The organism is Devosia sp., from assembly GCF_048261455.1.
Classification (GTDB): domain Bacteria; phylum Pseudomonadota; class Alphaproteobacteria; order Rhizobiales; family Devosiaceae; genus Devosia_A.
This window is the reverse complement of sequence record NZ_JBLXGA010000019.1, coordinates 1-54593: the sequence shown is the minus strand read 5'-3', so window position 1 is coordinate 54593 and position 54593 is coordinate 1. Positions and strand designations below refer to the sequence as shown.

The following is a 54593-nucleotide window of genomic DNA, read 5'->3' as shown; positions in this document are numbered from 1 at the left end:
CAAGCGAGTCCTCGTGGTGCGACAAACGCACCATGAGGGCGAGGCTTCGCGCCTGCCTGGCGACAACTAGATCAGCGTGCGGGCCTTGAGGGCCTGGCTGAGGGTGCCTTCGTCGAGATAGTCGAGCTCCCCGCCGACCGGCACACCGTGGGCGAGGCGGGTGACGCGAATGCCGGAGGGCTGCAGGCGGTCGGTGATGTAGTGCGCCGTGGTCTGGCCCTCGACCGTCGCGTTGACCGCCAAGACGACTTCGGTGAACTCCGGGGCGCGGTGGATGAGGCTGTCGATGCTCAGATCATCGGGGCCGACGCCATCGAGCGGCGAGAGCACGCCGCCGAGCACGTGGTAGCGGACGGAACCGACGCCGGCCCGCTCCAGCGCCCACAGGTCGGAGACATCCTCGACGACGATCAGCAGACCGGACTCGGCGCGGCGCGGATCGGCGCAGATATGGCAGGGCGAGACGGTATCGACATTGCCGCACACGGAACACTCGGTGACGGCGGCCACGGCGCGATCGAGGGCGGCGGACAGCGGGATCATCAGGCTGTCCTTTTTCTTGATCAGATGCAGCACGGCGCGGCGCGCCGAACGCGGGCCGAGCCCCGGCATACGGGCCAGAAGCTGGATCAGCTGTTCGATCTCGGGTCCGGTGGTGGCCATTGCTACGCCGTGATGTTGAGGCTGACGAAGAGCTGGGCCATGGCGAACTGCTGGGCCCCAAAGATGATGATGTAGACCAGAACGCGCAGCGGCCAGAGGCGGATGTAGCGACCGGCCAGCACCACGAGGCCGACGGTCAGCACCGTCAGCAGCACGAACAGGCCCATGGAGATGTCGCGCGTCACCAGGGCGCCGAGCATCAGCCCCCAGATGAGCCCCAGCGGCACGACGCCGATGAGGTAAAATGCCCATTCGCCCGTGGTGAGACCACTCCAGGCGACGGTGATGAGGCCAACGATCACGGCGGCGAGGACAACCTCGCCGAACCGCAGCGCGATGTGGCGCATCTAGAAGGGCAGTTTCATGCCCGGCGGGATCGGCAGCCCGGCGGTGACTTCCTGCATGCGGGCATTGGTCTCGGTCTCGACCTTGGAGCGGGCATCATTGTGCGCAGCGAGGATCAGATCCTCGAGAATCTCGATGCTGTCTTCCTTGAACAGCGACGGATCGATCTTGAGACCGCGCATGTCGCCCTTGCCGCTGAGCGTGACGGTGACGAGACCGCCGCCGGAGCGGCCTTCGATCGCCATTTCGGCAATCTCGGCCTGCATGGTTTCCATTTTGCCCTTCATTTCCTGGGCAGCTTTCATCATTCCCATGATGTCTTTCATAAGTCGTCGTCCTCGTCGTCGGGATCGCGCTCGGCGTCCGCATAGGCTTCGATGGGGATTTGTTCGGCTTTCACCGTGACACGCACGGTGGCACCGGGAAATGTCTCCATGATGGCCTGCACCAGCGGATCCTGATGCGCCTGATCATGGGCGGCCTTTTCGCGTTCGAGCCGCTGTTCCTTGATGGTGGGTACATTGGGTGCGTCGCGGGCCAGCGACAGCATCCAGCGCTTGCCGGTCCAGGTTTCGAGGCGCGCCGAGAGCATCTGGATGATGCCGGGGTCAGCGCCCTCGACCAGCGCCACCTCGAGACGGCCATCGGAGACGGAAACCGGGCGCAGCGAAGATTCGAGCGCGTGCTTGACCAGAATATCGCGCTTTTCACCCGCTAGGGCGATGAGTTCTGGATAGGTCTGGGGGCTGGGAAAGGCGACAGCCTGTGGAGCGTTCTGCGGCGCGCTGTGGGGCGCCGGCGCAGCATCGAAGCGAGGGGCTTCGGCGCGCATGGCGGAGGTGCTACCACCGCCGCCACCGTTGCCACCGCCACCACCACTATTGCCGCGCGGCATGGCGGCGGGCGCCGAGGGGGTGGAGGCAGGCGCGGGCTGGCTGGAGAGCTTTGCGATCAGTTCGTCGGGCGTCGGCAGGTCGGCGGCATAGGCGAGACGGACCAGCACCATTTCGGCGGCCTGCAGGCCATTGCCGGCGCGGGCCACTTCCTCATGCCCCTTGAACAGCACCTGCCAGGTGCGGCTGAGCACCCGCATGCCGAGTTTTTGCGCCAGCGCGGCGCCGCGGATCCGTTCATCGGGGGTCAGCGACACATCCTCGGCGGCAGCCGGGACGACCTTGATGCGGGTCACCAGATGGGTGAAATCGCACAGGTCCGACAGGACGGTCTGCGGATCGGCACCGGCATCGTAGAGGGCGCGGAGCGTGTCGAGCGCGGTGGCGATATCCCCATGCATCAGCTGCTCGAACAGATCGATGGTGCGGGCGCGATCGCCCAGGCCGAGCATGGCCTTGACGGTGGCCGCGGTGACCTGACCGTCACCATGCGAGATGGCCTGATCGAGCAGAGACTGGTTGTCGCGCACCGAGCCTTCACCGGCGCGGACGATCATCGCCAGTGCCTCGGGCTCAAAGCTGATGTTCTCGCGGCTGAGCAGATCCTCGAGATGCGCCGTCATGGTCTCGGGCGGCACGCGGCGCAGATCGAAGCGCATGCAGCGCGACAGGATGGTCACCGGGACCTTGCGGATCTCGGTGGTGGCGAAGATGAACTTGACGTAGGGCGGCGGCCCTTCGAGCGTTTTCAGCAGCCGTTGAAGGCCGCTGTCGAGCATGTGCACCTCGTCGATGATGTAGACCTTGCAGGGCGCCGAGACGGACCGTATCACCAATCGATGATCTCGCGGATATCGCCGATGCCGGTGTTGGAGGCAGCGTCCATTTCGACGACGTCGACGGCGGCCCTCGATGATGGCCTTGTCGTGAATGCCCTCTTTCGAAATCGAGCGTCGGGCGCCTGCCTCCTCGTCCTCATAGTTGAAGGCGCGGGCCAGAATGCGGGCCGTGGTGGTTTTTCCCACGCCGCGGACGCCGGTGAGGATGAAGGCATGATGGATGCGATTGGCGCGAAAGCGTTACGCAGGGTCTGCACCATCGCATCCTGGCCGATCAGCGTCTCGAAGCTCAGCGGCCGGTATTTGCAGGCGAGCACCAGATAGGCGACGCTGCCGCGGAGGCGGCGATCGGGGTGCGTCGTCGGGGAACATTCCATCATCCATACGACAGGCTATAGCGACCGGGCGTGGCGCCGCTGTCGCGAAATCTTTTTCGGAAATTCTGGAAGTAGGGCTGGCAACGACCCGTGAAGGTCTCGTTGGGGCTGCTTCCTTCCGGACCTGACCCGGTTGGCGAGGAACACGTCCGCACCAACCTCCCGGCGCCTATATGCGAAAGGATGACGCCGGATGCAAGGGGGGGACGGACGAACGGCTGCGGATGTGGTTGCCGCAGACAATACGACCCCAGCGCTTTCGGGCGGCCGACGGCGGTGCAAGCGTGATGGAACCGCGGGGCAGAGGGCACGTTGGTCTGACAAGTTGACGACCCGGAGCACATCATGACCCCCACCCACGCCACTTCTTCCGAGAATTCATCAGAAGCGCTGCGCCATATCGCTATCTGGCAGGGCATGGTGGCCCGGTGGAATGACGAGGCCGACGGCTTCCGTCAGGTGGCGCGCGGCGAGAAGCCGGTGAGCCCGTTCATCATGGAAGAAGCGGATCGGACACTCGAGTCGGTGCGCCGGACGCTCCACCTGTGCGACATGGTGATGGACAAGATTGCCCCCGGCCATCGCCTGATGGGCGAACTTTTCCGCATTTCGGGTGCGCTCGATGCGTTGAGTGAAAGCCTTGGCCGCTCGATCGATCAGCTGGGCCCGCGGGTCCAGGCCGACCATGACGTGGCGGGGCTGAAGTATCTGGTCTCGGCGCTCAGGGAAGACGCGAGCCGCGCCCGGGTCTCCTGAGTCGGTGCGGGGAAAGCCTCGGCGGATCGCTAACACCTCGTTAACACACGCGGCGCATTGTTAACTCATGCCAGCCCCAAAGGAGGCCTGTCATGACGCGACTGCACAGAACCCCGGCGTGGTTCCACGTCCCTCCCACAATGCACCACGTGACGATGCAGGACAGCGGCATGCCGCTGTATCTGCCGGCGCACGCGCCCGACGTGGCGGCGGCCGAAAGCCCGCAACAGTCGCTGTTCGCTGAAGCGGACTTCGGCGTCGGTGCGGATGATCTCGCGTTCGACACCGACCCGGACGACGACTTCTACTGAGCCGGTGGCTGTGACCGCCACGCCTTGCGATCAGACCGCGGTGCCGGCCGGATAGACGCCGAGGATGCGGAAGTAATCGGTGAAGAAGCCGAGCTCCTCGAAGGCGAGGATGACGTTCTTGTCGTCGGGGTGGCCCTCGATATCGGCGTAGAACTGGGTGGCCGTGAACGAGCCATCGAGCATGTAGCTTTCCAGCTTGGTCATGTTGACGCCATTGGTGGCGAAGCCGCCCATTGCCTTGTAGAGCGCGGCCGGCACGTTGCGCACGCGGAAGACGAAGGTGGTCTTGACCTTGCCGCTGTCGGCTTCGGGCTGCTGCGGCTCGCGGGCGACGACGAGGAAACGCGTGGTGTTATGCGCGGCATCCTCGATGTTCTGGGCAAGAATCGACAGGCCATAGACCTCGGCGGCGAAGCGCGAGGCGATGGCCGCGATGGATTTATCGCCGCGTTCGGCAACTTCGCGGGCCGAGCCGGCGGTGTCGCCGCCGTTGATGGTGCGAAACCCGTGCTTGGTGATGAACTTGCGGCACTGCCCGAGCGCTACCGAGAGCGACTGCACGTGCTGGATATCGGCAAGGCTGGCGCCGGGCACGGCGAGCAGGTTCATCTCGACGCGCAGGAAATGCTCGGCGGTGATGTAGAGCCCACTGTCCGGCAACAGGTGATAGATGTCGGTGATGCGGCCATAGAGCGAGTTTTCCACCGGAACGACGCCGAAATCGGCCTCGCTTTTCTGCACCGCAGCGATGGTATCCTCGAAAGTAACGCAGGGCAGCGCGATGTCGGCAGGAAAGAGCGCATGGGCCGCCGCGTGGCTGAAGGCCCCGGGTTCGCCCTGAAATGCGATCTTTCTCGACATGATACGTACTCCCTGCAGTCGGCGCGGGACTAATGGCCCCCGCTCCGGCGCAAGTCAATCGGCGCGGGCGCACCGAAACCTCTACGGTTTTCTTCATTGTCGCAGGTAGGGGATATGCCGTTGCGCCCAAACCTATGACAGACTATCTTCCGCGCGCGTTTGGAGCAGGGCTGGCGCAGCACATCTGTGCGCAGGCATGCTCATTGTTCCGCGCCTCTAATCCCGGCGGAGAAGGCTAAGAGACCCTCGATGGATTCGTTTGAACTGAACAAGATCATGGGCGCCATTCTGGGCACCCTGCTTTTCGTAATGGGCGTGGGGTTTCTTGCTGAAGCCATTTACCACCCGATCGAGGACCGCGGCCCGGGCTATTACCTGCCCGAACCCGAAGCCGGCGCTGTCGCCGAAGTGGAAGCCGCACCGGTGGTGCCGCTGCCGGTACTGCTGGCCAGTGCGAATGCCGAACAGGGCGCATCCGCCGCGCGCAAGTGCACCTCGTGCCACAATTTCGAACAGGGTGCCGGCAACAAGCAGGGCCCCGAGCTTTGGGGCGTCGTGGGCCGCGTGATCGGCAGCCACGAAGGCTTTGCCTATTCCGACGTGCTGTTGGAGCATCAGGCTGCGGGCGATGTGTGGAGCTACGAAAACCTCGACCATTTCCTGCTCGCGCCGAAGGATTTCGCCCCGGGCACGAAGATGAACTTTGCTGGCGTGAAGAACGACGAAGAGCGCGCCAATATCCTCGCCTATCTGCAGACGCTGTCGGATAATCCGGTGCCCTTCCCCGAGCCGGCCCCGGCTGCGGAAGAGCCTGCCGCCGATGATGCGGTCGTGACCGACGAGATCCCGGCTGCCGATGTCGAGACCACCGACACGCCGGCGGGCACGGAAGCACTGCAGCTCGACGATATCGCGATCGATACACCGACCGTGGCGAACGAAGACTCGCCGGTCGTCGGCACGCCCGTGGTCTCGACCGAGACGTCGGATGACAGCGCGACGCCGGCGACGACCGAGACTGACGCGGCACCGGCGGAGACCGATGCGGCACCCGCCGGGTCGGATGCGGCACCTGCTGCCGACGCGCCGGCGAGCTCGGATGCTGATACGACAAGCGCGGAAGAGCCGGCGCCCACCTCGCCGTAAGGCGGCGAGACAAAACATGTTTCGGGCCGCACCCCACAAGGTGCGGCCTTTTTTATTCGAGGGGGATGAGCATGACCCAGTTGCTGCTGCACCTGGCAGATTTCAACGAGCGCCGCTGGGCCGAGGGCTTTGCCGCGGCGCTGCCCGATCTGCGGGTTGTGACCCGGGAGGATGCATATGATCCGGCGGCGATCGACTACATCTTCATCTGGAAGCCCGCGCCGGACGCTTTCGACGGGCTTAGCAATCTCAAGGCGGTGCTGTCGCTGGGGGCCGGGGCCGACGCCCTGCTGCGCCATCCGCACCTGCCCGAAGGCGTGCCGATCGTGCGGTTCATGGATGAGCACCTGGCGCAGTGCATGAGCGACTATGTCGTCTCGCAAGTGACCATGCACCAGCGGCTGGAGCTGCGTTTCAGACGCCAGCAGAAGGCGCGCGAATGGAAGCAGCTCTATCCGGCTCCCGCTTGGGAGGCGAATGTCGGCGTGATGGGCCTTGGATCGCTGGGCCAGGAGGTGATCGGCAATCTCAAGGCGCTGGGCTTCGCGCTGCGCGGCTGGAGCCGTACGGCCAAGCAGATCGACGGCGTCGAGACCTTCGCGGGTGCCGACGGCTTCGCGCCGTTTCTCGCCGGCACGGACATTCTGGTGAACCTGTTGCCGTTGACCGAGGAGACGCAGGGCATTCTGAACTACGAGACCTTTTCCAAGCTCAAGCAGGGCGGGCTGGACGGCTGGGGTCCGGTGATCGTCAATGCCGGGCGCGGCGGGCACCAGCGCGAAGCCGATATCGTCAGGGCGCTCGACGATGGCATTTTGAAAGCCGCGAGCCTAGATGTCTTCGAGGTCGAGCCCCTGCCCTCCGACAGCCCGCTTTGGGACCGCGACGACGTGTTCATCACGCCCCATATCGCGGCGGCCTCGAACGAACAGACGGGCGTTGCCTATTTCTCGAAGGTGATCCGCGATCACCTCGCCGGCAAGGCGCTGCCCAATGTGATCGACGTGACGCGCGGCTACTGAGGCCGCGCGCTCACACGGTGGTGGTGAGGCTGGTGAGCCAGGCCGGCGAGATTTCGACGAGTGAGGCTTCGAGCTGCTTGTCGAGGCCGGTGACGATCAACAGGCCGAAGACGACAAAGAGCGCACCCAAGACGAGCTTGCCCTGCCCGGCAAAGCGCCGGCCCCAGGCGGTGAGCCCGGCGGCCTGACGCGACAGCATGGCGATGACGAGGATCGGCACGGCGGCGCCGAGGCCGAAAGCCAGCATCACCAGCGCGACGATGGCCAGATCGTCACCCTGGGCGGCGAGCAGCGAGGCGGCGCCCAGCGTCGGCCCGACGCAGGGCGCCCAGACGGCACCGAGCAGCAGACCGAGCCCGAACTGGCCCTTGATGCCGGAGGTCGAGATGCGCCCGAAGCGCTGTTCGGTGAAGGTCTGCACCGGTGCGGCGAGCGCCGCGACGCGCAGTTGCGCAGCCGGTAGCACCAGCACGAGACCGAGCCCGATCATCACCGCCCCGCCGATGGTGCGAATGAGGTCGGCCGTCAGCCCGAGGGCGAAGCCGATGGTGGCGACGAAGAGGCCGAGCACCGTAAAGGACAGGGCCAGCCCGCCGGCCAGCGCCAGCGGGCCATAACGATGCTCGGTGCGGGCGCCGATCAGGATGGCCGGCAGCAGGGGCAGCACGCAGGGCGAGAGCGTCGACAGGACACCCGCGACCAGTGCGAGCCCGATGGAGACCGGCTCCATGGCTCAGAGCGTTCCGGTAAACAGCGCGGCGATGCCGTCGGGCCGCGTGTCGCCGACGGTGCGGCCTGTTTCGGTGGTGCCGCGCCAGGCGACAAGGGTCGACTGGCTGCGGATGTTGAAGCGGCGCAGTACGTCCTTCTGGCTGTCGAAATCGACCTCGAAGACGATCAGGTCGTCGGTTGCCGGGTCACTCAGCAATTGCTCGACCACGGGCTTCTGGGCCCGGCAGGTGGGGCACCAGGGGGCCGTGACATGGACGACGACCGGGCGGCCTTCGGCCTGGGCGGCCGCGAAGCCATCGGCGTCCCAGGGGCGCAGTTCACCGGCGAGGGCGGGAATGGCGAGGGCCAGTGTGGCGACGACGCCGATAGCGAAGGTGCGGATGGCGTGGGCGAGAGGGGTCATGCGAGCCTCGAGGTTGGAGTTGCGGCAGAATGGGGTGCGCGGCCGAGCAGCGGCGCGAGCAGGCGATCCGCCGAGAACAGGCCGCCACCGTAAGCGAACAGGGCCAGCGCCATGGCGAACCAGGGCAGATGGAAGTTGATCAGGCCGTCGGGAATGGTGAGCTGGATGATGACGGTCATCGCGAGAATGCCGAGCGCGGCGGGCCGCGTGGCGAGACCGAGGATCAACAGGATCGGCAGGACGATTTCGCCGATGGCGGCGAGATGGGCCATGAGGATGGGGGCCGGATAGGCCATGCTGCCCCAGAAGAAATGCAGCTTGAATTCCTCGGTGAACAGATAGCGCGCGCCCGTCGACAGATTGAGGCCATCCCATTTGGTGAGGCCGGAGCGGAAGAAGGGAATGGCGAGCGCGATGCGCAGCGCCAGCAGCGCGAACGGTGCGGTGAGACTTGCGGCACGCGCCTGCAGATCGCCGGCGCGGCCGAGCAGCGAATTGGCCGAACTCATGATGGACTCCCCCTGGTGACGGGAGCGGCAAAGGCCCCCAGATTGACGAGGCCGACGAGGGCCTGACCGAAATCGAAGCCTTCGGCGGTTTCGGTGACAGCTTCCGCAATGCTGGCACCCTTGAGCAGCGCAGCGACAAAGGGCGCATCGGCGGCGGGCAGCACGGAGACGCGCACCTCGAGCTCCGGGCGCGTCACGATGATGGTTTCAGGCCCCGTGGCAGTGAGCTTTGGCGGGGTGTCGCCCAGATTCGCGGACCAGATCGAGCCGGCCGGATATTGCGAGCGGATCAGCGCCGCAGCCGGATGCCTTTTGAGACAGAGCAGCGGCAGTTCCTGCGGCGGTATGGTGGCAAGCGCTTCGACGGCGAGCGGCTCAGCATCGGCCGCGTTATAGGCGTCGGACCAGCGCGCTTCGATATAGGCGACATCGGCGAGATAATGCACCGAGGCGGCCGGGGCGAAGCCGGCGATGAAGGCGGGAAAGCTGTCGCCGTAGTGCATCATCACCGGCGAGGCCGGCCGATTGTCGGCGGCATAGACCCGGGCCATGCCACGAAAGAAGTCATCACCCACGAGACGGCGGGTGACCGGGAAACGCGATTCGAGCGCGCCGACGAGGCTGACAAAGACATTGTTGCGATAAACCGCGAAGCGCTTCGCATCGGGCTGGCCGGTCGGTGCGGCCAGTGAAGACGGCACCGGGGCGTCAGGATCGAGAACGGCCGCGGCGAAACCGGTTTGCGGGGCGCTCACGAGGCCCTCCGCAGGTCGGGCCGTGCGGCGCGGGCGATGGCGGCATCGACGCGGGTGGCTTCATCGACGAGTGTCGCGAAATCGGGGACGTTGTTGTCCCACTCGACCAGTACCGGCTGGGGACCCGTGCGCGCCAAAGTGTGTTCGAACAGCGCGAAGACATCGGGATGCACCCGGCTGCCGTGGGCATCGATCAGCAGGCGGTCGCCGGCGGCGTCCTCGGTTTCGTCATAGCCCGCGAGGTGGATTTCGCCGACGCGTTCGACCGGGAAGCGATCGATGTAGGCCGTGGCATCGAGGCGATGATTGACGGCGGAGACCATGACATTGTTGACGTCGAGCAGCAGGCCGCAGCCGGTGCGCTCGGCAATGGTGTCGAGAAAGTCGATCTCGTCGATGGTCGACTCCTCGAACAGCACATAGGTCGAGGGGTTTTCGAGCAGCATGCGGCGGCCGAGGGTCTGCTGGACCTGATCAACATGTTCGATCACCGTCTGCTGCGTCGCCGGCGTATAGGGCAACGGTAGCAGATCATTGAGATATTCGCTGTCGTGGGTTGACCAGGCGAGATGCTCGGAAAAGCTCTGGGGGTTGTAGCGCTCGATCAGCGTGCGCAGGCGCGCCAGATGGTCCTTGTCCAGCGGGCCGTTGCCGCCGATCGACAGGCCGACGCCATGCAGCGACAGCGGATAGTGCTGGTGGATGGTTTCGAGATAGCGGTGCGGCGGGCCGCCGGCGCCCATATAGTTTTCGGCATGGACTTCGAAGAAGCCGATGTCGGGCTTGCCGTTCAGAATGTCGGCATAGTGCTGGGCCTTGAGGCCGAGACCGGCGCGGGCCGGCAGCACAGTGGTTTCGCGCGCGAGCGTCATGAGACTTTCCCCTCCGTCATCAGGACCCGGCGGGGGACGTGCCCCCGCCGTGGCGTGGCGTCGTTACGCCATGGGGACGTCGCGCTCGAGCTCTTCGAGCGAACCCATGCGGTCGCCGGGCAGCTCCATGGTGGTGCAGGTGCCAGCCGGCACGGCTTTCCAGGCATTGCCCTGATAGTCGACGGTGGAGGTGCCGGCGCAGGTGGTGCCGGGGCCGGCGGCGCAGTCATTCTGGCCGGCGAGAGCGACGCCGTAGCACTTTTCGGTGTCCTGAGCGGCAGCCGGGGTGGTGGCGGCGACACCGCCGATGGCGGCGGACAGCGAGGCGGCGATTGCGACAGTAGCGATGCGGTTCATGGTGTGGTTCCTCTCCAAGGGCAGGCCGATCGGCGCTGCTTACAGGGAGGAATTCGGCGGGAGGTGCGGATGCGTTACCGCCGCCGTGAACACAGGTTCGTGAACGGGCCTAAAGCGGCATTTCCCAGTACTCGCCTTCGAGATCCTGGCCGAAGCTGTGATGCGGGGCGCTTTCCACCGGCACAAAGCCGGCGGCGGTGTAGATGCGGCGGGCCGAGACCAGCACCGACTGGGTCCACAGCCGGATGCCGGTGTAACCGGAGCGGCGGGCGAAATCGACGGCCTGGGCGACGAGCTGCGTGCCGAGCCCGAGTCCCCGCGCCTCGGGCTCGACATAGAGCATGCGCAGTTGCGCTGTTTCGGCATCGCGCGTCGAGGGCGTGACGAAGACCGAACCGGCGACCACGCCACCGCGATCGGCGATCCACAGCGCCTTGGGCGGGCTCTCGGGCGCTTCTTCATAGTCATGATAGATGCGCGAGATCAGGGTTTCGAAATCGCCGTTCCAGCCGAACTGGCGGTTGTAGAGCACAGCCTGGCGATGAATGATCCAGCCGATTTCGCCGATGCGGTGCGGGCGGAGAACCACCGGGGGCGCCGGCAGGTCGTCGCCGAGCAGGCGGCGAATGGTCAGCATGGCCTCGGTGAGGCGGCGGCGCTCCTCATCCGAAAGCGGCTGGAGCAGCGCGGTCACCGCCTCGTCGGAATCGGCGTTGAGCGCGTCGACGGCGGCATCGCCATCTGCAGTGAGCGCCAGCTGGTTCTGCCGGCGGTCGGAGGGGATGGGGGAAATTGCGATCAGTCCGTCGCCGGAAAAGCTCTTGAGGATGCGGCTGAGATAGGCGCGATCGAGACCCAGGGCCGAGGCCAGCACGGAGGCGGTGGTGTGGCCGCGCAGAGCGATCTCGTAGAGCACCCGGGCTTCGGCGAGACTGTAGGGCGAGTGCGCGACGTGTTCTTCGAGCAGCCCGATCTGGCGGGTGTAGAAGCGGTTGAAGGCGCGGACCGCGGCGGCGCTGATGTCATCACTCATGGATGACATCAGCGCTCATTTTGTTGCCGTTGTCAACTATAGTGCTGCTTGAGATAGGCATAGACGGCGCGGATGCCCTGATCCGTGCCGCCGGCGGAACGGCCAGCACGGGCCTCGGGCGCCCAGGCATAGATGTCGAGATGGGCCCAGGCCCTGGCCTGCTTGACGAAGCGCTTGAGGAAGAGTGCGGCGGTGATGGAGCCGGCACCGACACCGGAACCGGCATTGTTGATGTCGGCAATACGCGACTTGAGCATCGAGATGTAGGGCGCGTGCAGCGGCATGCGCCACAGCGGATCCTCGAGCCGCAGGCCGGCGGCGAGCAGCCCATCGGCGACAGCTTCATCGGCGGTATAAAGCGGCGGCAGCTCGGGGCCGAGCGCGGCGCGGGCAGCGCCGGTGAGTGTCGCCATGTCGACGATCAGCTCGGGCGACTCCTCGTCGGCGAGGCAGAGCGCATCGGCCAGGATGAGGCGTCCTTCGGCATCGGTATTGCCGATTTCCACCGTGGTGCCATCGCGGGCGCGCAGAACATCGCCGGGCCGGAAGGACGGGGCCGAGATGGCGTTTTCGACGACCGGCAGGAGGACGCGCAGATTGACCTTGAGGCCAGCCGAGACGATGGCCTGGGCGAGGCCGAGCGTATTGGCGGCGCCGCCCATGTCCTTTTTCATCAGCAGCATGCCGGCGGCGGTCTTGATGTCGAGGCCGCCGGTATCGAAGGTGACGCCCTTGCCGACGAGGGTGATCTTGGGCGCAGACGGGTCGCCCCAGCGCAGATCGAGCAGGCGCGGCGCTTCGGCGGCGGCGCGGCCGACCGCGTGGATCATCGGGAAACCATCGCGCAGATCATCGCCGACTGTCGCGGTGAGCTGCATGCCGTTTTCAGCGGCGAACTGGGTGACGCGGGCGTGCAGCGCCTCGGGGCCCAGATCATTGGCCGGGGTGTTGACCAGATCGCGCGCCAGCACGGCGGCAGAGGTCAGCCGGTCGAGTTCGGCAAGATCGATATCGTCCGCCGGGACGAGTTCGACCGGATCGCGCGGCGTGAGATAGCGATCGAAGCGATAGGCGCCGAGGCGGAAGCCGAGGGCGGCGAGCAGCGGGTCGCCCAGTTCGCCTTCCAGCCGATAGCGGCCCGGCTGCAGCGCGGCGGCGGCCAGCCCGGTGACGAAGCCGGGGCGACCCTCGGTAGCGCCGACGCCGAAGAGGAATGCGCCCAGATCCCCCTGCTCTGCGGGCAGCGGCAGGAGGCGCCCGCGCTGGCCATCGAAACCGTTCGCCTTCGCCCAGGCGCGCTGGCCGTCGCTGAGCGAATCCGGCAGCGCGCCGGGGGCAACGCAGATAATGGGGCAGATTTCGGGTGCAGACTCGGGTGCAGGCATGGCGGGGTTCCTTACGGCAGACGGGGGAGATTTACGCCCGGGGGCACGGGCTGGCAACGGCGTCGCCGCAGGTCGCCGGCTGGCGATTTAACGCGCTGTTAGGGTTAATCAATTATTGCTCGGGGGGTGAGGCAAGTTGAAAACCGCCGAGTGAGAGTATGATGTTGCCGCGTTGCCTGAACCGCACCAGCCGAACCCTGCGCACTGCCGTGATGGCAGGCGTGGCGGCCGTGGCGCTCAGCGCCTGCGCCACCAGCCCGACGACGACAGGCAGCATCACGACGCCGGACTTTTCGGCAGGCTCGGCGACGCAATTGCGCGGCGCCATCGCGCAGCTGGGCGACCAGTACAAGCGCAACCCGGGCGACCGCACGACGATCCTTTATTACTCGGCAGCGCTGAGGGCCAATGGCCAATCTGAGCAGGCAATTGCCGTGCTCGAAGACGGCATGACGCGCTATAAATCCGACCCGGCGATGAAGATTGCCTATGCCAAGGCACTGGTGACCGGCGGGCGGCTGGACCAGGCTTTGAACGTGCTCGACGCGGCAATCGACCCGCGCGCGCCGGACTGGAACGCGCTGAGCGTCAAGGGCGCCATCCTCGACCAGCAGGGGCGGCATGCCGAGGCGCGAACGATCTATCTGCAGGCGCTGAAGATCGCCCCGGAGCAGGCCTCGCTGCACGCCAATCTGGGCCTGAGCTATTCGATGACCAATGAGCTGGATGCTGCAGAAAAAGAGCTGCGGATCGCCGTCAGCCTGCGCGGCGCCAACTCCAAGGTTCGGCAGAACCTGGCGCTGGTCGTCGGGCTGCAGGGCCGGTTCGACGAGGCCCGCACGCTGTTCGCCGCCGAACTGCCCCCCGAAGGCGTCGAGGCCAACATGAGCTACATCCGCACGCTGCTGACCCAGAAGAACCGCTGGGCGCTGATCAAGGCCGATGGGTAGGCGCCGCATCAGTCGCGCGACACTGATGCAGTTGTGCTGATAAAGCCGCAGAGCGGCGCTCACGTTCCGCCGATCTGCAGCCGCTGTAAGGGACAGCCCAGTGGGCTGCCCCCTTTTTCTACAGCACCAGGGGTGGCGCCTTTCGGCCAGTCAGTCGCTCGAAGTCGTCTGACGCCGGCGCCATCGCGCCTTCGGCCAATCCCCGGTCGATCCACGCAAGGAGCGCAGCATGCTCCTTGGGGACGGATGCGGAAACGAGCCGGTCGGACAATGCTTCGGGCGTCAGCGGCACCGCCGTGTAGGAGCGGCCGCGCTGCGCACTGGCGAGGGCCGCCAGTTCCGGCATGGTGATCGCCCTCGACCCGGTGATATCCAGGGTGCGGCGCCCCTCGAAGCCGTCGGTGAGCGCATACGCTGCCGCATCTGCGCATTGCGTGCGCGTTGCATAGGCGACCCCTGCTGCTCCAGCCGCATGAACAAAGCGGCCCTGCGCGTCGGCGCGCGCCAATAGCTGATGGGCCAGATCGTCATAAAAGGCGTTGCGCAGGATCGTATAGCCGATGCCTGTCGCCCGCAGGAACGCTTCGGTCGCGGCATGATCCGCCACCATCCCGGTGAGCGGACTGGAGTCGGCCTTGAACATCGAGGTGTAAACGATGTGGCGGACGCCTGCGGCAATAGCCGCATCAATGGCAGCTTTGTGTTGCCGGACGCGCCTGTCATCGGCGCCGGTGTAACCGGTGCTGATAATGAGCAGACGGTCGATGCCCGACATGGCGTCGACGAGACCTGCCGGCTGGTCGAAATCGGCGTGCCGCGCACTCAAGCCCGGCAGTTTTGCCGAATAGGATTCGGGTGTTCGGGTGAGCGCAACCAGGGGTTGCCCGGTGATCCTGCGGATGGATTGGACGACGTTTTGGCCCAGCTTACCGCTGGCGCCAGAAACTGCGATTGATGTCATGTTGGAATACTCTGATGATGAGACACGACAGCTCGCGCCGCGAAAGGCGGGCGCAACTGTCAGCGATCAATCAGAGAATTAGCTGTTCACCTGCCTACTATTGACCAGTCCTGCCGGCAGATCAAGGCATCCGAACGTGGGGGTGCCCGTGCAACGAAAGGGGTATGGAACGGGGGCGCCGGTGAGGTGTTTCAGACGCCTAGTCTGCAACAAATCAAGAACTGGAACTTAAATGCCCCTCGTCCGCATCGACATGATTGAAGGCCGCAGCGACGCCGAAGTCCAAACCCTGCTCGACACCATCCAAAGCTGCATCGTCGACGCCTTCGGCGTGCCCGACAGCGACCGCTATCAGATCGTGACCGAGCACAAGCCGGGCCGCATGATCGCCGGCGACACGGGGCTGGGGCTGGAGCGGACCGACAAGTTCACGGTGATCCACATCTTCACGTCGCCGCGCACGCCCGAGATGAAAAAGGATCTTTACGCAAAGCTCGCCAAGTCCCTGAAGTCGGCGTGCGGTCTCGATCCACAGGACCTGTTCGTCGCGATGACGCCCAATGGCGTGTCGGACTGGAGCTTTGGCAATGGCGAGGCGCAGTACATGACGGGTGCGCTCTGACAGCCATGCGGGGCGGTGGGGAGACCCGCCGCCCAGCGTACACCCGGCAGCGGTGGCGACAGGCTGCCAGACGGCTATCGCCTTCGCCTGAACGGGGCTGAAACCAGGCCCGCTCCCCTACCCCATGCTCATGTTCTGCTGGAAGACGCGGATGATGGCGGGGGAAATGATGACGATGAAGAGCACCGGCAGGAAGAACACGATCAGCGGCACGGTGAGCTTGGGCGGCAGCGAGGCGGCCTTTTTTTCGGCGTCGTTCATGCGCTGCTCGCGGCCCTCTTCGGCCATGACGCGCAGCGAGGTGCCGACCGAGGTACCGTAGCGATCGGCCTGGATGAGCGAGGTCATCACCGAGCGCACCACATCGAGCCCGGTGCGGCGCCCGAGATTGTCGAAGGCCCGGGAGCGTTCCTCGAGAAAGCTCAGTTCGGCCGTTGTCAGGCTGAGCTCTTCGGCGAGTTCGGGGCTCTGGCCGGCGAGCTCGCGGCTGACGCGCTTGAAGGCGTGTTCCACCGACATGCCGGATTCGACGCAGAGCAGCATGAGATCGAGCGCATCGGGCCAGGCGCGGCGGATGGATTGCTGGCGTTTCTGGGTCTTGTTCTTGAGCATCAGGATCGGCAGGTAGGCGCCGATGAGGCCGACAAGCAGGGCATAGATGCCGTTCATCCAAAGCGGGCGATCGGCGAAGACCGTGAGGCTGAGATAGGCGAAAGCGAGGATGAACAGGACAAAGGGCGTAACGAAACGGGCGAACAGATAGGTGGTCATCGCCGCCTGACCGCGATAGCCGGCGCGGGCCAGCGCATCGGCGGTGCCGGCGTCGACGAAGGCCTTTTCGAGCGAGAAGCGCTTGACCACGTTCTTCATGTAGTCGCGGCCCGCCTGCTGGCGGATGGTTCGGGGTCCGCTTTCGGGCTGCGGGCCGCGCAGTCGCGCCATTTCCTCGGCGCGCATCTTCTCGCGTTCCAGCGCGACACGGCGAATGCGCTGGCGCACCTTCTTTGTGTCGTTGCCGGAAAAGAACGTGGCGCCGATGGTGAAAACCACCGCGGCCGCCGCGACCGCGGCCAGAACGGCGACGAGGAAGCGCGTGTCGGTGAGGGTGGAGATCAGATTTTCCATGCGCCCGGGCCCTCTAGATATCGAACTGGATCATGCGGTTCATGATGAAGCCGCCGATGAACATGAGGATGGCCGCAACGCCAAGACAGATCTTGCCGATATCGGTTTCGATGAGCGGCAGCAGATAGTTCGGCGTCGTCAGCGTGACCAGCAGCGCGACGATGAAGGGCAGCGAGCCAATGATGCCGGCGGAGGCCTTGGCTTCCGACGACATAGCCTTGACCTTGGCCTTCATCTTCTTGCGGTTGCGCAGCACGCGCGCGAGGTTCGTGAGGGCCTCGGACAGGTTGCCGCCGGCCTGGGACTGCACGTTGATGACCACGACGAAGAAGTTCACCTCAGGCAGCGGCACACGCTCGAAAAGCACCATGATGGCCTCGTGCATCGACTTGCCCATCGACTGCTGATCAAGCACGCGCTGGAAATCGGAGCGGATCGGCTCCTTGGCGTCACGCGCGACAACGCGCATGGAATCGTTGAGCGGCAGGCCGGACTTGACGCCGCGCACGATGGCCTCGACGGCATTGGGCAATTCGGCAAGGAAGGCGTTCTGATACTTCTTGCGCCGGTGGTTGAGATACATGCGCGGCAGCAGATAGCCGCCGGCTCCACCGAGCACGAGGCAGTAGAGCAGCTCGACCTGCACGATGAAGAGCACGACGAAAATGATGACGCCGGTGATGACCGAGTTGCGAACAAAGGCCGCCGGCTTGATCTTCATGCCGGCCTGATGGATGCGCGCGGTGAGGCTGATGCGCTGTTTCTGCTTCTGAGCATTGGTCTGATTGCGCAGCGAAGACTGGATCTCGCGGCGGCGCGCCTCGCGATCGCGCGTCGCGGTGGCCTCGATCCGATTGGTGCGGATATCGCCCTGCAGCGCCTTCATGCGTTTGGTGGCGCGGGAGCTGCCGGTGAGCGACGGCACGAGGGCGAAGCCTGCCGCCCCGACGCAAACAATAACCAGGACTGCCAGGATGAGCGGACTCATGGTCACTTGTTCCCCAGGATGTCGTGCTGCTCGATATTGGAGCGTTCCAGCGACTCCACCAGGTTGGCTTCCTCGTTGAAGTAGCGGGCGCGCTCGGTGACCTGCGGCTTGGTGATGCCGGTGGAGTGGTGCTGACCGAGCAGGTTGCCGTTCCCGTCCTCGCCCTTGATGTCGTAAAGGAAGATGTCCTGGGTCACGATGACATCGCCTTCCATGCCGAGCACTTCGGAAATGTGGGTGATGCGGCGCGAGCCATCGCGCAGGCGGGCAGCCTGCACCACGACGTCAATCGAGGAGACGATCATCTCGCGGATGGTGCGCGAGGGCAGCGAATAGCCGCCCATGGTGATCATGGATTCGAGGCGGCTGAGGGCTTCGCGCGGCGAGTTGGCGTGCAGCGTGCCCATCGAGCCATCGTGGCCGGTGTTCATGGCCTGCAGCAGATCGAAGGCCTCGGGGCCACGCACCTCACCCACGATGATGCGTTCGGGGCGCATACGCAGGCAGTTCTTGACGAGGTCACGCATGGTGATCTCGCCCTCGCCTTCGAGGTTGGGCGGGCGGGTTTCGAGCCGGACGACATGCGGCTGCTGCAGCTGCAATTCGGCCGAGTCCTCGCAGGTGATGACGCGCTCGTCCTTTTCGATGAAGCCGGTCAGACAGTTGAGCAAGGTGGTCTTGCCCGAACCGGTACCGCCGGAGATCAGGATATTTGCGCGCACACGGCCGAGAATGCGCAGCACCTCGGCGCCCTCGGGCGAGATGGAGCCGTATTTGACCAGCTGGGAGAGGGTCAGCTTGTCTTTCTTGAACTTACGAATGGTCAGCGCGGCGCCATCGATGGCCAGCGGCGGGGCGATGACGTTGACGCGCGAGCCATCGGGCAGGCGCGCGTCACAGATCGGAGAGCTTTCATCGACCCGGCGACCGACCTGCGACACGATGCGCTGGCACACGTTCATCAGGTGGCTGTCGTCACGGAAGCGCACATTGGTGAGCTTCACCTTGCCGTTGACCTCGATGTAGCACTTCTGGCTGCCGTTCACCATGATGTCGGCGATGTCGTCGCGGGCCAGCAGCGGGTCGAGCGGACCATAGCCGAGGACGTCATTGCAGATGTCCTCGAGCAGGTCTTCCTGCTCGGCGATCGACATGACGATGGATTTGAGCGCGATGATCTCGGCGACGATGTCGCGGATTTCCTCGCGCGCCGCATCCTGCTCCATGGTGGCGAGCTGGCTAAGATCGATCGAGTCGATCAGCGCGTTGAAGATCGCCGATTTGGTCGCAAAATATTCCTTGTCGCGGGCGCCTTGCTGGGGGCCGCTGACATCGACGACGTCGTCAGTGCGCCGCGCCGTGTCGCTGGCACGCGCGAGTTCACGGCCGGACTTGGGCTCCGAGGCGGCCGGAGGAGCAGATTCTACCGGGCGGGGCGCCGGCCGGGCGCCCGGCGTGTTGCCGCCGAAAGATGTGCGCTTGCCGAACATTGGAACCTAGACCTTTCAGGCACGCTTGCGCTTGAGGAAAGACGGAAGCTTGAGACTGGACTTGCCGGCGGCGCGCTCGGGAACGGCGCGGCCGGTGACGTGCATGCCGACGTTACGGAACACCTCATTGGCACGATGCGAGGCGGCAATCTCCGCGATCATCTGGCCATTGTTGGCGGCAGTACCGAAGGTGACCGCGTCGAAGGCAATCTGGCCGATGAGCTGGCATTCGACCGAGGTGGCGAACTCGAGCGGGGCGATCTCGGGCCGGCGTGGCAGACCGATCTGGTTGAGGACCAGCAACGGCTCGCTGTCGGTGGGGCGCATCGCCTTGAGCGTGTCGGAGATGTTCTTGGCATTGCGCAGATTGGCGAGGTCGGGCTCGGCGACGATGATGATCTCGTCGATGGTGGCAATGGTGTGCCGCACCCAGGCATTCCAGGCGTGCGGGATGTCGAGAATGACCACCGGCGCGACGCGCTGACTGAGTTCGATGATCTGCTCGAAGTCGCGCTCTTCGAAATCGAACGGCTTGTCGAGAACGACCGGCGCGGTGAGCAGGTTGACGTGGCTGGCGGCCTTGGACATCAGCCGGTCCAGCATGGTCTGGTCCATCTTCTGATTGGCGCCCAGCGCGTCGGCAATGCCATGCGGCGGATCCTGATTGAAATTCAGCCCGGCGGTGCCGAAGGCGAAATCCAGGTCGAGGATCAGGGTTTCCTGGCGCAGGGTCTGGCTGATGGCCCAGCCGACATTGTGCGCGACGGTGGAGCCACCGGCCCCGCCCTTGGCGGAGATGAAGCCGATGCTGCGGCCGATTGGCGCCGCGCCTTCGGAGGCGAAGAGCTCGGTGATGGCGGTGACGATGACCTGCGCATTGGCCGGCAGGACAATGTACTCCGACACGCCGGAGCGGATGAGGTCGCGGTAGAGGTGCACATCATTGGTGTGACCGAGCACGATCAGCCGGGTGGCCGCATCGCAGACCTCGGCAAGCCGCTCCAGCGCCGAGAGAATTTCCTCAGGCGGCAGCGAGGTTTCGACAATGATGAGATTGGGCGTGGGGTTGGCGCGATAGGTCTCGATGGCGCCGTCGAGCCCACCATTGTGCGTGGTGAGCGCGACTTTGGACATACGCCGGTCCTGCACGCAGGAGTCGACCAGTTCGGCGGTCTGGGACTGTTCGCAGAAGGCCTGGATGGTGATGTGCGGCAGCAGACGGGCACCGGTTGCGATTTCAGTGACGACCTCTTCTTCGGCCCCGCCGCCGTCGCGTGTAAGGAAACTCATGACACTGCTACTCCATCAATCCAGAAGGAAGCCGACGGACCCGTCGTAGCTTCCCCGCATGCCCTGTGGGCCTACGCCGTAAACCTTTTCGATATGACCAAGGAAAATCGCCTCGGCATCGCCCGCGAACTCAAGCTCGTCCGTGGGCAAGATCGGCATGTTGGCAGCCTCGGCGTAATAAGGCGTAACCAGAATGACGAGTTCTGTCTGATTGCGGATGTAGTCGCGCGAACGGAACAGCGCACCGAGGACCGGAATGTCGCCGAGGCCCGGCAGACGGTTGATCTGGGTGCGGACGGTATCCTGCATCATGCCGCCGATCGACAGGGTCTGGCCCACGCCGAGTTCGACCGAAGTCTTGGCCTGGCGTTCCTTGGTGGCCGGGATGGTGATCGGCCCGGCGTTGAAGCCACCTTCAATGGTCGGCTCGGAGACCGAGGTATCGACGACGAGTGCGATCCGGCCACCCGCCTTGATGGTGGGGGTGAACTTCAGCTTCACGCCGAATTCCTTGAACTCGTAGCTGACGGTGCCGTTGGCATCGATGGCCGTCGGGATGGGGAATTCACCGCCGGCGAGGAACTCGGCTTCCTGACCGGAGAGCGCGGTCAGCATGGGTTCGGCAAGCGTGCGCAGCGCGCCATGACGCTCCAGCGCCCTGAGGGTCGCATCGATGCTGAAGCCGCCTCCCGACAGGCCGAAACTGCCGCCAGAGCTGGTCGAGACATTGCTGGACCCGCCCAGCGGCTGCTTGCTGACGATGCCGGTGGCGAGATTGCCGCTGTCGAAGCTGGCATTGAGGTTGATGCCGAGCTGCTTGACCGCCTCGCGCTGCACTTCGGCCACGGTGACCTTGAGCATGACCTGCTGGGCACCCTTGACCGAGATGGCGCTGGCGACATTGTCGGCCGAGCCGGCGAACTGGCTGGCGATGGTAATGGCGGTCTGCACCTGATCGTCGGTCGCGGCATAGCCCGACAGCACGATGCGGTTCACATCCTGGCCGTCGGCGTTCTGCAAGACGACCGATTCCACCCTGATCCGGGCGTCGGGCAGCACGCGGGAATAGGTCTCGCGCAGGGCCGCGGCAACGTTGGATACGGCGGCCTTCACCGACACGTCGAGCACCGTGATGGTACGGCCATGGGCATCGAGAAAGAACATGTTGGTGCTGCCGGAGCCGGTCGACTGGATGACGGCGCGGCGTTTGGAGCGCATGATGGCGTTGGCCACACCCGGCTGGGAAACGATGACTTCCTGGGCGTCAACCGGCAGATCCAGAAGCAGCGACTTGTTGAAGCTCATGTCGACCGTCTGCGTGCTGCCGATCGCATGGGGGCTGATGCGCAAATGCGTGGTCTCTGCAGCGCGCGCAAGGCCGAGGCCAAGCGGCAGCAGCGCCAGCGCCATTCCGAGCAGGACTGCGATAATGGCGATCCGAACGGTCTCGCGCATCAGGGTGCGCTGCGGTGCAGCACCGTCCATAAGTGCGGTAACCCGTGAACTGTTACGCATCATTGAACCTCAAAGACGGGCTGGCCCGGCGTGTCTGCGGACCCCTGGGGAAAGGCGGCGGGGCTGATATCGGGTGACGACGGCTGCACGGATGTGCCGGACATGATGTCATCCTCGCGGCCAAAGCGGATCATGCGGATAGAGCGGCTGGCGTCGGCGCCAGCGCCGGCCGGTGTCATTTCGGATGTGGCTTCGGCGAAGTCGGCCATCGAGCGCAGGGCGAGCGTCAGGGTGCCGACACGGCTGGCATTGATGACTGTTTCGCCCTGTGCCGGGGTCAGCTCGAGAGTCGCGATGGCCGTGTTCTGGAAGACCTCGTTGCGCGGGTCCTGCTCGCCATCGACATTGCCACCTGTGGTGCCGGCCTCGCCGAGGCGCATGCCGATGGCCATGACGCGCACATTGGTGAGCAGCGTCTCGCTGATGATGTTGTTGTTTTCGTTGCGGCTCAGGACAACGTCGACGCGGTCATTGGGGACGACGTAGCCACCGGCAGCGGAGGCCGCGGTGACCTCGACGGATACGGCGCGCATCCCCTGGGCAATGACGGCGGACAGATAGCCCTGACTGGCGCGCACCAGCTTGGCTTCGAGAATGGGTTCACCGGGAAAGAACTCGAAACGGGCGACCGAGTCGCTCATTTCGGTGAGCGCATCCGGAAACGCCTCGCGCTTGATGTATTCGGGGCGGACAGCCAGTTCGGGCCAGTCCTGCCACTCGATGGTCATCTCGCCCAGACGCTGGCCGACGCCGATCTGCGTACGCGCGACCAGTATCTGCGCCTTTTTTTCCTCAATGACTTCGGCAGGTGCGGACACAACGACAGTTGTCGGCGCTTCGCCACGAGTCGCGAGGAATGCCGCAAGGCCACCAGCCACGATGGCCACCAGCAGCAGGATGATGCGCGACGCTCTCATCAAGTTACTCCACTTCAGCCCGGAACGCAGGGACGCCGGGATACTCGGCAACAACTATCGACCCAAACGGTCAAAGTTTGGTTAATCGAAGCTTGTCAATTACGGTTAACGACGGGCTTCAGCCGATAAGTTGCTGAAAGACAAGCGTGTCCGGATAGATGAGAAGCGCGGCAGCGGCGAGGGCTATGCCGTATGGCACTCCGGTCTTTTCGTCATGCAGCCGGTCAAGCCAGACGACATTGCGCAGGCGGGGTGACAGGGGCCAGCGCCGGAACCCCAGAATGATCAGCGTCAGCGCGCCGCCGAGTAGCGAGGCGAAGACGATGTATTGCAGCATCATTGAAAAGCCGAGCCACAGCGCCGTGGCCGCAACAAGCTTGGCATCACCCCCGCCGATCCAGCCGAAAGCGAAAAAGCTGAAGGTGACCGCCAGGGCGGCCGCCGCACAGGCGAGATGCATGCCGATGGTTTCGAGCGGCAGCTGGGCCACGATTGCGACGACAGCGAAGCCGAGCAAGACGGTATAGACCAGGCGGTTGGAGATGCGCATGGTCAGCAGATCCGAGATGGCGGCGAAGGCCATCAGGACCGGAAAGATCAGCAGTGCAAGGGAAGACAGACTAAAGCTCATTGCCGGGCCGACATGCGTTGGACCGGGGGTCCCGGACTTGGGGCCAAGTGTCGACCCGTCATGGTTAACAAAGCCCAAACGAAAAAGGGGGCCGCGAAGCCCCCTTGATCAAATCGTCATGCCTGAAACTGGATCAGGTCGCGCCGTTCAGCTGCGTCGAGATCCTGTTGAACAGGCTGGACAGGCTGCCGCCCAGGGTGGTGGCGGCGGCAATGATGCCGACGGCGATCAGGGCAGCAATCAGGCCGTACTCGATGGCGGTGGCACCGGATTCGTCATTCGCAAAACGAGCGACAGTGTTCATGTTAAGGCTCCTTGCACAGGTCAAACCCCTGCCATCCCACGACGGCTCGGGACGGTTCGACTGGTCACATCGAACTTGCTGTCAAACTAGCCAGCACGTCTTGAAATTGGGTTAACTGCGGAACCTCACCAGTCTAAAACATGCGTATTTTTGCTATTGTCAATACCAACTTAACAGGTTCGATTGACTTTTATTGAAGCCGGCTGGAGCCCCTGATCCGCAACAGTACATTCCAGGCGCAAGGCGATTTAGCAGCACGGGCGCGGCGCTGTTTGGGGTTTCTTCACCATTCGCGGCAAGAATGCATTTACGTACACCACTCGCCAAGCAGGTTCCCACCATGCCCTTACGCACTCTTATGGCTGCCGCCCTCGGTTTCGCACTGGCGATTGCCGCGCCTGCCGTCGCAATGGGCGCCAATACGGGCACGGTGGTGAGCGTCAAGGTAAACATGGCCCGTATCCTGCGCATCAACGCCCCGGCGGCGACCGTGATCATCGGCAACCCCGGCATCGCCGATGTCACCATCCAGGATCCGCAGACGCTGGTGCTGACGGGCAAGAGCTATGGCGAAACCAATCTGATCGTGCTCGACGCCTCGGGCAATCCGATCGCCGACACCATGCTGCAGGTGGTGCAGGACCAGGCCAATGTGGTGACGGTATACCAGGCCGACCGGCGGACCAGCCTGTCGTGCGAGCCGGTCTGTCAGCCGGTCATCATGATCGGCGACGACGCCAGTTTCACCGCGAACGTCATCGCCTCGTCGCGGAACATTGCCGGCGCGGCCAACTGAACCAACAGTTAACCACAAATTCTCACACTCAAATCAAGACGCGATTACTAACACTCGTTTAGGGCGCGCGTGCGAATGTTTGCGCCATGTTGACCCGGCCTCGATACCGCCCACGGCTGCTGCGAACCCTCATTGCCCCGGCTATCCGCCGCGGCGGTGCGTTTGCCGATGACGAGCGCGGCGTGACGGCGATCGAGTTCGGCATTCTGGCGCTGCCCTTTTTCACGATCATCTTCGCCATTCTGGAAACGACGCTGATCTTTTTCGCCGGGCAGATCCTCGATACGGCGACAGCCGACGCCTCACGGCTGATCCGGACGGGGCAGGCCCAGGCCGCCAATTACACCAGCGACAACTTCCGCGCTGAAATCTGCGAACGGCTTTACGGGCTGTTCGACTGTCAGGAACTGCGCATCAGGGTGGATGTGGTCGACAATTTCACCGCCGCGACAATCACCAATGTCACGGAAACGGACGAGGACTGCGACCCGGAGTGCGACTGGACCATCGTGCAGAACTACAACCCCGGCGCCGGCAGCCAGGTGATCCTGGTGCAGGCCTATTACAAGTGGCCGGCCATCGTGAACCTGCCGTGGTTCGACCTGCGCAACCAGCCCGATGGCGTGCGGCTACTGGCCGGCGTCCGCGTGTTCAAGAACGAGCCCTTCTGATGCGCCGGCCAGGACTTTTCACACTGGTGAGGCAGTTTCGGACGCAGGAGCGCGGCGTCGCGGCGGTGGAATTCGCGCTGATCCTGCCGTTTCTGCTGCTGCTCTACTTCGGCACCGTGGAGGCGGCCTCGCTCTACACGGTGGATCGCCGCGTCTATACGATCGCCGGCACGATGGGCGATCTGGTGTCGCGCGAAGACACCTCGATTGCGACCGCGACGCTGAACGACTATTTCGCGGCGGCGCAGAACATCATGCGGCCCTATTCGACCAACGGCTTGCGACAGGTCCTGTCGCTGATTGAAGTGGCCGACGATGGTAGCGTGACGGTGAGCTGGAGCCGCGGCTTCAATGGCGGCATAGCGCGCGAGGCCGACAGCCAATTTCCGCTCGATGCCAACGAGCAGCTCAACCTGATGGCGCGCGGCGATTTCCTGGTCGTTTCGGAAATCGAATATGCCTATACGCCAATGTTCGGCATGGTGATCAGCGGCCCGATCAACCTCAATCGCGCCGAGTATTACCTGCCGCGCTTCGAGGGCGGCATCGCGCTGGACTAGCGGTCGCGCACTGCGCTTGCGGGCATGGGGGCTGCGTGCCATAGGCTGCGGCAACGATACCAGCGAGGCCCGCGATGAACGATACCCTGATCCCCGTATTCGACCTTGGCGGCGTTTTCGTCGACTGGAACCCGATGTACCTGTTCCGGCAGCTGTTCGACACCGAAGAGGATGCGCAGTGGTTCTGGGACAATATCTGCACCCCGGACTGGAACCTGGAGTTCGACGCCGGTGACATCTTTTCCGAAGGCGTGGCGCGGCTGATCACGCGATATCCGCGCTACTGGCGCGAGATCCAGGCGTTCGACCTGCGCTGGAAGGAAACGCTGGGCGAGTTCAACACCGGCACCATCGCCATTCATGACGAGCTGGTCGCCGCCGAGATCCCGACCTTCGCGATCACCAACTTCTCGTGGGAAAAATGGGTGAGCTGCCTCGGCGAATGGACTTTCCTCGAAAAGTTCGACGGCGCGGTCGTTTCGGGTCTCGAAGGGCTGGTGAAGCCCGATCCGCGGATCTATCGCGTGTTCTGCGAGCGCTATGGGCTGGCGCCCGAAACCTGCGTGTTCATCGACGACAGCGAACCCAATGTGGTGTCGGCCCGCAAGTTCGGGATGCAGGCGATCCACTTCACCTCGGCCGAGCAGCTGCGCGCCGATCTCGTGGCGCTGGGCCTACCGCTGAAGGCCTGAGGCTCCCTGCACAGGTTTTGGACCGACGTCCTCCTCCCCTCGCGGGAGAAGGACAGACTGTATTTGGCCCCTGCCCTGCCCTACTTCGTGCCGTACATGCGGTCGCCGGCGTCGCCGAGGCCGGGGACGATATAGCCGAGCTCGTTCAGATGGCTGTCCAGCGATGCGGTGAAGACGGGCACGTCAGGGTGCGCCTCGCTGAATTTCTCGATGCCTTCCGGCGCGGCCAGCAGGCAGAGGAAGCGGATGTTGTTGGCACCGCGTTCCTTGAGCTTGTCGATGGCGGCAATCGAGGAATTGGCGGTCGCCAGCATCGGGTCGACGACAATGATCAGCCGGTTCTCGAGCTCTGACGGCGCCTTGAAGTAATATTCGACCGGCTCGAGCGTCTCGTGGTCGCGATAGATGCCGATATGGGCGACGCGGGCCGCCGGCACCAGATCGAGCATGCCGTCGAGCAAGCCGTTGCCGGCGCGCAGGATGGAGGCGAAGACCAGCTTCTTACCCTTGATGGTGGGCGCCTGCATCGGGCCCATCGGGGTCTCGATGGGGATTTCCTGCAGTTCGAGATCGCGCGTCACCTCGTAGCACAGCAGGTGCGCGATTTCGCGCAACAGGCGGCGAAAGCCAGCAATGGACGTGTTCTTGTCACGCATGATCGTCAGCTTGTGCTGGATCAGCGGGTGATCGACGACAGTTACGCCACGCATCGGCAACCTCGGTGAGCTAGAGAAACGACTTGCCGTGCCGGCCGGGCGCGAGGCCAAGCCAGTGGGCGGCACTTTCCCCTATATCCGCGAATGTTTGCCGGAGGCCAGCGCTTCCGGCAGAAAGCGCGGGAGAAAAGCACAGAATGGGCACCTGCTCGCGCGTATGATCGGTGCCGCGCCAGGTCGGGTCGTTGCCGTGATCGGCGGTGAGGATCACCAGATCGTCGGGCCGCAGCGCGGCAATCAGTTCGGGCAGGCGCTGATCGAAGGCCTCGAGGGCCGCAGCATAGCCCGGCACGTCGCGGCGGTGGCCGTATTCCTGATCGAAGTCGACGAAATTGGTCATCACCAGCGCGCCATCGGCAGCCATTTCCATGGCCTCGAGCGTGCGGTCGAACAGGGCCATATTGCCCGTCGCCTTGATCTTGTGGGTGACGCCGTGGCCGGCGTAGATGTCCGAGATCTTGCCGATGGCATAGACCTGCCGGTCCGCCGCCTTGGCGCGATCGAGCAAAGTCGGCTCGGGCGGGGCAATGGCGAAATCGCGCCGGTTGCCGGTGCGCTTGAAGGTGTCCGCGCTGTCGCCGAGGAACGGCCGGGCGATGACCCGGCCGATGCGCATGGGTTCGGTCAGTTCGAACACGGTCTCGCACAGCGCATAGAGCCGATCGAGGCCGAAGTGACTCTCGTGCGCCGCGATCTGCAGCACCGAATCCGCCGAGGTGTAGAAAATCGGTTTTCCGGTGCGGACGGACTCCTCGCCCAGTTCGGCGATGATCGTCGTGCCGGAGCTGTGCTTGTTGCCCAGAATGCCCGGCAGTTCGGCGCGGGCGATGACCGCGTCGGTGAGCGCCTTGGGAAAGGCCGGTTCGGCGACTGGGAAATAGCCCCACTCGAAAGGCACCGGCACGCCAGCGATTTCCCAATGGCCCGAGGGCGTGTCCTTGCCCTTCGAGACTTCGCGACCGACGCCCCAGCGGCCTCCGGTCGGCTGGTTGGTGAGGCCGGACGGCACGCGGCCGGTCGAGAGTTCGGCGGCCGCCCCGAGCCCCAAGGCATCCATGGTCGGCAGGTGCAACGCAACCGTCTCGGCGATGTGGCCGAGCGTATCGGCACCGGCATCGCCGTAGTCATCGGCATCGGGCGCCCCGCCGATGCCGAAACTGTCGAGAATGCAAAGGATGACGCGTGGCATCAGCTGGCCCCGGTTGGTGGAAGGGTTGCGGTGATGAGCTTGTGGCTGGGCGCGGTTTCGCCGATGGTGAAGGCCGCGCGCAGCTGCGCCGTTGCCAGATCGGCGGTCGCGGCATCGGCGGCATGCACCCGCCCGATCGGCGTGCCGGGCGACACCGTGGTGCCGATGGGGACGAGGGCATCGAAGCCGACATCGTAGCGGATGGCATCGCCGGGCTGGCGCCGACCACCGCCCAGCGCGACGACGGCCATGCCGACGGCCCTCGTGTCGATTGCAGCAATGGTGCCGTCGCTTTCGGCGGTGACATCGCGCACCACGGGCGCGATGGGCAGATGCTGGTCCATGCGCTCGATGAAATCGGCAGGGCCGCCGAGCAGCGCCACCATCCGGCCGAAGCGCTCGGCGGCGCGCCCGGTCGCCAGCGCGTGTTCGGCGGCGCTATGCGGGTTGGCGTGGCCGGTGAGCCCCATCACCGCGCCGGCGAGCGCCAGCGTGACCTCGCGCAAGCGCGGATCCTGATGGCGGCCGGTGAGGAAATCGACAGCATTGCGGATTTCGAGCGCATTGCCGGCAGCGCTGGCCAGTGGCTCGTTCATGTCGGTGATCAGCGCCGTGGTGCGCAGGCCGGCGCCATTGGCCACCGCCACCAGCGCCTCGGCGAGAGCGCGCGATTTTTCCGGCGCCGCCATGAAGGCACCCGAGCCGGTCTTCACGTCGAGCACCAGACCATCCAGCCCGGCGGCGAGTTTTTTGGAGAGGATCGAAGCGACGATCAACGGGATGGAGGCGACCGTGCCGGTGACATCGCGGATGGCGTAGAGCTTGCGATCGGCTGGCGCGAGATCGGCCGTGGCGCCGATGATGGCGCATCCGGCCTCATTCACGGTGCGGCGGAAGAGGTCCAGATCGGGCTGGGTCTCGTAGCCGGGGATGGCATCGAACTTGTCGAGCGTGCCGCCGGTGTGCCCGAGCCCACGCCCCGAGATCATCGGCACATAGGCGCCGCAGGCCGCGAGGATGGGCGCCAGCATCAGCGAGACATTGTCGCCGACGCCGCCGGTCGAATGCTTGTCGAGCACCGGGCCGTCGAGCCCCGACCAATCGAGCACGTCGCCGCTGTCGCGCATGGCGAGGGTGAGCGCGACGCGCTCGGGATCACTCATGTCGTTGAAGACGATCGCCATGGCCAGCGCCGCAGCCTGAGCGTCGGAGACGCTGCCATCGGTCAGGCCGGCAATGAAGGTGCCGATCTCGTCAGCGTCGAGGGCCAGGCCATCGCGTTTCTTGCCGATGACCTGCTGGGGAAGAAATACCATTCACACTCTCGTTCAGTGCCCGGCCAGGCGATAGAGCCGGACGGGCGGCTTTTCGGCCCGCGCAATGAGTTTTTTCGCTTCGAGATCGAGCTGCACGCATTTGACCCACCAGCCGGCCTTTTCGCCGCCGGGGAACAGCTCTGCCGGCAATTTTGGCTTCACGGCGGCGATGACATCGGCAACCTTCATGCCGGGCACATCTGACGGCAGGACGGCCAGCATGGCTTCGCGCATGGCCGCGTATTTGGCGGCATTGGCGCGGTAGGTCTTGCCCGGATGGGTGACGTTCTCGACTTCGATGGTCTCGGACATACACGGCTCCCCTCTCCCGCCGCACTGAACCACCGGAGACCCATCGGGGCAAGTGTGACGCGTGGCCGAAGGCCGATACCCGCGCCGCTATGAGCGCCGCCCAAGCCCACTCCGCACCGACGAGACTTGACATTTCGCCAAACAAGTAAGAATTCTTACTCAATATTGATGGTGGAGAAGGCAGATGCGGGCGAACAAGGGTGAGCGGCTCAGGGCGGCAGCGGTGCAGATGGCCTATGAGCAGGGGCTGGAGCGGTTGACGCTGGCCAATGTGGCGGCGGCGGCAGAGATGCCGCTCGGTAGCCTCTACTACTATTTCAAGACGCGGGACGACGTGGCCGAGGCCGTTGCGACCGATCTCTCCGGGCAGTTTCTGGACCGCAAGGCGGATTGGGACGCGGCGGGATCGCCTGCCGCAGCGCTCAAAGGTTTTGCCCGGATGTCGATCGCGCTCGAAGGGCAACTGGCCCGCTATGGCTGCCCGGTCGGCACGCTGCTGGCGCAGACCGGAAAGCTGGCCGAGCCGACAGAGACCCGAGCCGGTCAGGTGCTGGTCGAACTCACCGGCTGGGCCGCAACGCAGTTTGCCGCGCTGGGTCTCGCTAAGGACGCGGCACAGGCCGAGGCGCGGCGGATGCTGCGCGGGCTCGAGGGCGCGGCGATGATGGCGCATGCGACCGGCGACACGCTGCACGTGCGCGAAGCGGTGACCGAGATCGAGGCGCGGATCGACGCACTCGCGCCGGAACAGGCTGAAATTTCAGGAGAAGATGCATGAGCAGACAGATGGACCCCGCCATCCGGCGGGTGGTGGTGACCGGCGCGACAGGATTTCTGGGCAAGGGCATTCTGAGGGCGCTCGCGACACGTGATATCGAGGTGATCGCAGCCTGCCGTACACCGGGCAAGCTCCCCGCGGGGTTCTCCGGCAAGGTGCTGGCCGGCGACCTGACCGATGCGGGGTACCGGCAGGAACTGGCCCAGGCCGGCGACGCGATCGCCCATGCAGGCACCTGGGGCGCCTTTTACGGCCATGCCGAGGCAGAGCGCGCGCTGTTCTACGAACCGGCGCGCGACCTGATGCAGCGCGCCATCGCGGCGGGCGTGAAGCGCTTTCTCCTCGCCTCGACGGTGGCGATCGGCGAACGGCCGGCCGATGGCGGTCCGGTCGATGATTTCAGCCCGACGCACAAGGTGGGGTTCTGGCCGCATCTCGACCTGTTGATCGACCTCGACACCGAGATGCGCAGACTGGCGACGGCGGCGACCCGCATGGTGACGATGCGGCTCGGCCATTTCGTCGGGCCGGGCAACAGCCTCGGCGTCGTGCCGGCGCTGATCCCGCGGCTTGGCACGCGAATGGTCCCCTGGCTCGGCCGCGGCACAGCGCGGATGCCGATGGCCACGGCCGGTGACATGGGCGAGGCATTTGCTCTCGCGGCGACGGTGGACGGGATCGCGGCTTATGAAAGCTTCAATGTGCACAGCGGCCAGATGCCCAGTTCACGTGAGGTGATCACCGCCATCGCGCAGGCAGCCGGCAAGCCCTTGCCGCTGTTTTCGGCGCCCTACCCCGCGGGCTATGCCTTCGGCGCGCTGATGGAGGCCCTGCCCTTCAACCCGCCCTTTCTCACCCGCTCACTGGTGCATGTGAGCGAGGACTGGAACACGCCGATCACCCACGCCGAGACGGTGCTGGGGTACGTGCCGCGCGACGACTGGCGGACGGCCGTCGCCGCATCGGTGGCGGAGCGTCGGGCCATGGGCTTCGCCTCGCCGGCTTTGGCGCAAAAATTGCCCGCGGCGGCGCTGTGAGGGCCGGGGCGATGGGCAAGCTCAGAGAAGGCCAGATGGCACCGGCGTTCGAAACCGTGGATCATTTCGGCGCGCCGGTGTCGCTCAAGGCGCTGCGCGGACAGCGGGTGTTGCTGAGCTTTTACCGCTATGCCTCGTGCCCGCTGTGCAACCTGCGGGTCAATGCGCTGATCAGGCAGTATCCGGCGCTGGCGGGGGACGGGCTGAGGGTGATCGGCGTGGTGCAATCGCCGGCCGCGGAGATCGCCCGCTATGTCGGGCGGCAGGATGCGCCCTTCCCCTTCGTGCCGGACCCTAAACAGCTGCACTACAAGCGCTGGGGCGTGGAGCCGAGCTGGCGCGGCTTCTTCGTCGCGGCGACGAAGCTCGGGAAGGTCGTGGATGCGGCGAAAGCAGGGTTCTGGCCGGGCTGGATCTCGGGGCCGATGCACCAGATGCCGGCCGATTTCCTGATCGACGAAGCGGGCCGGCTGGTCCGCTGCCACTACGGGCAGGATGCCGGCGATCACCTCGACTTCGCCGACATCGTGGCATTTGCGCGGAGCGGTCGGGTGACGGAGGGGGTCTAGCCCCTCCCAGGGCCCTCACTCCGCCGGTTCGAGGACGATCAGATCGTGCACGGATTCGAAGTGCGGGCTGGGCAGTTCGAGCACGTAGCGCGGCGTGTCGCCGGCGACGCCGTAGAGGCAGCCGATCTGGTCACGCTCCGGGTCATCGCCATAGGCGCGCGGCGCTTCGTCGGCATAGTGGCTGGCACCGACATAGGCCAGCGCGCCATCGGCCGGATAGAGTGCGCCGGAAAAGCGCTGCGAGCCGGAGGTCTTTTCGATCGTCGTGCCGCCCTCGCCGATTGTGCAGGCGAACCAGCCGTAGGGGGTCAGCGGCAAAAGGCCACCGAGCTTGATGGTGCGGCAGCGATAGGCCCCGTCCGGGAGCCCCTCGGCAACGGCGCGGTCGGGGGCCATCAGCCCGGAGACCAGTCGTCGGTCCTCGGCACTGTCGGCCGTGAGGGCTTCCGCCAGACCTTTGGACCGCGAAGCGAAGAAATTGGCAAAACGGGCCTCGTCGTCAGAGCTTAGCTCGACGTCGGCACCGACGTCGCAGGAACGGGTCTGCGCGATGGCCGTGGTGGAGGTCAGCGCCAGGAGCAAGGCGGTGGCGATCAGGCGTTTCATGGCGATGGTCCTCGCTTTACCAATGTGACGATGGACGAGGTGACTGAAATCCCCGCCCTCCGGCCTTTTCCTGACTACGCCCCGTAAGGCACCCAGACGTTCTTGATCTGGGTGGCGCGGCGGAGGAAATAGTCGCCCTCGAACAGCGCCTTGTCGGCGAGATCGTAATAGAGCCCGCGGCTGGTCCAGGTCTGCTTGACGTTGCCCGCCGAGGCCTTCTCGACCATCGTCGAAATCTCGGCATTGGCGGCGGCCCAGACGGCATCGACGCCATCGTGCTCGGCGAGAGTTTTCGCCAGCGTCGCGGTGTCGCCGGTGACGATATTGAGAACGCCCGCGGGCACGTCCGAGGTTTCGAGCACCTGGTAGAGGTCGGTGACCGACAGCGGCGCGCGCTCGGACGGCACCAGCACCACCGTGTTGCCCATGGCGAGTGCCGGTGCGATGAGCGCGATGGAGCCGAGCAGCGGGCGCGAGGGCGGCGCGAGAATACCCATGACGCCGAGCGGCTCGACCATGGCGACGGCCACGGTGCGGCTGGGCGGATTATGGACCATGCCGTCATATTTGTCGGCCCAGCCGGCAAAGGCAAAAAGCCGTTCGACGCTGGCGGCGACTTCGGCAGTGCCGTCTTCACCGGTCTGCGCCTTGATGCGGGCGGCGAACTCGGCGGCGCGGTAGTCGAGGTTTTCGGCGAGATAGTAGAGCACCTGGGCGCGGTTGTGCGCCGTGGTGGTGGCCCAGCCGGCGGCGGCGCGCGCGGCCTCGACGGCGTTGCGGATATCCTTGCGGTTGCCGTCGCCCACCTCCCCGACGAGGCTGCCATCGGGGCCGAGGACGGGCCGCGAATAGCCGCTGTCTGGGCGCGCCTGCTTGCCGCCGATATACATTTTCGCCGTTCGGTCGATGCCGGCATCGCCGTCGAGGGGGTTTTTCGGCTTGGCGGCGACCGCCTTTGCTGCCGGGGCGGGCTTGAGCGCCTTTTCCCAGGCGGGCTTCAGATAGGCGCCCATGCCTTCCTTGCCGCCCTCGCGGCCAAAGCCGGATTCCTTGTAGCCACCGAAGCCGACAGCAGCATCGAAATTGTTGGTGCCATTGACCCAGACCACGCCGGCCTTGAGCTTGGGCGCGATGTCGAGCGCGAGATTGACGTTCTCGGTCCAGACCGTCGCGGCGAGCCCGTAGCGCGTGTTGTTGGCCAGCGCCACCGCCTCCTCGGGCGTGCGGAAGCTCATTTCGACCAGCACCGGCCCGAAGATCTCCTCGGACGCCACGGTATTGGCGGGCGACACATTGGTGATCAGCGCCGGGCGCAGGAAGCAGCCGGATTTCGGCAGGTCGACATCGGGTTCATAGAGCGTGCCGCCTTCGGCGACGCCTTGCTTGACCAGTTCGGTGACGCGGGCGACCTGCACCGGGGCAACGAGCGCGCCAATGTCCACCGCCTTGTCGAGCGGATCGCCGACACGCAGCGTTGCCATGCGCTTTTTCAACTTGTCGAGGAAACGGGTTTCGATCGATTCCTGCACCAGGAGCCGCGAGCCGGCGCAGCAGACCTGGCCCTGATTGAACCAGATGGCATCGACGAGGCCTTCGATGGCGCTGTCGAGATCGGCATCGTCGAAAACGATATAGGGCGACTTGCCGCCGAGCTCGAGGCTGATGCCCTTGCCCGAGCCGGCCGTCGCGGCGCGGATGATCTTGCCCACCTCGGTGGAGCCGGTAAAGGCGACCTTGTCGACATCCTTGTGCTCGGTGATGGCGGCGCCGGTTTCGCCCTCGCCGGTGACGATATTGACGACGCCCTTGGGCAGCCCGGCCTTGTCACAGATTTCGGCAAAGAGCAGCGCGGTCAATGACGTGAATTCGGCGGGCTTCAGCACCACCGTGTTGCCCGCGGCCAGCGCCGGCGCAATCTTCCAGGCGAGCATCAGCAGCGGGAAATTCCAGGGGATCACCTGGCCGCAGACGCCATAGGGGACGTGACCCGGGAACCCGCGCTCAAGATGCTGCGCCCAGCCGGCGTGATGGTAGAAATGCCGCGCCACCAACGGGATATCGACGTCGCGGCTCTCGCGGATCGGCTTGCCGTTGTCCAAGCTTTCGAGCACGGCGAAGAGCCGCGAGTGCTTCTGCACCAGCCGGGCGATGGCATAAAGATATTTGGCGCGCGCATAGCCCGAAAGCGCCGACCATTTCGGGAAGGCGCCGCGGGCGGCCTTCACCGCCGCATCGACATCGGACTGGCTGCCATTGGTCAGATCGGCGAGTTTCTTGCCGGTGGCCGGATTGTCCGTCGCGAAGCCCTTCCCCGGCTTGGTCCATTTGCCATCGATGAAATGCCCGAACCTGCCGTCATGACTATCGATCCAGGCGAGCGCGAGATCGGCGCTTTCGGGCGCGGGGCCATATTCGAGGGAGGTGAAGATGTCAGCGATCTTGTTCATTGGGTCACTCCAGCGATGTCCGTGGCCGGACCTCGTCCTTCGACAAGCTCAGGATGAGGTCCGTTGACCCCATGCCGTGTGACGCCCTCCTACTGAGCCTGTCGAAGCAGGAGGGCGGGCAGATCACACCATAGGCTGGCGATAGTCCGCCGCGTAGTGGCCGGTGAGACCGTGTTCGAGCTGGCGCTCGATGTCGGTCAGCAGCGAACTGGCGCCGAAGCGGAACAGGTGCGGCTGCAGCCAGTGCGTGCCGAGCTCTTCTTTCATCAGCGCCATGTAGTCGAGCGCCACCTTGGCCGTCGAAATGCCACCGGCCGGCTTGTAGCCGACCTCGATGCCGGTTTCCTCGTGGAACCAGCGGATCATGCGGATCATCGCCAGCGAGGTCGGCAGGTTGGCGTTGACCTTTTCCTTGCCGGTCGAGGTCTTGATGAAATCGGCGCCAGCCAGCATGCAGACCAGCGAGGCCTTGGCGACATTGTTCAGCGTCGCCAACTCGCCCGTGCCGAGAATGGTCTTGATATGAGCGTCGCCGCAGGCCTTGCGGAAGGCTTTGACCTGATCGTAGAGCGCCTGCCAGTCGCCGTTGAGCACCATCTGGCGCTCGATGACGATGTCGATCTCCTTCGCGCCGGCTTTCACCGAGGCTTCGATTTCGGCGATCTTGGTTTCGACCGGCGCGAGGCCGTGCGGAAACGCGGTGGAGACGGCGGCGACCGGAATGCCGGTGCCCTCGAGCGCCGCGACGGCGGTTTCGACGAAGCTGTGATAGACGCAGACCGCGCCGGGGCGGATCGGCAGATCAGTGGCGCCGAGGCCTTCGAGAATGTCCTGGCGCAGCGGATGACGGGCCTTGGCGCAGAGCCGCTCGACGCGGCCGGGCGTATCGTCGGAATTGAGCGTCGTCAGGTCGATGAAGGTGATGGCGCGCAGCAGCCAGGCCAGTTGCCAGTCCTTTTTCACCGAGCGGCGGGACGGCATGCTGGAGGCGCGGCGTTCGAGCGCCGAACGGTTCATGCGCACGCGTCCGACCCAATCGAGATCGAGCGGGAAGCCGGGACTGCGGCGGTGCGTGACGTCACCGGCAGGCGATGCAGGCGCGTGCCCCTTGGACGAGTCCTTGGGCGGATCGACGACGCGCAGGGTCATGATGGCCTCCTTGTCGAAACCGGTTGGCCCGGTTCTCAGCGTGGGGCCATTATCGGCCCAAATACTCCGGACCGAAAGAGTGCGGCAATAACTGTTCGAGAGTCTGCTCGAGCGGCTCGCCATCGATGCCATGCGAGACGATCACCACATCGGGGTCGGCGAACTCGCGGATGCGCTGGCGGCAGCCGCCGCAGGGCGTCACCGGCATGGTGCCGGGGCCGGTCGTATAGACCCGCCGGATGCGCTTTCCGCCCCCCGCCAGCATGGCGGCAATAGCCGAGGGCTCGGCACAATTGCCGACCGGATAGGCGGCGTTTTCGACATTGCAGCCGGCATAGATCTTGCCGTCGTCTGCCAGGATGGCGGTGCCGACCTGGAAGTTCGAATAGGGCGCATAGGCCCTGGCGCGCACTTCCTCGGCGGCGGCGAGCAGTTCTGCATCACGGGCGTGGGCCACGACTAGCGTTCCTTGGTGTAGGGAATGCCAGCGGCCTTGGGCGCCACGGCGCGGCCAATGAAGCCGGCGAGCAGCACCACGGTGAGAATATAGGGCAGCGCCTGGATCGCCTGCACCGGGATCTCGCCGATGACCGGGAACTCGATACCCTGGAAACGCAGCTGCACCGCATCGAGATAACCGAAGAGCAGGCAGACGAAGAGCGCCGGCCAGGGCTTCCACTTGGCGAAGATCAGCGCCGCGAGCGCCAGATAGCCACGCCCGGCGGACATGTTGTTGATGAAGCCCGAGGTCTGCGCGATCGACAGGTAGGAGCCGCCGATGCCGACCAGTACCGAGGTGATGACCAGCGCCTTATAGCGCATCCATGTCACCGAGATGCCGGCGGTGTCGATGGCCTTGGGGTTCTCGCCCACGGCCCGGAGCCGCAGCCCGAAACGGGTGCGGAACAGCACCCAGGCGGTCACCGGCACGGCGATGAAAGCGAAATAGGTGATGAGATTGTGGCCCGAAATCAGCCCGGAATAGATTTGGCCGATGATCGGAACATCCTGCACTTCCTTGGCGAAGGGCAGCTCGATGGGGCGGAAGCGGCCACCGGCCGGCAGGTTAGGGGTCTGCCCGCCGCGGCGGAACCAGCTCTGCCCCAGATAGGTGGTGAGACCAGCGGCGAGGAAGTTGAGCGCCACACCGGAGATCGTCTGATTGCCCTTGAAGGTGATCGAGGCGAGGCCGTGGATGGCTGAAAACATCATCGCCGCGCCGATGCCGGCGAGAATGCCGATCCAGGCCGAAGCGGTCAGATAGGCGACGGCGGCCGCGGCAAAGGCCGATGCCAGCAGCTTGCCTTCGAGCCCGATGTCGATGATGCCGGAGCGCTCGGAATACAGGCCCGCCAGACAGGCCAGCAACACCGGCACCGCCAGGCGCACGGTGGAATTGAGCACATTGATGTCGATGAGATCCATCAGCTGCCCCCTTCGGCGCGTCTGGGAAACAGTCGTGAGACCGGACCGCGCAGCATGTCACCCATGGCGCCGGTGAACAGGATGACCAGCGCCTGGATGGTGAGGATCATTTCCTTGGTCACCCCAGGCATGGAGAAGGCCAGTTCCTGCCCGCCCTGATAGAGCGTGCCGAAGAGCAGCGCGGACAGGCCGACACCCACCGGATGGCCCTTGCCCATGAAGGCGACAGCGATGCCGACGAAGCCGGCGCCGTTGACGAAGTTCATGATCAGCCGGCCCTGCACGCCACCGACATTGTTGAGCGCGACGAGACCGGCGACGGCGCCGGACAGAGCCATGGCCATGATGATCATCTTTTCATTGGAGATGCCGCCATAGCGGGCCGCCGTCGGGTTCTGTCCGATGGTGCGCAGCGCATAGCCGAACTTGGTGTGCCACAGCAGCAGGTAGACCAGGCCCAGCGTGATCAGCGCGATAAAGATCGTCAGATTTGCCGGCGAGTTCTTGAACATCGGGATGAAATCGCCGAGTTGCGGCACCCGGGTGATCGCCTCGAGCGGCGCGCTTTCATCGGACTGCACGCCATCGGGCTTCAGAAGTCGCGAAATCACATATGACATCAGCGAGATGGCGATGAAGTTGAACATGATCGTCGTGATGACGACGTGGCTGCCGCGCTTGGCCTGCAGATAGCCGGGAATGGCGGCCCAGATGGCGCCGAAAATCCCGCCGGCGATCAGCATCAGCGGCAGCATGATCAGCCAATGCGTGCCGTTGAGCGCCAGCCCCATGAGAATGACGCCGAGGCCCGCCACATAGGACTGGCCTTCGACGCCGATGTTGAACAGGCCGGCATGATAGGCGATCGACACGGCGAGGCCGGCGAAGATGAAGTTGGTGGTGTAGTAAAGCGTGTAGCCGAAACCGGAGCCATTGCCGAAGGCGCCATACAGAATGACCCAGACGGCCTGCAGCGGGTTCTGCCCGACCGACAACACGATGACGCCGCCGATCAGGAAAGCCAGAAAGACGTTGAGCACCGGCAGCAGGGCAACCTCGGCCCAGCGGGGAAGTTCGCCGCGCATGGTCAGGACGCTCCTTCGGTCGGCGGATTGTTGACGCCGCGTACGGTCAGATCGCGGTCTTTTTCCGAGACATGCTCGGGCAAGGTGCCGGGACCGACATCGGGCGCTTCGGTCTTGTCGCCGGATTTTACGCCGGCCATCAGCAGGCCTAGGGCGCGTTCGTCGACGGTTTCCGGATCGGCCTCGCCGACGATCTCGCCGTCGAACATCACCAGGATGCGGTCGCTGAGCGAGCGGATTTCATCGAGCTCGACCGATACCAGCAGAATCGCCTTGCCGGCGTCGCGCATCTTGATGATCTGATTGTGGATGAATTCGATGGCGCCGATGTCGACGCCGCGCGTCGGCTGGCCGACGATCAGCACGTCGGGGTCGGATTCCATCTCGCGGGCCAGGACGATTTTTTGCTGGTTGCCGCCGGAGAAATTTGCCGTCTTGAGGCGGACATTGGGCGGGCGGATATCATAGGCCTTCATGCGCTCGCCGGCCTGGGCGCGGGCGGCAGCAATATCAAGCATGCCGCGCCCGTACTGGTCCTGATCCTGATAGCCGAGGATGGAGTTCTCCCATTCCTCGAAAGTGGGCACGAGGCCCATGCGCAGCCGGTCTTCGGGCACGTGGGCAAGGCCGGCTTCGCGCGCCCGGCGGGCGCCGTCGTCGCCATCGAGCGACAGCGGCGTGCCCTTGAGCTTCACGGTGCCTGACTTCTGGTCACGCATGCCGGTGATGGATTCGAGCAGCTCGGACTGGCCGTTGCCGGCGACGCCCGCAATGCCGACGATTTCGCCGGCGCGCACGGAGAAACTGACATCGCGCACGCGGGGCACGCCGAGATCGTCGGTGACGGTGAGATCTTCAACCTCGAGCAGCACTTCGCCCGGCGTGGCGGGACCCTTTTCGACCTCGAGCAGCACGCGGCGGCCGACCATCAGCTCGGCGAGCTGTTCGGGGTCGGTCTCGCTGGTTTCCAGCGTCGCCACCATGGTGCCCTGGCGCATGACCGAGACCGAATCGGTGGCGGCCATGATCTCGCGCAGCTTGTGGGTGATGAGGATGATGGTCTTGCCCTGCTCGCGCAGCACATCGAGGATGCGGAACAGATCGTCCGCCTCGTTGGGCGTCAGAACGCCCGTGGGCTCGTCAAGAATGAGAATGTCGGCGCCGCGATAGAGCGCCTTGAGGATTTCGACGCGCTGCTGTTGGCCGACCGAGATGTTTTCGATGATCGCGTCGGGATCGACCTCGAGGCCATATTCGCGCTCGAGCCGGTCGAGTTCACCGCGGGCGCGGGACAGCGTGCGGCCGAGCAGCGCGGAATCCTCGGCGCCGAGCACGACGTTGTCGAGGACGGTGAAATTGTCGACCAGCATGAAATGCTGGTGCACCATGCCGATGCCGAGTTCGAGGGCATGGCCGGAATCAGCGATCTCGACGCGCTTGCCATTGACGCGAATCTCGCCGGAATCGGCGGTATAGAAGCCATAGAGGATCGACATCAGCGTCGATTTGCCGGCGCCGTTCTCACCCACGATGCCGTGGATGGTGCCGCGCTTGATCTTCAGATTGATGTCACGATTGGCGTGGACCGGGCCAAAGCTCTTGTTGATGCCAATCAGCTCGATGGCGAGATCATCAGCAGCGGCCCCGGAGGGCCGCTGCGAATTTTCGACTGGAGTTACCATGCCGGAATGAAACCGCTGGTCATCAAACCGGGCAGTTCTGATCGGTACGGTAGTCGTGGACCATGATGTCGCCGGCGATGATGTCGGCGGAAGCCTTTTCGACCGCAGCCTTCATTTCGTCAGTGACGAGATCGGCATTGTAGTCGTCGAAGGCGGCGCCAACGCCATCTTCGGACAGGCCGAGGATGATGTGGCCGGCGGTCCAGTCGCCGTTCATTTCAGCCATCATGGCGTCATAGGTGGCGACGTCGACGCGCTTGACCATCGAGGTCAGCACATTGCCGGGGAAGGTGCCGTTCTGGTTGGAGTCGACACCAATGCCGTACTTGCCAGCGTCGGCAGCGGCCTGCAGCACGCCCATGCCTGCGCCACCAGCAACCTGGTAGAGCACGTCGGCGCCCTGATCGAGCTGCGCGCGGGCAACTTCGATCGCCTTGGGCTTGTCGTTGAAGCCGTCAAAGCCGGTGGAGATGTAGTTCTCCAGCACCTCGATGTCGGGGTTGGCCGCAACGGCGCCCTGCTTGTAGCCACAGGCGAAGGCTTCGAGCAGGTCGAGATTGAAGGCGGGGATGACGCCGATCTTGCCGGTTTCCGACTTCATGCCGGCGAGCAGGCCGACGAGGTAGGAGCCTTCCTGTTCCTTGAAGGTCACCGAGCGCACGTTCGGCAGATCGACACTGGCGTCGTCGATGATGACGAAGTGGGTATCGGGGAATTCCGGCGCGACCTTGGTCAGCGCGGTGGCGAAGTTGTAGCCCGGGGTGATGATGGGGCTGTAACCACGCTCGGCGAACTGGCGCAGATACTGCTCGCGCTGCGCGTCGTCGGTGATTTCGAGTTCGCCGTAGTTGCCGCCGGTCTCGGCCTTGTACATCTCGGCGCCGTTATAGGCGGCTTCGTTGAAGGAACCGTCGAACTTGCCGCCGCCATCATAGATGATTGCGGGATCGGCAAGGGCTGCACCGGTTGCGAGCGCGGCAACGGCAACGCCGGCTGCGAGAGCACCAAGGTGCTTTTTGAATGAAGTCATGAGAACATTCTCCCTGTTTCGCGAATGGCAACGGCGAGACGCCGCCTGACGAACCGTCCGCGTTGGGACGAATAGAAGCCCGCAATTTCGCGAACGGCAAGAGGAAGTTCACCTGAAATTTGACCAGATGGGAAAATTTCTGCGGGAATCGCCCCGAATGTCAGTAACAGCTTGTCACCTGATGCGGGCCGATCGCGCGGCGCGCGAGGCGCAGACAGGACCAGATCGCCTGGCTCAGCGTTCCAGCGGCGTCACCTCAACGCCCATGGCGTCGCCGACGCGCTCGAAAAAACCGTCGATAACCTTTTGCGCGCTGGAGCCGATCAGCTGCTTGCCGAGCTTCATGATGCCGCCATCGGCGCCGCCGGCCGCGGTGAAGACCAGTTCGGTGCCGCCATCCGAATCGGCGAGCGCGATATCGGCGGCGGCCTCGGCCTTGCCCAGCAGCCCGCCCCGCGCGCGGCCGGCGAGCGTGTAGCTGACAGCCGGTACGACATTGCGCAGCTCGAGATCGCCCTTGAACACCGGATGCATCAGACCGAGGTTGACCTTGATCTCGCACACCAGCGAGTCGTCGCCGACCCATTCGATGCGGTGACAGCCGGGGATCGCAGCCTTGAGCACTGCAGCGTCGTTGAGGCCCGCCCAGACCACGTCGCGCGGCGCCGAAAAGTGATACCTGCCGCCAAATTCCATGTCCCGGTCTCCCTCGTACCCTGCCGACTATCGGCCCTGCTATCGGCCCTGCGCCTCGCAGGCAAGCGCGGCAGCCGGGCAACAGTTCCGACAATCATGGGCCAGCGCTATTTTCCTGAGGCTTTTTCGCACCATATTGCCCAAAATGGGTGCGCAGAGTGCGCATGAGAATTGTCACACCGAAGAGCAGCGGGAATCATGCGGCTCCAGGTGACCAACCACAGAGGGAAAAAGCGTCCAAATGGCCACTGAACTCATGGATAAGCCGCTGCAGTATCTCGACAAGGCGATGGGCGCGATCAAGGAGCTCGGCATCTGGCCCGAACAGGCCGGCGAGCAGCCCATCACGGCGCTATTGAACGAGATTACCGGGCTGGATGAAACCAAGGTGATCCTGATCGGCCGCACGCTGACCCAGGCGAGCGCCTTCAACGAGGTGGTGCGCAGCCAGGTCGCGGCAATGAATGTCGGCGAGCGCTACAATGCGATCACCGAGCAGTTCAATTCGATCCGTGACGATGCCAAGGGCATGGTGGACCAACTCGACGACGGCAAGCTGGACCTGATCGAGCGCGCCTCGAACGTATGGATGAAGGTGACGCGCGGCGACATCGCCAGCCGCTTCAACTCGATCCGCGAGACCTATCTCGACGTTTCGAAGGACACCAAGGACCAGATCGACCGCGAGCACACGATTCTCGAGGCCTATCGCGATTTCCGTGGCGCGCTGAAGCAGGCCGAGGTGATGGCGCTGGAGCTGCTGGAAATCGCGTCGGCCAAGCTGGACGAGAAAAAGGCCATTCTGACTCAGGCGAGCGAAACGCTGAGCACCTTCTCCGGCGGCACGCCCGCCGAGCGGGCCAAGCTGGAAATGGAGCGCGACGAAAAACTGCGCGACCTGCAGAACGAAGAGCGCCGCTACCAGATCGCCAAGGATCTCAGCGACAACCTGACCATCTCCTATTCCACTTCGGAAGTGGTGATGGCGCGGCTGATGCAGACGACCAATGCAAAAGAGCGGGTCTATCAGCAGGCAATCAGCTTCTTTTCGACGAACGAGACGGTGTTCACGGCGCTGAGCGCCTCGTTCACCGGGATGTTCGGGCTGCACGAATCCACCGAAACGCTGAATGCGATGAAGGAAGGGATGTCCAAAAGCCTCGAGACGCTGAGCGAGATCGGAGATCAGGTGGGCGAAGCGGCAGTGAAGGCCGGTTATGGCCCGACGATCCGCGCCGATGCGGTGAAAAAGCTCGTCGACTCCGTCGTGTCGTTCCAGGAAAAATCGCGGACGATCATTGCAGAGATGCGCGAGCAGTCGACCCGCAATTCCGCCGAAATCCGCGATGCAGTGGAAGACGGCAAGCGCCGTCTGGCGCAACTGGCGGCCGAGGGCAATGCGCTGTTGCTCGAGACCAAGGCGAATTGACGGAGGCCGCTAGAGTTCGCAGCCACCCATGAGTGCGACGACGGCCAAGGCGGAGACGGCACCGCTCGACGATGTCATGATGGCGATGGACGTGGTGGACACGCTGCGCCACCGGCAGGATCTTGTCGAGCGGGAGCTGGACGCGACGACGCGCGAGCAGCGGCTGATCGACAAGCTGCGCGACATCTACCACAACCAGGGCATCGAGGTGCCGGACTCGGTGATCCGCGAGGGCGTCAAGGCGCTCGACGAGAGTCGGTTCACCTACACGCCACCCAAGCCGAGTTTTGGCCGGACGCTGGCGGGCATTTATGTGTCGCGCAAGCGCTGGGGCCCGGCGGTGATCGCGCTGCTGCTGGTCCTGGTGGTCGGTTTTGGCGGCTATTTCCTTGCCTGGCAGCCCTATCAGAATGCGCAGCGCGAAAACGCGCGGATCGAGCTGAGCGAAGGCCTGCCGGCGAAGATGGATGCGCTGTACCAGACGATCTTCGAAGAGACCAAGGTGCAGGAAGCGGTAACCGAAGCGGACGCGCTGATCGCGCGCGGCAAGACGGCGGCCGAAGAGGGCAATCGCGCCGGGGCCGAAAAGGCCGTCACCGATCTCACGGCGCTGCGCGACCAGTTGCGGCAGGAATACCAGCTGCGCATCGTCAGCCGCCCGAACGAGCGATCGGGTTTCTGGACCTTCCCGGAGATCAATACGGCGGCCACCAATTACTATGTCGTCGTCGAGCCAATGGACCCCGATGGCAAGGTGCTGACGCTGCCGGTGACCAATGAGGAGAACGGCGAGGTCGAGCAGGTCAAGAAATGGGGTGTGCGGGTGCCCGAGACCACCTATCGCGTCGTCGAGGCCGACAAGCGGGACGACGGGATCGTGCAATCCAGCCTGCTGGGTTTCAAGGAATTCGGCTATCTGCGCCCGCGCTACATGATGCCGGTGCTGGATGGCGCGGTGACGAGATGGTGACACCATGAGCCTGAGCGGGCCCGAGGCCCTGCGATCGCTGGACGACGCGCTGCGCGACATTCGCCGCGAGGAAGACCAGATTGCCAAACGGCTGGCGCGCAGCGCCGAACTGGTGGGCAAGCTGCGCGAAACCGAGAGCGAGCTGTTCCGGCAGCTGGCGGGCATTCGGCTGGAGGCAGGCACGCAGGACGAATTGGCGGGACGGCTGACGCAGGCCGAGGTGAAGGCCCGCGACCTGCTGCGCCAGCACGCGCAGGAGCTGGCGCAGGCGGAAAAGGATCTCAAGGCTGTCGACAAGCAGATCGCCGCGCTGGCCAAGGAGCGCGTGCAGCGCGTCGCCGAGGCTGAAGAGATCGAGGGCCGGCTGAAAACGCTCGCCGACGCAGCGGCGGTGGAGGCGGCGAAAGATCCGGCCTATGTCGAAAAGCGCGCGGCTGCCGAAGAGCTCGTGCAGGTGGCCGCCGAAAGCCTCAGCAAGACCGAGCAGGCCGAAAAGGACCGCGAGGAAAAGGGCAAGCCGTACCGCGACGACCCGCTGTTCATGTATCTGTGGGATCGCGGCTATGGCACCAAGACCTATCGGCACAACAACCTGATCGCCTATCTGGACTCGCTGGTCGCCGGGCTGGTGAACTATCCCGAGGCGCGGGTGAATTTCGCCATGCTGAACGAGATTCCGCTGCGGCTGCGCGAGCATGCCGAGCGCCAGCAGGCGCTGGCCGAAGCCGCCCTCGCGGAACTGGACGAACTGGAACGCAGTGCGGTGGATGCGGCCGGCGGACGCCCGGTACGTGACGCGCTCGAAGACGTCGAAGCGCGCATGGCGGCGATCGACCAAGAAATGGTGACGCTGGAGGATACGCGCGACGCGCTGACCAACCAGCAGCGCGATCTGGCCGAAGGCAGCGACCCGGCGTTCGGCTCGGCGGTCAGCGGGCTGGCCGAAGCGCTGGGGCGTGAGGATATCCGCTCCCTGCTCGACGATGCGCGGCGCACCCAGACCGGCCAGGACGACACGATCGTCAAGCAGATCGACGAGGTGCGCCAGCGCCAGCACGAGGAAGAAGAAGACAGCCGCGAACACCGTTCGCGCCTCAAGACGCTGGCCGCCCGCCGCCGCGAACTCGAGGACATCCAGTACGAGTTCAAGAAGCAGGGCTATGACACGCCGCAGTCGAGTTTCGGCGAGGACAATCTCGTCGGCGACATGCTGAACGAGTTCCTGCGCGGTGGCATCAGCGCAGCGGACTATTGGGGCCGCTGGCGGCAGAGCCAGCACTGGAACGGCCGGCGCGGCGGCGGCAGCCCCGGCGGCGGCTTCCAGTGGCCCGATTCCAGCTTTGGCGGCGGCAGCTCGCGTCGTGGCGGCGGGTTCAGCGGCAGCTGGGGCCGGTTGCCGACCGGCGGCGGCTTCAGGGGCGGCTCGCGTGGTGGGTCCGGTGGCGGGTTCTCGCGGCCGCGCAGCGGGTCCTCAGGCAGCCGCAGGAGCGGCGGCTTCAAGACTGGCGGCGGGTTCTGAGCTAGCCCGAATGTCCCGCGCAGCGCGGCACGTTGCTGGTCGCATCCGCCTTCAGCAGTTCGCGCAGTGGCTGATTGGCGATCAGTGGCGACAGACCGGAGGCAGCGCCTGGCAGCGTCGCCAGGACCGAAATCCGCAATTTGTCGGGGTCGATCTCGCCGATCCGGCAGAGCCGCGGCGACAGCGACGCATCGAGCCGGACCGAACCCTGCGGCAGGCTGCGCCCCCAGGCCTGGGCCTCGGCAATCTGGGCCTGATCGTCAGCGCTCAGCTGGAACAGATAATAGCTGCGCTGATCGGCCGGGGCCGGCAGGGTGCCGGCCAGTTCACCGGACGTCGCCGGCACCAGCACGGCCGCGATGTGACGCTCACCGGCATCGGGGCTGACCAGATCGAGCCGCAGGATGGATTCGCCATCCACCGGTTCGAGCGCCGCGGGCAGATCGAAGGCCAGCAGCAGCCCTGAGACGTCATTGTTGAGAAAATCGAGGCTGCGGGGCGTCTTGCCGTCCAGCGACAGACCGCTGCAGGCCGCCACGAGCAGGGTGCAGGACACCACGAGGATCCGGAGCGCAGCGTGCATGAGTGACCCTTTCGATTCGCATCAATCAGCTCAAGCCCTAACGCGACAGCGCGCATGCGCATAGCGGCTATCGCGCGGGGCGAGAATCGCGTCAGCCTAGAACCACTATGACAGATCATCTCAGGCTGGCCGGACGGCCCCACAACGAACAGGCGCTGGCGCTTGAAGGTTTCATTCGCGAGTCGGACGTGCTGATGCGCGTGCTCGAAGGCCTCTCGGAGATGGACCTGCCGGACCATCAGATGGTTGCCGGGGCGATCTACAATCTGGCCTGGAACCGGCTGACCAGTCGGCCGGCGCTGAACGGCATCAATGACATCGACATCTTCTATTTCGACGTGGACGACCTGAGCTGGGAAGCGGAAGACCGGGTGATCCGCCGGCTGGAGCGGCGCTTTGCCGATCTGCCCCTGCCGGTGCAGGTGCGCAATCAGGCTCGGGTACATCTGTGGTTTCCCGAAAAGTTCGGCGTCACGGAGTTCGCACCGCTCACCAGTTCGTCCGACATGCTCGATCGCTATGCGGCGCGCGCCCATGCGGTGGCGGCGCGGCTGACCCAGGACGGCAGGATGGAGATTATCGCGCCCTTCGGGCTGGACGATCTGTTCTCCTTCCGTGTGGTCCCCAACCCGGTGCTGCCGAACCAGCCGGCCTATGAGGCCAAGGCGCAGCGTGCGCTCGAACTCTGGCCTGAGCTGACCGTGCTGCCCTGGCCCGGCGTGGCGGACTAAGGCCGGCGCGCTCCAGTCTTTCGATGTTCGTCAATGATGTTTCGTGCCGGCGCCGTGAACGTATCGAGCGCGAAAAACGATCACTCGCGCGCCACTCAACTCATTGTGCACGCCGATACAGAATTTCCGGAAACCTTCAAGCGAGTTCAACCGTCTCTTCTGCGAGACCTGCGCAAGCCCATGCGCAGTCAGGCGCATTTCATCTATGCGCACGCAAGAAGAACGAGGAGAACAAACATGAAGAAACTTGCTGCTATCGCCCTTATCGGTGCCACGTTCGCTGCAGCCCCTGCGCTGGCCGACCACCTGAACATCGCGATCGACGACGTCGCGGTCGATGGTGCGGATGTCACCATCCCCTCCGTGCTGATCGACAAGCCGGGCTTCGTCGTGCTGCACGCCGTGCTTGACGGCAATCCGGTTGTCCCGGCCTCCATCGGCCATACCTATGTCGAGGCTGGCGAGACCATGGACGTCGAAATCACGGCCGACTATCCGCTGGCCGATGGCGAGGACTACATCGCCATGCTGCATTACGACACCGATGGTGACGGCGAATATTCCTTCGGCGAAGGCATGACCGACGTCGACACCCCGGCGCTGAACGCCGAGGACGCTCCCTATGTGAAGATGTTCACGGCCGGTGGCATGAACGCGATGTAAATCGCGCCATCAGATCGTGTGTCTGAGACGCCCTCCGGTTTCGGCCGGGGGGCGTTTTCTTTGGGGTATCGCCGAGGCTCAGCCGAAGACGCTGGCGCCCTTGTCGGCGGTGCCGACCAGGGCCCGGAAGCCGGCGAAGAGTTCGCGGCCCATGCCGAAATGCGACGAGCGCAGGTCTTCGGTGGCCGGGGTGCGCGAGAAGAACTCGCGCTCGTCGCCAATGAAAGTGAGCGTGCCCTCATTGGCATCGAGGCGGATCATGTCGCCGTCGCGGATCTTGGCGATGGCGCCGCCGTCGGTGGCTTCGGGCGTCATGTGGATCGCCGCCGGGATCTTGCCCGAGGCGCCCGACATGCGGCCGTCGGTGATCAGCGCCACCCTGTGCCCGCGATCCTGCAGGATACCGAGCTGCGGGGTGAGCTTGTGCAGTTCGGGCATGCCGACAGCCTTGGGGCCCTGGAAGCGCACCACGGCGACGACATCGCCGGTCAGCTCACCATTTTTGAACGCCGCCTGCATGCCTTCCTGGGTGTGGAAGACGCGGGCGGGCGCCTCGACGACGCGGTTTTCCGGCTTCACGGCCGAGACCTTGATGACCGACTTGCCCAGATTGCCCGAGAGCACCTTGAGCCCGCCATTGGCCGAGAACGGCTCTTTGGCGGTGGTCAGGACGCGCGGGTTGCCGGAGACTTCCGGCGACGGCTCGAAGCTGAGCTTGTCCTCGATCAGCTTGGCCTCGACGGTGTAGCCCGCAAGGCCATCGCCCCAGACGGTTTTGACGTCCTCGTGCAGATAGCCGGCCTCGAGCAGTTCGCGGATCAGGAAGCCCATGCCGCCGGCGGCGTGGAAATGGTTCACGTCGGCCATGCCGTTGGGATAGACGCGCGCCAGCAGCGGCACGGCCTGCGACAGGTCGGACATGTCCTCCCAGGTCACCTGCAGCCCGGCGGCAGCGGCAATGGCGATGATGTGCATGGTGTGATTGGTCGAACCGCCGGTCGTCAGCAGGCCCACCATGCCGTTGACGATCGCCTTGGCGTCGATGACGTGCCCGATCGGGGTGTAGTTGTTGCCCTGGTCGGTCAGCGACAGCGCACGCACCGCGGCTTCGCGGGTCAGCGCGTCGCGCAGCGGCGTATTGGGATTGACGAAGCTGGCGCCCGGCAGGTGCAGGCCCATGATCTCCATCAGCATCTGGTTGGAGTTCGCCGTGCCGTAGAAGGTGCAGGTGCCGGGCGAATGATAGGACTTGGCTTCGGATTCCAGCAGCTCGGCGCGGCCGACCTTGCCCTCGGCATAGAGCTGGCGGACCTTGGCCTTCTCGTCGTTGGAAATGCCGGTGGGCATCGGACCGGCGGGAATGAAGACGGCCGGCAGGTGGCCGAAGGTCAGGGCGCCGACCATCAGGCCGGGGACGATCTTGTCGCAGATGCCCATGTAGACGGCGGCATCGAACATGTTGTGGCTCAGCGCGACGGCGGTCGCCATGGCGATGATGTCGCGGCTGAACAGGGAAAGGTCCATGCCCGGCTGGCCCTGGGTGACGCCGTCGCACATGGCGGGCACGCCGCCGGCGACCTGGGCGGTGGCGCCGATCGAGCGGGCCGCCTCGCGGATCAGCGCGGGATAGGTCTCATAGGGCTGATGGGCGCTCAGCATGTCGTTGTAGGAGGTGACGATGCCGAGGTTCAGCGCCTTGTCACCGGCGAGTTTCGCCTTGTCGGAGGGGGCGCAGGCGGCAAAGCCGTGGGCGAGATTGCCACAGGCCAGCGCCGAGCGGTGAACGCCCTGGCTGCGGGCGAAATCGAGCCGGTCGAGATAGTCGCGACGCGTCGTGGCACTGCGCGCCGCAATGCGATCGGTCACGTCCTGAATGGCCTTGAGCGGCGACATGGTCATACTCCTTCGAGAGGGCCGGCAACCTGAGCGGTCACGGGCTCCAGAAAATGGTCAGTGGTGTCTGGCTCTGGCGCAGAACCGCCCGCACCGGCATGTCCGCAACGGGACCGTCGGCGATGGCGCGATCCAGCGTCTCGGCCTTGTCCTCCCCCTCGATATGCAGATAGAGCCCTTCCGTCGCCAGCAGGCGCGGCAGGGTCAGCGTGATCCGGGGCTCCCCAGCACCCGGCGCATGAATGGCCACCACCGGCCCCTCGCCGGTCAGCGCCTCGTCGAGGGCGTCGCCGCCCGGAAAGAACGAGGCGGTATGGCCATCGGTGCCCATGCCCAGAATGACGCAATCGAACCGATCGGGCAGTCCGGACAGGGCTTCGGTGGTGCGCGACAGGGCAGCCGCGTCCGGTTCGTCGCCACCTGAATAAAGCGGCACGAAGCCGGCAGATGCCGCCGGCCCCTGCAACAGGCGCTCGTTGACAAGCAGGGCATTCGAGCGATCCGAGGTCTCGGGGACCCAGCGCTCGTCGACCAGTGTCACCCGCACCTTGGTCCAGTCGACATCCTTGCGGCGCCCCAGGGCGGCAAAGAAGCGCTTGGGGGTCGAGCCACCGGAAACGGCAATGGTGCCGACGCCATTGGACTCAATACCGTTTTTCAGATGCTCGGCTGCCGCCTCTGCAAGGGCGAGGGCGAGATCTTCACGGGTGCCGAAACTGCGGCGGGTCGCTGTCACTGTGCAGCCTCGCTCATCAATTGGAATCCTCGTGCCAGGTGCGGCCATCGCGCTCGATCAGGGCGATCGAGGCGGTGGGGCCCCAGGTACCGGCCATATAGTTCTGCGGCGCATCGGAGGCCGCATCCCAGGCATCGCGGATCGGATCGACCCAGGCCCAGGCGGCTTCCAGTTCGTCGCGGCGCATGAACAGGGTCTGCTGGCCACGGATGACGTCCAGCAGCAGGCGTTCGTAGGCTTCGGGCGTGCGCTCGGTGAAAGTGTCGGCGAACGACAGGTTCAGCGGCACTTCGCGCAGGCGCATGCCGCCCGGCCCCGGATCCTTGATCATCAGGAACAGCTTCACGCCTTCATCGGGCTGGATGCGGATGACCAGCCGGTTGGCGGACGGGGCGCCCTCGGCATGATCGAACATCGAATGCGGGATGTTGCGGAACTGGATGACGATCTCGGAGGCGCGCGTCGGCAGGCGTTTGCCGGTGCGGATATAGAACGGCACATTGGCCCAGCGCCAGTTCTCGATCTCGGCCTTGATGGCGACGAAGGTCTCGGTGCGCGAGCCCTGCTTTTCCTCGGGCAGCTCCTCCTGGTAGGCGGCGACCGCATTGCCGTCGACCGAACCGCCGCGATACTGGCCGCGCACGGTGGTCTTGGCGACTTCGCTGCCGATGATCGGCTTCAGCGAGCGCAGCACTTTCAGCTTTTCGTCGCGCAGCGCATTGGCGTCGTCCGAGGCCGGCGGCTCCATCGCGACGAGGCAGAGCAGCTGGATGATGTGGTTCTGCACCATGTCGCGCAGCGCGCCGGATTCATCGTAATAGCCGCGGGTGCCGGCGCCGACGCTTTCGGCCACGGTGATCTGCACGTGGTCGATATGGGCCGAGTTCCAGATCGGCTCGAACAGGATATTGCCGAAGCGCAGGGCCAACAGGTTCTGCACCGTCTCTTTGCCGAGATAGTGGTCGATCCGGTAGACCTGATCTTCCTTGAAGATCTTCGACACTTCGTCGTTGATGGCGATCGAGGACTCGAGGTCGTGCCCGAGGGGCTTTTCGATCACGACGCGGGCGTCGCGGCGATAGAGCTTCTTTTTGGAAATGAAGTCGCAGGTCGGGCCGAACAGGTCCGGCGCAATGGCCAGATAGAAGGCGCGGATGACCTTGGGGCTGTCGCGCAGCACCTTGCCGAGATCGGCCCAGTTCTCCGAGTTCGACACGTCATTGGCGACGTAGGAGCAGATCGAGACGAAGCGGTCGATGGTCGCTTTGTCCTGATATTCCTTTTCGACGAACTGCTTGATCGAGTCGCGCACCAGGGTGCGGAACTCCTCGTCGCTCAGCTGGGTACGGGAGACACCGATGATGTGGCTCTGCTCGTCGAACTGACCGTCGACAAAGCGGTGGTAAAGCGCCGGCACCAGCTTGCGCTTGGTAAGGTCACCGGTGGCACCGAACACGACATAATCGAAAGGCTGGACGGGGATAATACGGCTGGACACTGCGGTCTGGCTCCTGTCGTAGGCGTCACGCCGGCGAGAAATTCTGCCGCGCGAGGATGACTGCACCACTGAGATTGTCGCCCTGGGGAGGAACGATGAACTCGCCGTAGCGCTCTTTGAGGATGGGGTAAAGACGTTCACCCAGGCCGCCGGTGGCAGCCATGCGCTGGGCGCCACGCGCCTTGAACCAGCGCACATAGGTGTCGACGTAGCTGAGCTCGAGTTCGACCAGCTCGACAGCCACCGGGTCGTTCTTTTCGTAATATTCGAAGATCATGCGGGCAAAGCGCCCCCATTCGGTCGGCGCCCGGGTGACGGTGAAGCCGTCATAGGTATGGCCACCGGTCGTGACAGGGTCGACGGCCACCGCGCCGGCGCTTTTGCCCCCTGCCTCATCGGTCACGAAATATTCGGGGAAGGACCAGGCCATGACACCGTTCAGATCGCCGCCGAGGCTTTCGAGCAGCGCATCGGTGAGCGGCGAGCCGGACACTAGCCCGTCGACGGCCTCGACCGTGCGGCGCACGAGTTCGCGACCGAGAATTGCGGCGGACATCTGGTCGCCGATGTGGAAGCCCCAGCCGCCGGCCTGATGGCGCTTGCCATCGACCACGGCTAGAGCGGCAGACCCGGTGCCGGCGATGATCACCGCGCCTTCTTCACCCGCCAGGGCGCCGGCATGGGCGGCATCAATATCGTCATAGACCCGCACATTGGCGAGCGGCCAGGCGCGGCGCTGGAACTCGTCGCGATCGGACGGCAGGCGGCCACCGGCCATGCAGAAGCAGGCGCTGGTCTGGGCCTTGGCCGCAGCCGCGTCGCCGCCGAGCTGGCTGAACACCGACTCGATACCGGCGATGATCGACTGATAGGCCGGCTCGCCGCCCTGCAGCTGCAGGTTGGACGGACCACCGCCGGCCTCGGCCAGCGTCACGAGGTTTTCATCGGCCAGGCGAATCCGGCAGTTGGTGCCGCCACCGTCCACACCGAGATAGTATTTTGGCAAACTTGCGCTCCCGCAGCATTGGGACCCGCGCGCGGGTCCGGAACCCGGCCGGACCATAAAGGCAAAGCGCATCAGCCGAAAGTCCTATAAGCGCGCTTCAGGCCCAGGGATGGGTCGCCAGACCGCCGACGTCAAGACTCAGGCGGCATTCGGTGCTAGGCCGAAAATGTGGTGGACTGGTGAGGAGGCCGAAATGGGACATGTTCTGGTGCTCGGCGGCGCCCGATCGGGCAAGACGGGCTTTTCCGAGAAGCTGGCGACACGGGCGGGCAAGCGCGCCGTCTATCTCGCGACGGCGCAGGCGCTCGACGACGAAATGCGCGAGCGGGTGGCGGCGCATCGGGACCAGCGCGGGGCGCATTTCGACACCGTGGAAGAGCCGCTGGCGCTGAGTGCGGCGCTGCGCGAAGCCGCCAGAACCCATGACGTGATTCTGGTCGACTGCCTGACGCTGTGGATCACCAACCTGCTGGTCGCGGACCGCAATGTCGCTGATGCTGTGGATGAGCTGGTCGCGGCGCTGCAGGAAATTTCCGATACGCAGGTGATCCTGGTTTCCAACGAGGTCGGGCTGGGGATCGTGCCGGACAATGCCATGGCGCGCATGTTCCGCGATCTAGCCGGCTCGGCGCATCAGCGGCTGGCGGAAATCTGCGACGATGTGTTCTTCATCGTCGCCGGCCTGCCGATGGTGCTGAAGGGCGCGCCGCCGCCCACGAGTGGCGGCCGCATCCACGAAGCCTAGCCGAGCGACAGG

The 54593-nt window shown here is 64.9% G+C and carries 58 protein-coding genes, 1 other RNA gene and 1 pseudogene; 19 read left to right on the top strand and 41 right to left on the bottom strand.

Features of this window, described 5'->3' with window-relative positions:
- Positions 1-66 precede the first annotated feature (66 nt).
- The 5 genes from recR to ffs form a co-directional block, all read right to left on the bottom strand.
- Positions 67-663: a recombination mediator RecR gene (recR, locus tag ACN0TK_RS16425; protein ID WP_417310614.1), complete on the bottom strand. Its 597-nt coding sequence runs from the start codon at positions 661-663 to the stop codon at positions 67-69.
- A 2-nt stretch (positions 664-665) separates the two neighbouring features.
- Positions 666-1010: a hypothetical protein gene (locus ACN0TK_RS16420; protein ID WP_417310613.1), complete on the bottom strand. Its 345-nt coding sequence runs from the start codon at positions 1008-1010 to the stop codon at positions 666-668.
- Entirely contained in the window at positions 1011-1334 is a 324-nt protein-coding gene (locus ACN0TK_RS16415; RefSeq protein ID WP_417310612.1) for a YbaB/EbfC family nucleoid-associated protein, read from the bottom strand.
- Entirely contained in the window at positions 1331-2926 is a 1596-nt protein-coding gene (locus ACN0TK_RS16410; RefSeq protein ID WP_417310611.1) for a DNA polymerase III subunit gamma/tau, read from the bottom strand. Before ACN0TK_RS16410 ends, ACN0TK_RS16415 begins: the two co-directional genes overlap by 4 nt.
- A gap of 258 nt (positions 2927-3184) precedes the next feature.
- An RNA gene (ffs, locus tag ACN0TK_RS16405) (signal recognition particle sRNA small type) lies at positions 3185-3281 on the bottom strand.
- A 181-nt stretch (positions 3282-3462) separates the two neighbouring features.
- On the opposite strand from ffs, the gene ACN0TK_RS16400 reads away from it, so the two are divergent.
- Entirely contained in the window at positions 3463-3873 is a 411-nt protein-coding gene (locus ACN0TK_RS16400; protein ID WP_417310610.1) for a hypothetical protein, read from the top strand.
- A 170-nt stretch (positions 3874-4043) separates the two neighbouring features.
- Entirely contained in the window at positions 4044-4184 is a 141-nt protein-coding gene (locus tag ACN0TK_RS16395; RefSeq protein ID WP_417310609.1) for a hypothetical protein, read from the top strand.
- A gap of 30 nt (positions 4185-4214) precedes the next feature.
- Here ACN0TK_RS16395 and ACN0TK_RS16390 read toward each other — a convergent pair whose 3' ends face one another.
- On the bottom strand, positions 4215-5045 hold the full coding sequence (locus ACN0TK_RS16390) for a prephenate dehydratase (protein WP_417310608.1): 831 nt from the start codon (positions 5043-5045) through the stop codon (positions 4215-4217).
- A gap of 249 nt (positions 5046-5294) precedes the next feature.
- On the opposite strand from ACN0TK_RS16390, the gene ACN0TK_RS16385 reads away from it, so the two are divergent.
- Entirely contained in the window at positions 5295-6191 is an 897-nt protein-coding gene (locus ACN0TK_RS16385; RefSeq protein WP_417310607.1) for a c-type cytochrome, read from the top strand.
- A 71-nt stretch (positions 6192-6262) separates the two neighbouring features.
- Positions 6263-7213 carry a 2-hydroxyacid dehydrogenase gene (locus ACN0TK_RS16380; RefSeq protein ID WP_417310606.1) on the top strand — a complete coding sequence of 317 codons (951 nt, stop codon included), beginning with the start codon at positions 6263-6265 and terminating at the stop codon, positions 7211-7213.
- A gap of 10 nt (positions 7214-7223) precedes the next feature.
- Here ACN0TK_RS16380 and ACN0TK_RS16375 read toward each other — a convergent pair whose 3' ends face one another.
- The 8 genes from ACN0TK_RS16375 to ACN0TK_RS16340 all read right to left on the bottom strand — a co-directional run bounded on the left by ACN0TK_RS16375 (position 7224) and on the right by ACN0TK_RS16340 (position 13259).
- On the bottom strand, positions 7224-7943 hold the full coding sequence (locus tag ACN0TK_RS16375) for a cytochrome c biogenesis CcdA family protein (RefSeq protein WP_417310605.1): 720 nt from the start codon (positions 7941-7943) through the stop codon (positions 7224-7226).
- A 3-nt stretch (positions 7944-7946) separates the two neighbouring features.
- Positions 7947-8348: a thioredoxin family protein gene (locus ACN0TK_RS16370; protein ID WP_417310604.1), complete on the bottom strand. Its 402-nt coding sequence runs from the start codon at positions 8346-8348 to the stop codon at positions 7947-7949.
- A complete protein-coding gene (locus ACN0TK_RS16365) occupies positions 8345-8857 on the bottom strand; it encodes a DoxX family protein (protein ID WP_417310603.1) in 513 nt (170 codons plus the stop codon). Before ACN0TK_RS16365 ends, ACN0TK_RS16370 begins: the two co-directional genes overlap by 4 nt.
- Entirely contained in the window at positions 8854-9612 is a 759-nt protein-coding gene (locus tag ACN0TK_RS16360) for a DNA-binding domain-containing protein (RefSeq protein ID WP_417310602.1), read from the bottom strand. Before ACN0TK_RS16360 ends, ACN0TK_RS16365 begins: the two co-directional genes overlap by 4 nt.
- On the bottom strand, positions 9609-10484 hold the full coding sequence (locus tag ACN0TK_RS16355; protein WP_417310601.1) for a DUF692 domain-containing protein: 876 nt from the start codon (positions 10482-10484) through the stop codon (positions 9609-9611). Before ACN0TK_RS16355 ends, ACN0TK_RS16360 begins: the two co-directional genes overlap by 4 nt.
- A 63-nt stretch (positions 10485-10547) precedes the next feature.
- The gene (locus ACN0TK_RS16350; protein WP_417310600.1) at positions 10548-10841 is read right to left on the bottom strand and encodes a DUF2282 domain-containing protein; all 294 of its coding nucleotides are present in this window, start codon (positions 10839-10841) and stop codon (positions 10548-10550) included.
- Between the two features lie 109 nt (positions 10842-10950).
- The gene (locus tag ACN0TK_RS16345) at positions 10951-11874 is read right to left on the bottom strand and encodes a bifunctional helix-turn-helix transcriptional regulator/GNAT family N-acetyltransferase (RefSeq protein ID WP_417310599.1); all 924 of its coding nucleotides are present in this window, start codon (positions 11872-11874) and stop codon (positions 10951-10953) included.
- 32 nt (positions 11875-11906) lie between these two features.
- Entirely contained in the window at positions 11907-13259 is a 1353-nt protein-coding gene (locus ACN0TK_RS16340) for a leucyl aminopeptidase family protein (RefSeq protein WP_417310598.1), read from the bottom strand.
- A 158-nt stretch (positions 13260-13417) separates the two neighbouring features.
- Between ACN0TK_RS16340 and ACN0TK_RS16335 the strand changes: the two genes are divergently transcribed.
- Complete coding sequence (locus tag ACN0TK_RS16335; protein ID WP_417310597.1) at positions 13418-14209, top strand: tetratricopeptide repeat protein; 792 nt, start codon at positions 13418-13420, stop codon at positions 14207-14209.
- Between the two features lie 118 nt (positions 14210-14327).
- Here ACN0TK_RS16335 and ACN0TK_RS16330 read toward each other — a convergent pair whose 3' ends face one another.
- Positions 14328-15170, bottom strand: coding sequence for an NAD(P)H-binding protein (locus ACN0TK_RS16330; protein ID WP_417310596.1), 843 nt, complete (start codon positions 15168-15170; stop codon positions 14328-14330).
- Between the two features lie 232 nt (positions 15171-15402).
- Between ACN0TK_RS16330 and ACN0TK_RS16325 the strand changes: the two genes are divergently transcribed.
- Positions 15403-15792, top strand: a complete 390-nt coding sequence (locus ACN0TK_RS16325) for a tautomerase family protein (protein WP_417310595.1) — start codon at positions 15403-15405, stop codon at positions 15790-15792.
- 117 nt (positions 15793-15909) lie between these two features.
- Here the strand turns inward: ACN0TK_RS16325 and ACN0TK_RS16320 are convergent, their stop codons facing one another.
- From ACN0TK_RS16320 to ACN0TK_RS16285, 8 genes are all read right to left on the bottom strand, one after another.
- Positions 15910-16917, bottom strand: coding sequence for a type II secretion system F family protein (locus tag ACN0TK_RS16320; RefSeq protein WP_417310594.1), 1008 nt, complete (start codon positions 16915-16917; stop codon positions 15910-15912).
- A gap of 13 nt (positions 16918-16930) precedes the next feature.
- On the bottom strand, positions 16931-17905 hold the full coding sequence (locus ACN0TK_RS16315) for a type II secretion system F family protein (protein WP_417310593.1): 975 nt from the start codon (positions 17903-17905) through the stop codon (positions 16931-16933).
- Between the two features lie 2 nt (positions 17906-17907).
- Entirely contained in the window at positions 17908-19395 is a 1488-nt protein-coding gene (locus ACN0TK_RS16310) for a CpaF family protein (RefSeq protein ID WP_417310592.1), read from the bottom strand.
- Positions 19396-19410: 15 nt separating this feature from the next.
- Complete coding sequence (locus ACN0TK_RS16305) at positions 19411-20685, bottom strand: AAA family ATPase (protein ID WP_417310591.1); 1275 nt, start codon at positions 20683-20685, stop codon at positions 19411-19413.
- Positions 20686-20700: 15 nt separating this feature from the next.
- Positions 20701-22140: a type II and III secretion system protein family protein gene (locus ACN0TK_RS16300; RefSeq protein ID WP_417310590.1), complete on the bottom strand. Its 1440-nt coding sequence runs from the start codon at positions 22138-22140 to the stop codon at positions 20701-20703.
- Between the two features lie 59 nt (positions 22141-22199).
- The gene (gene cpaB / locus ACN0TK_RS16295; RefSeq protein WP_417310589.1) at positions 22200-23117 is read right to left on the bottom strand and encodes a Flp pilus assembly protein CpaB; all 918 of its coding nucleotides are present in this window, start codon (positions 23115-23117) and stop codon (positions 22200-22202) included.
- A 118-nt stretch (positions 23118-23235) separates the two neighbouring features.
- Positions 23236-23748: an A24 family peptidase gene (locus ACN0TK_RS16290; protein ID WP_417310588.1), complete on the bottom strand. Its 513-nt coding sequence runs from the start codon at positions 23746-23748 to the stop codon at positions 23236-23238.
- Between the two features lie 133 nt (positions 23749-23881).
- Entirely contained in the window at positions 23882-24052 is a 171-nt protein-coding gene (locus ACN0TK_RS16285) for a Flp family type IVb pilin (RefSeq protein ID WP_417310587.1), read from the bottom strand.
- A gap of 340 nt (positions 24053-24392) precedes the next feature.
- On the opposite strand from ACN0TK_RS16285, the gene ACN0TK_RS16280 reads away from it, so the two are divergent.
- From ACN0TK_RS16280 to ACN0TK_RS16265, 4 genes are all read left to right on the top strand, one after another.
- Positions 24393-24848 (top strand): pilus assembly protein N-terminal domain-containing protein, encoded by a 456-nt coding sequence (locus ACN0TK_RS16280; RefSeq protein ID WP_417310586.1) that lies wholly within the window; start codon positions 24393-24395, stop codon positions 24846-24848.
- An 86-nt stretch (positions 24849-24934) separates the two neighbouring features.
- Positions 24935-25519, top strand: a complete 585-nt coding sequence (locus tag ACN0TK_RS16275) for a TadE/TadG family type IV pilus assembly protein (protein ID WP_417310585.1) — start codon at positions 24935-24937, stop codon at positions 25517-25519.
- Between the two features lie 26 nt (positions 25520-25545).
- Positions 25546-26079 carry a TadE/TadG family type IV pilus assembly protein gene (locus ACN0TK_RS16270; protein ID WP_417310584.1) on the top strand — a complete coding sequence of 178 codons (534 nt, stop codon included), beginning with the start codon at positions 25546-25548 and terminating at the stop codon, positions 26077-26079.
- A 74-nt stretch (positions 26080-26153) separates the two neighbouring features.
- Positions 26154-26771, top strand: a complete 618-nt coding sequence (locus ACN0TK_RS16265) for an HAD family hydrolase (RefSeq protein WP_417310583.1) — start codon at positions 26154-26156, stop codon at positions 26769-26771.
- A gap of 80 nt (positions 26772-26851) precedes the next feature.
- Here ACN0TK_RS16265 and upp read toward each other — a convergent pair whose 3' ends face one another.
- From upp to ACN0TK_RS16245, 4 genes are read right to left on the bottom strand one after another with little or no spacing between them, the layout of a single operon-like run.
- On the bottom strand, positions 26852-27481 hold the full coding sequence (gene upp / locus ACN0TK_RS16260; RefSeq protein WP_417310582.1) for a uracil phosphoribosyltransferase: 630 nt from the start codon (positions 27479-27481) through the stop codon (positions 26852-26854).
- 16 nt (positions 27482-27497) lie between these two features.
- Positions 27498-28676: a phosphopentomutase gene (locus tag ACN0TK_RS16255; protein ID WP_417310581.1), complete on the bottom strand. Its 1179-nt coding sequence runs from the start codon at positions 28674-28676 to the stop codon at positions 27498-27500.
- Positions 28676-29992 (bottom strand): thymidine phosphorylase, encoded by a 1317-nt coding sequence (gene deoA / locus ACN0TK_RS16250; RefSeq protein WP_417310580.1) that lies wholly within the window; start codon positions 29990-29992, stop codon positions 28676-28678. Before deoA ends, ACN0TK_RS16255 begins: the two co-directional genes overlap by 1 nt.
- Before the next feature lie 12 nt (positions 29993-30004).
- Positions 30005-30304 carry a DUF6958 family protein gene (locus ACN0TK_RS16245; RefSeq protein WP_417310579.1) on the bottom strand — a complete coding sequence of 100 codons (300 nt, stop codon included), beginning with the start codon at positions 30302-30304 and terminating at the stop codon, positions 30005-30007.
- Positions 30305-30488: 184 nt separating this feature from the next.
- On the opposite strand from ACN0TK_RS16245, the gene ACN0TK_RS16240 reads away from it, so the two are divergent.
- The 3 genes from ACN0TK_RS16240 to ACN0TK_RS16230 are packed head-to-tail and all read left to right on the top strand — an operon-like array spanning position 30489 to position 32688.
- Complete coding sequence (locus ACN0TK_RS16240) at positions 30489-31082, top strand: TetR/AcrR family transcriptional regulator (RefSeq protein ID WP_417310578.1); 594 nt, start codon at positions 30489-30491, stop codon at positions 31080-31082.
- The gene (locus ACN0TK_RS16235; protein WP_417310577.1) at positions 31079-32119 is read left to right on the top strand and encodes an NAD-dependent epimerase/dehydratase family protein; all 1041 of its coding nucleotides are present in this window, start codon (positions 31079-31081) and stop codon (positions 32117-32119) included. The genes ACN0TK_RS16240 and ACN0TK_RS16235 overlap by 4 nt, the downstream gene beginning before the upstream one ends.
- A gap of 11 nt (positions 32120-32130) precedes the next feature.
- Positions 32131-32688 carry a peroxiredoxin-like family protein gene (locus ACN0TK_RS16230; protein WP_417310576.1) on the top strand — a complete coding sequence of 186 codons (558 nt, stop codon included), beginning with the start codon at positions 32131-32133 and terminating at the stop codon, positions 32686-32688.
- Between the two features lie 15 nt (positions 32689-32703).
- Here ACN0TK_RS16230 and ACN0TK_RS16225 read toward each other — a convergent pair whose 3' ends face one another.
- From ACN0TK_RS16225 to ACN0TK_RS16185, 9 genes and pseudogenes are all read right to left on the bottom strand, one after another.
- On the bottom strand, positions 32704-33294 hold the full coding sequence (locus tag ACN0TK_RS16225; protein WP_417310575.1) for a DUF4893 domain-containing protein: 591 nt from the start codon (positions 33292-33294) through the stop codon (positions 32704-32706).
- A gap of 74 nt (positions 33295-33368) precedes the next feature.
- Entirely contained in the window at positions 33369-35741 is a 2373-nt protein-coding gene (locus ACN0TK_RS16220; RefSeq protein WP_417310574.1) for an aldehyde dehydrogenase family protein, read from the bottom strand.
- 123 nt (positions 35742-35864) lie between these two features.
- Entirely contained in the window at positions 35865-36890 is a 1026-nt protein-coding gene (deoC, locus tag ACN0TK_RS16215; protein ID WP_417310573.1) for a deoxyribose-phosphate aldolase, read from the bottom strand.
- A 49-nt stretch (positions 36891-36939) separates the two neighbouring features.
- A complete protein-coding gene (locus ACN0TK_RS16210; protein WP_417310572.1) occupies positions 36940-37347 on the bottom strand; it encodes a cytidine deaminase in 408 nt (135 codons plus the stop codon).
- 2 nt (positions 37348-37349) lie between these two features.
- Positions 37350-38315 (bottom strand): ABC transporter permease, encoded by a 966-nt coding sequence (locus ACN0TK_RS16205; protein ID WP_417310571.1) that lies wholly within the window; start codon positions 38313-38315, stop codon positions 37350-37352.
- The gene (locus tag ACN0TK_RS16200) at positions 38315-39400 is read right to left on the bottom strand and encodes an ABC transporter permease (protein ID WP_417310570.1); all 1086 of its coding nucleotides are present in this window, start codon (positions 39398-39400) and stop codon (positions 38315-38317) included. Before ACN0TK_RS16200 ends, ACN0TK_RS16205 begins: the two co-directional genes overlap by 1 nt.
- A 125-nt stretch (positions 39401-39525) precedes the next feature.
- A pseudogene (locus tag ACN0TK_RS16195) lies at positions 39526-41082 on the bottom strand (ABC transporter ATP-binding protein); the annotation flags it as partial.
- 22 nt (positions 41083-41104) lie between these two features.
- Positions 41105-42112, bottom strand: coding sequence for a BMP family lipoprotein (locus tag ACN0TK_RS16190; RefSeq protein ID WP_417310569.1), 1008 nt, complete (start codon positions 42110-42112; stop codon positions 41105-41107).
- Between the two features lie 234 nt (positions 42113-42346).
- Positions 42347-42808, bottom strand: coding sequence for a CoxG family protein (locus ACN0TK_RS16185; RefSeq protein WP_417310568.1), 462 nt, complete (start codon positions 42806-42808; stop codon positions 42347-42349).
- A 241-nt stretch (positions 42809-43049) separates the two neighbouring features.
- Here ACN0TK_RS16185 and ACN0TK_RS16180 point away from each other — a divergent pair, with 241 nt between their 5' ends.
- The 3 genes from ACN0TK_RS16180 to ACN0TK_RS16170 are packed head-to-tail and all read left to right on the top strand — an operon-like array spanning position 43050 to position 46726.
- Positions 43050-44237, top strand: a complete 1188-nt coding sequence (locus tag ACN0TK_RS16180) for a cell surface protein (RefSeq protein ID WP_417310567.1) — start codon at positions 43050-43052, stop codon at positions 44235-44237.
- Between the two features lie 28 nt (positions 44238-44265).
- Positions 44266-45207, top strand: coding sequence for a DUF6384 family protein (locus tag ACN0TK_RS16175; protein WP_417310566.1), 942 nt, complete (start codon positions 44266-44268; stop codon positions 45205-45207).
- A 4-nt stretch (positions 45208-45211) separates the two neighbouring features.
- Positions 45212-46726, top strand: coding sequence for a hypothetical protein (locus tag ACN0TK_RS16170; RefSeq protein WP_417310565.1), 1515 nt, complete (start codon positions 45212-45214; stop codon positions 46724-46726).
- A 1-nt stretch (position 46727) separates the two neighbouring features.
- Here ACN0TK_RS16170 and ACN0TK_RS16165 read toward each other — a convergent pair whose 3' ends face one another.
- Entirely contained in the window at positions 46728-47309 is a 582-nt protein-coding gene (locus ACN0TK_RS16165) for a hypothetical protein (RefSeq protein WP_417310564.1), read from the bottom strand.
- A gap of 107 nt (positions 47310-47416) precedes the next feature.
- Here ACN0TK_RS16165 and ACN0TK_RS16160 point away from each other — a divergent pair, with 107 nt between their 5' ends.
- Together ACN0TK_RS16160 and ACN0TK_RS16155 are read left to right on the top strand one after the other, a co-directional pair.
- Positions 47417-48040 carry a nucleotidyltransferase family protein gene (locus ACN0TK_RS16160; protein ID WP_417310563.1) on the top strand — a complete coding sequence of 208 codons (624 nt, stop codon included), beginning with the start codon at positions 47417-47419 and terminating at the stop codon, positions 48038-48040.
- A gap of 237 nt (positions 48041-48277) precedes the next feature.
- Positions 48278-48703, top strand: coding sequence for a hypothetical protein (locus ACN0TK_RS16155; RefSeq protein WP_417310562.1), 426 nt, complete (start codon positions 48278-48280; stop codon positions 48701-48703).
- Between the two features lie 78 nt (positions 48704-48781).
- On the opposite strand, the gene edd is transcribed toward ACN0TK_RS16155, so the two are convergent.
- The 4 genes from edd to ACN0TK_RS16135 are packed head-to-tail and all read right to left on the bottom strand — an operon-like array spanning position 48782 to position 53836.
- Positions 48782-50596, bottom strand: coding sequence for a phosphogluconate dehydratase (gene edd, locus ACN0TK_RS16150; RefSeq protein ID WP_417310561.1), 1815 nt, complete (start codon positions 50594-50596; stop codon positions 48782-48784).
- A gap of 37 nt (positions 50597-50633) precedes the next feature.
- A complete protein-coding gene (pgl, locus tag ACN0TK_RS16145) occupies positions 50634-51332 on the bottom strand; it encodes a 6-phosphogluconolactonase (RefSeq protein ID WP_417310560.1) in 699 nt (232 codons plus the stop codon).
- Positions 51333-51348: 16 nt separating this feature from the next.
- Complete coding sequence (zwf, locus tag ACN0TK_RS16140) at positions 51349-52830, bottom strand: glucose-6-phosphate dehydrogenase (protein WP_417310559.1); 1482 nt, start codon at positions 52828-52830, stop codon at positions 51349-51351.
- A gap of 25 nt (positions 52831-52855) precedes the next feature.
- Positions 52856-53836: a BadF/BadG/BcrA/BcrD ATPase family protein gene (locus ACN0TK_RS16135; protein ID WP_417310558.1), complete on the bottom strand. Its 981-nt coding sequence runs from the start codon at positions 53834-53836 to the stop codon at positions 52856-52858.
- 193 nt (positions 53837-54029) lie between these two features.
- On the opposite strand from ACN0TK_RS16135, the gene cobU reads away from it, so the two are divergent.
- Complete coding sequence (cobU, locus tag ACN0TK_RS16130; RefSeq protein ID WP_417310557.1) at positions 54030-54581, top strand: bifunctional adenosylcobinamide kinase/adenosylcobinamide-phosphate guanylyltransferase; 552 nt, start codon at positions 54030-54032, stop codon at positions 54579-54581.
- Positions 54582-54593 lie beyond the last annotated feature (12 nt).

Coding starts and splice junctions, on each gene's coding strand:
- recR (WP_417310614.1), bottom strand. CDS start 663: ATGGCCACCACCGGACCCGAGATCGAACAGCTGATCCAGCTTCTGGCC.
- ACN0TK_RS16420 (WP_417310613.1), bottom strand. CDS start 1,010: ATGCGCCACATCGCGCTGCGGTTCGGCGAGGTTGTCCTCGCCGCCGTG.
- ACN0TK_RS16415 (WP_417310612.1), bottom strand. CDS start 1,334: ATGAAAGACATCATGGGAATGATGAAAGCTGCCCAGGAAATGAAGGGC.
- ACN0TK_RS16400 (WP_417310610.1), top strand. CDS start 3,463: ATGACCCCCACCCACGCCACTTCTTCCGAGAATTCATCAGAAGCGCTG.
- ACN0TK_RS16395 (WP_417310609.1), top strand. CDS start 4,044: ATGCCGCTGTATCTGCCGGCGCACGCGCCCGACGTGGCGGCGGCCGAA.
- ACN0TK_RS16390 (WP_417310608.1), bottom strand. CDS start 5,045: ATGTCGAGAAAGATCGCATTTCAGGGCGAACCCGGGGCCTTCAGCCAC.
- ACN0TK_RS16385 (WP_417310607.1), top strand. CDS start 5,295: ATGGATTCGTTTGAACTGAACAAGATCATGGGCGCCATTCTGGGCACC.
- ACN0TK_RS16380 (WP_417310606.1), top strand. CDS start 6,263: ATGACCCAGTTGCTGCTGCACCTGGCAGATTTCAACGAGCGCCGCTGG.
- ACN0TK_RS16375 (WP_417310605.1), bottom strand. CDS start 7,943: ATGGAGCCGGTCTCCATCGGGCTCGCACTGGTCGCGGGTGTCCTGTCG.
- ACN0TK_RS16370 (WP_417310604.1), bottom strand. CDS start 8,348: ATGACCCCTCTCGCCCACGCCATCCGCACCTTCGCTATCGGCGTCGTC.
- ACN0TK_RS16365 (WP_417310603.1), bottom strand. CDS start 8,857: ATGAGTTCGGCCAATTCGCTGCTCGGCCGCGCCGGCGATCTGCAGGCG.
- ACN0TK_RS16355 (WP_417310601.1), bottom strand. CDS start 10,484: ATGACGCTCGCGCGCGAAACCACTGTGCTGCCGGCCCGCGCCGGTCTC.
- ACN0TK_RS16350 (WP_417310600.1), bottom strand. CDS start 10,841: ATGAACCGCATCGCTACTGTCGCAATCGCCGCCTCGCTGTCCGCCGCC.
- ACN0TK_RS16345 (WP_417310599.1), bottom strand. CDS start 11,874: ATGAGTGATGACATCAGCGCCGCCGCGGTCCGCGCCTTCAACCGCTTC.
- ACN0TK_RS16340 (WP_417310598.1), bottom strand. CDS start 13,259: ATGCCTGCACCCGAGTCTGCACCCGAAATCTGCCCCATTATCTGCGTT.
- ACN0TK_RS16335 (WP_417310597.1), top strand. CDS start 13,418: ATGATGTTGCCGCGTTGCCTGAACCGCACCAGCCGAACCCTGCGCACT.
- ACN0TK_RS16330 (WP_417310596.1), bottom strand. CDS start 15,170: ATGACATCAATCGCAGTTTCTGGCGCCAGCGGTAAGCTGGGCCAAAAC.
- ACN0TK_RS16325 (WP_417310595.1), top strand. CDS start 15,403: ATGCCCCTCGTCCGCATCGACATGATTGAAGGCCGCAGCGACGCCGAA.
- ACN0TK_RS16320 (WP_417310594.1), bottom strand. CDS start 16,917: ATGGAAAATCTGATCTCCACCCTCACCGACACGCGCTTCCTCGTCGCC.
- ACN0TK_RS16315 (WP_417310593.1), bottom strand. CDS start 17,905: ATGAGTCCGCTCATCCTGGCAGTCCTGGTTATTGTTTGCGTCGGGGCG.
- ACN0TK_RS16310 (WP_417310592.1), bottom strand. CDS start 19,395: ATGTTCGGCAAGCGCACATCTTTCGGCGGCAACACGCCGGGCGCCCGG.
- ACN0TK_RS16305 (WP_417310591.1), bottom strand. CDS start 20,685: ATGAGTTTCCTTACACGCGACGGCGGCGGGGCCGAAGAAGAGGTCGTC.
- ACN0TK_RS16300 (WP_417310590.1), bottom strand. CDS start 22,140: ATGCGCGAGACCGTTCGGATCGCCATTATCGCAGTCCTGCTCGGAATG.
- cpaB (WP_417310589.1), bottom strand. CDS start 23,117: ATGAGAGCGTCGCGCATCATCCTGCTGCTGGTGGCCATCGTGGCTGGT.
- ACN0TK_RS16290 (WP_417310588.1), bottom strand. CDS start 23,748: ATGAGCTTTAGTCTGTCTTCCCTTGCACTGCTGATCTTTCCGGTCCTG.
- ACN0TK_RS16285 (WP_417310587.1), bottom strand. CDS start 24,052: ATGAACACTGTCGCTCGTTTTGCGAATGACGAATCCGGTGCCACCGCC.
- ACN0TK_RS16280 (WP_417310586.1), top strand. CDS start 24,393: ATGCCCTTACGCACTCTTATGGCTGCCGCCCTCGGTTTCGCACTGGCG.
- ACN0TK_RS16275 (WP_417310585.1), top strand. CDS start 24,935: ATGTTGACCCGGCCTCGATACCGCCCACGGCTGCTGCGAACCCTCATT.
- ACN0TK_RS16265 (WP_417310583.1), top strand. CDS start 26,154: ATGAACGATACCCTGATCCCCGTATTCGACCTTGGCGGCGTTTTCGTC.
- upp (WP_417310582.1), bottom strand. CDS start 27,481: ATGCGTGGCGTAACTGTCGTCGATCACCCGCTGATCCAGCACAAGCTG.
- ACN0TK_RS16255 (WP_417310581.1), bottom strand. CDS start 28,676: ATGCCACGCGTCATCCTTTGCATTCTCGACAGTTTCGGCATCGGCGGG.
- deoA (WP_417310580.1), bottom strand. CDS start 29,992: ATGGTATTTCTTCCCCAGCAGGTCATCGGCAAGAAACGCGATGGCCTG.
- ACN0TK_RS16245 (WP_417310579.1), bottom strand. CDS start 30,304: ATGTCCGAGACCATCGAAGTCGAGAACGTCACCCATCCGGGCAAGACC.
- ACN0TK_RS16240 (WP_417310578.1), top strand. CDS start 30,489: ATGCGGGCGAACAAGGGTGAGCGGCTCAGGGCGGCAGCGGTGCAGATG.
- ACN0TK_RS16235 (WP_417310577.1), top strand. CDS start 31,079: ATGAGCAGACAGATGGACCCCGCCATCCGGCGGGTGGTGGTGACCGGC.
- ACN0TK_RS16230 (WP_417310576.1), top strand. CDS start 32,131: ATGGGCAAGCTCAGAGAAGGCCAGATGGCACCGGCGTTCGAAACCGTG.
- ACN0TK_RS16225 (WP_417310575.1), bottom strand. CDS start 33,294: ATGAAACGCCTGATCGCCACCGCCTTGCTCCTGGCGCTGACCTCCACC.
- ACN0TK_RS16220 (WP_417310574.1), bottom strand. CDS start 35,741: ATGAACAAGATCGCTGACATCTTCACCTCCCTCGAATATGGCCCCGCG.
- deoC (WP_417310573.1), bottom strand. CDS start 36,890: ATGACCCTGCGCGTCGTCGATCCGCCCAAGGACTCGTCCAAGGGGCAC.
- ACN0TK_RS16205 (WP_417310571.1), bottom strand. CDS start 38,315: ATGGATCTCATCGACATCAATGTGCTCAATTCCACCGTGCGCCTGGCG.
- ACN0TK_RS16200 (WP_417310570.1), bottom strand. CDS start 39,400: ATGCGCGGCGAACTTCCCCGCTGGGCCGAGGTTGCCCTGCTGCCGGTG.
- ACN0TK_RS16190 (WP_417310569.1), bottom strand. CDS start 42,112: ATGACTTCATTCAAAAAGCACCTTGGTGCTCTCGCAGCCGGCGTTGCC.
- ACN0TK_RS16185 (WP_417310568.1), bottom strand. CDS start 42,808: ATGGAATTTGGCGGCAGGTATCACTTTTCGGCGCCGCGCGACGTGGTC.
- ACN0TK_RS16180 (WP_417310567.1), top strand. CDS start 43,050: ATGGCCACTGAACTCATGGATAAGCCGCTGCAGTATCTCGACAAGGCG.
- ACN0TK_RS16175 (WP_417310566.1), top strand. CDS start 44,266: ATGAGTGCGACGACGGCCAAGGCGGAGACGGCACCGCTCGACGATGTC.
- ACN0TK_RS16170 (WP_417310565.1), top strand. CDS start 45,212: ATGAGCCTGAGCGGGCCCGAGGCCCTGCGATCGCTGGACGACGCGCTG.
- ACN0TK_RS16165 (WP_417310564.1), bottom strand. CDS start 47,309: ATGCACGCTGCGCTCCGGATCCTCGTGGTGTCCTGCACCCTGCTCGTG.
- ACN0TK_RS16160 (WP_417310563.1), top strand. CDS start 47,417: ATGACAGATCATCTCAGGCTGGCCGGACGGCCCCACAACGAACAGGCG.
- ACN0TK_RS16155 (WP_417310562.1), top strand. CDS start 48,278: ATGAAGAAACTTGCTGCTATCGCCCTTATCGGTGCCACGTTCGCTGCA.
- edd (WP_417310561.1), bottom strand. CDS start 50,596: ATGTCGCCGCTCAAGGCCATTCAGGACGTGACCGATCGCATTGCGGCG.
- cobU (WP_417310557.1), top strand. CDS start 54,030: ATGGGACATGTTCTGGTGCTCGGCGGCGCCCGATCGGGCAAGACGGGC.